This is a genomic window from Mycobacterium sp. NGS48 (assembly GCF_059812585.1).
This window is the reverse complement of sequence record NZ_JCALCY010000012.1, coordinates 54599-105152: the sequence shown is the minus strand read 5'-3', so window position 1 is coordinate 105152 and position 50554 is coordinate 54599. Positions and strand designations below refer to the sequence as shown.

Sequence of the window (50554 nt, the reverse complement as noted above, 5' to 3'; positions counted from 1 at the left end):
AGTCGAGGGCGACCTGGGCAGTCCATTCCGCGACCGTGTCGAATTCCGCTTCCATCGCCTCATTCACGAGGCAGCCTCCGAGCGGATACGAGCACCGACTTCCGCCTTGATCCGGGCTCCGATTCTCGTTCCGGCACCTGAGGCGACGCCGGAGATATTCACTCCTTCAACACCTTCGATCGACAACAGTGCGCGCGCCTCGGTGACCGCGGCCTGTATGCCTGCCTCGACCGGGTCGGGTGCGTTGACGACATCGTCAATCAGGTCTTGATCCATGTGAAGACCCGGCAACCCCTGCAGGATTGCGGCAGAGACAACGTCGGTGAACACCGCGACGGCGGCGAGCACTGGAATCGAAAGGCCCACCGACCGAGCCTCACGCACGAACTCGGCCACCGCGGAGGGACGCGGCACGTGGTTGAGAACCGCAAGGCTCGCGCCGGCTTGCTGCTTGTAGACGAGGCGAATGGGTCGAGCATGCAGTGGCGGAGCGGTCGGCGTTTCGGGGACGGCCGCGATCACACCCAGGCTGGCTGCGAGAGCGACGAGCCGCGGCCCGTCCAGGTCGAACGTTTGAGTGACGTCTGGCCGCACGTCGTAACCACGCCCGTCACCGGTCACACACAACACGGTCGGTGTGCCGGTCAACGACAAACCACGTAGTTCCTGCTCGAGCACGACCCGGTTGCGGTCCCGGCATGACAGCGTGATCCACGGGAAAGCACCGTTGTCAAGCAGCAGGCGGCTTATCACCGCAGGCGGAAAATCGGGCCGGTTCTGGTGCTCGCCGACCAACACCGCGTCGCAGGACGAGGCCAAGATCTTGGCCGTCGCCGCGACGTCGGCCGGATCGAACGGGGTGCAACTGAAGTCGGTGAGTATCAGCGGCGCTTTCACCGGCGGCACGGGCATTACAGGGCCGGGCCAAGGCACAGCATCAGTGAAAGCACAAGCACCGGGCCTCATTTCGCATTGGCCGTCGGTTCGCACACCTCCGCATGGCCCAAACTCCATTCGTTTTGGACACGTTTGGCCTGCCGCGTCGTTCACCGTGGTGTCGGCTCAACTGGTCGGGTGCTCGTCAACGGCTCGGTAGGGCAGATCATGTGATGTGGGTTTCCGATGGAGGTTTCGGCAGTCTATATCCGGTTCTGATCAACATGTTAACTAACCGGCATCTTGGGTATGCCCGACTTCAGACCCCGCCCAGCTGCGGAGCGCTGGCCAAACCCAGCGCACTGACGAAAGGTGACCCGATGTCCGGCAATGAATTTCGTAAAGGAGACAAGGTCGAGTGGCAGAGTCACGGCAGCACCGTGCAAGGGACGGTTGAGGAGAAGTTGACCTCCGACACCGAGGCCGCCGGCCGAACGGTCCGTGCGACACCCGACCAGCCGCAGTACCGCGTGCGGAGCAGCAAGACCGGTGCCGACGCCGTGCACAAGCCGGATGCGCTGAAGCGGAGAAAGTAAATTGCTGCCGGCTTCGGGGAGACCGAAAACATGTTACTTGCTGCCGGAGCGGGCGGCCTTGAAGCGGCGTGCGCCCTCGAGATGATCGACCACCCGATTGGGATACTCGATCTGCGTGGAGTCCAGTTCCCATGGCGCGTGCACGTGCGCGCCGGTGATGTGCGCCAGCTCGGGAACCCAGCGGCGTACGTAGTCGCCAGTGGGGTCGTAACGTTCGGCCTGACGTTGCGGGTTGAGCACCCGGTTGGGTCGGGTGTCGGTGCCGGTACCGGCGACCCACTGCCAATTGAGCTGGTTGTTGGCGATGTCTCCGTCTACCAGCAGGCTCAGGAAGTGCTCGGCTCCCTGCCGCCAGTCCACGTACATGGTCTTGGTGAGAAAGCTGCCGGTGATCAACCGTGCCCGGTTGTGCATCCATCCCTCAGCGGCCAATTGGCGCATCCCGGCGTCGACAATCGGGTAGCCGGTTCGCCCGTCCCGCCAGGCGTCCAGCAATTCCGGTTCGCGGCGCCAGCGGTCCGCGTGGGCGCGGTAGTCCGCTCGCGCCGCGTCGGGGCGGGCAGCCAGGACCTGATGGTGGAAGTCTCGCCAGGCGAGTTGGCGGACAAAGGCTTCTCGGCCCGCTGTCGAGCGCCCGGCCCGGTGCACGATCTCACTCGACGAAAGGCATCCGAAATGCAGATACGGCGACAACCGCGACGTCGCGTCGGCGGCGAGGTCGTCATTACGGGTGTCGTAGCGGTCAACCGGGCCGCTAAGCCAGTTCTGCAGCAGCCGGCGGCCGGTGCGCTCCCCGCCGACGGCCAACTGCGGCGACGGCTCCCCTTCGCACAGCTGCCCGGCGTCGGGCAGCGGCTCGCTCGTTACGTCCGGTACGGTCAGCGACCGCGGTCCGGCCAGCACCTTCCGGGCGGAAGCCCGACTCCATCGTCGGTAGTACGGGGTGAAGACCGCGAAGTGGTCAGATCCTGCGGGAGCGAGCTCACCGGGGTCGCAGACTGTCACGCTGGCGGCATGGACAACCAGGCGGCACCCTTCTTTCTGCAGAGCATGGCTTAGCCGCCGTTCGCGCCGCTGGCTGTAGGCGCTCACGTCGGCGGCGATGTGGACTTCATCGATCGAGAGCTCGCCAACCAACCGCAGCACTTCATGCACCCATTCACCGCGTCGAACGACGAGCCGTCCGCCGATCCGACGTAATTCCTCGTCGAGTTCGGCAAGCGCTGAGCTCAAGAAAGCAGCCTTGTTGGGGGTGAAGTAGCTGCTGGCGAGGATCGCCTCGTCAAGGACGAATACCGGTGCGACGGCGTCGCCGGCCCGCTGTGCCGCCGTCAGAACGGGGTTGTCGCGGATCCGGAGATCTCTGGTGAACAACGCCATCGCCACTGCCATGATTGTCGGTCCTGCCTTCCGGAGGCACATCAATGCCGTCAAGCGCCAAGACGTGTGCATACCCTCGAATACGATTGCTTAAAAGTTAAGTTATTTAATAAGACCAGGTGATGGACGGTGCGATACGCCAACTGGAGCGAACACCTATAGCATGCCGGAATCGGATAGCACCTGATTTAGCGGCTGGGATACCCGATTCACGTTACTCGGCTACACTGAGTCGCAGGGTTGAGTTTCCAGCTCTCGGGCAGCGACAAGACTTGCGGTTTGATTGCAGTCGACCACAAGCCAACGGCCATCAGGTCGATGCCCAATCCGTCCGCACCACTGATCGGTTACCGGAGCTGCCAAATGGCCCACCCCGACATACGTCTCCCCGCCAAAATTTTCGCTGCGCCGACGTTGTCGTTGCTCGCGCGGCGGGAACATCCGATCGCCGTCTACGAAGTCAGTGGCGAGATCGATGCCAGCAACTCCACCGATGTGCAAGCGTTTGTCGGCGAGCTCGTGTCGACCCGCCGCAATTTTGTCTTCGACCTCAGCGGAGTTGCGTTCATCGACCTATCGGGCTTCCGCGCCTTGACCGCCATCGACGAGCAATGCCAGAAGGCTGGTCTGACATGGGCTCTCGTGCCCAGTAAGGCTGTAAGTCACCTACTGCACGTGCTGGATTGCGACACATTGCTGCCCACCCGCAGTTCACCGGCAGTGGCATCCGAAAGACTCGCGTCCGCCGATAGGCGGACGTCGTCCGCGCGATCGATAACCTCATAGGGCGCAATCGTGAACTACGCCGGTTGCCGCGACGTCAGACGATGCTGACCGCGGACCGGATGATCATGGCACCACCGGCCGAGGTCTGGGACGTGCTGGTTGATGTCGAGGCATGGCCGACATGGGGACCTTCCATCACCAATGCCCGGCTTGACAAGCCGGAAGCCGGTTTACAACTCGGGACTACCGGTGCAATTTCGGGACCACTCGGAGTTGCAGTGCCCTTCCTGATCACTGAGTTCGATACCGGCCGGTCGTGGGCCTGGCGGGTCGCCGACGTGCCGGCAACCCGTCACTACGTCGATGCCGTCGACGGTGGAACCCGCGCCATGTTCGCGGTGCCCTGGTGGGCCACGGCCTATCTACCGGTGTGCTTTATCGCGTTACGCCGCATCGAACAGCTTGTGCTTGGTTCACATCGCGGTAGCTGAAGCTCGCTACGCTGTCGACATACCAACACGGTGGCAAGCTGTGGTGTAATGCCACCGCGACACGACTAGTGCAGCAGTGCGAGCTTTCACGACCGTCTCAGCAGATGTCTCATCCGCTGTGGGGCGTATCGCTGAGTAAGGAAGCGGCCAGGTGACCAAGCGGGGCGCTAAGAATCCGGCGCCGAGTCGGGCGGAGCTGGAAAAGCTGATGTCGGCGGACATGCGAGCGATAACCGCGCAATCTGACCGCATAGCCCGGTACTTCGCCCGCCAACAGGGTGTGAACAGCAGCGACTGCCAGGCACTGCTGCACATCATGGTGGCTGAAACCACAGGAAAGCCGTTGACTTCGACTGAGCTGCGGCAGCGTATGGACGTGTCGCCGGCAGCTATCACCTACCTCGTCGACCGGATGATCGAGGCCGGGCATATCCGACGGGAGCCCGATCCCGAGGACCGCCGCAAGTCGCTGCTGCGCTACGAAGAGCAAGGAATGGGGTTGGCCCGGGCGTTTTTCAATCCCCTCGGTGCACATCTGCGTTCTGCGGTCGCTCACTTGAGCGACAAAGACCTAGTTGCCGCGCATCGCGTCTTCTCGGCGATGACGGAGGCGATGTCCACGTTCGAAGAGGACCTCACCAAACCGCGCTCCCATCGGTCAACGAGCGCTAAGCGTCCGACGAAAACCACCGCAGGACTACGAAAAAGCGTCCGCTGAGGTTTCGGTCTATTGGATTTCCGACCCGAGCACCCGCTGCTCGATCAGGTCAGCCCCTCGCGCGACGCCGCCGGTCGCAGCGAAACCGTGAGCAACGCGATGGGCGCCGTCGGTCATCGTCATCGCCGCGCGCACGCTTGCGCGTAGTCGGCGCACAGACAGTTTCTTTGCGGGCAGTCGAGTGCCGCAGCGGGCAACCTGTACCCGGCGGGCAACTTCGGCCTGATCGCGGGCGAACGGCACGACGCACACCGGCACACCGCGGTCGAGCGCCTTGACCGTAGTGCCCATGCCGCCGTGGGTGATTGCACAGCAGGCACGCTCGAGCACCGCACCATGCGAGGCGAAACGGCACACGGTGGCATTCGAGGGCCGGGGAAGACCGGCAGGGACGCCCGCCGGAAACGTCGCTACCACGTGGACCGGCTCATCAGCCAAGGCCTCCAGGGCCATTCGCCCCAACGTGGTGTCTGCCTGCTTGAGTGAGGACGTGGTGACCAGCACGATCGGGCGGTCGATCCGCGCAAACCACGACGGCATCGCTGCCGGTTCAGGTTCCGAGGCGCACGCTCCGATCAGGTGGACAGCATCACCCCAGCCCGGGTGCGGGTATTCGAACGGCTCACCACCCACAGCCAACAGCAGCGGCGCGCGCCGCATCAATCCGTCAACCGAGTCGACGACCGGGATACCCAGCTGCCCCCGAATGGCATTGACCGCAGGCAGGATTCGACGATCGAACAGTCGACTCACAATTGGGCGTACCGACGCGTCGCGAAGAGTGCCGACAGCACCGCGCAGCGGCCGCAGTCCGGGACCGAATGGCGGCACCCCGGGTGACCTCAGGTATGGGGTAAAGGGTGAAAACACCAGCCACGGCGTTTCGCCGGCCTCGGCTGCGGACAAAGCCCCCCAGCAATTCGCGTCGACGACCACCGCATCTGGCTGTACCGTCGCGACAGCTCGCCGTACGTCGTCGACTTCGAATACTGCGCGTCGACAAAGCACCTCGATCGATATCTTCAGTACTCCCAGTGCATCTGACGCCAGCCAGTCTTCACCGCTGATGGCTTCGATCCGGGGGTCGACGGCCTCGGCGTGTAGTCCCATCATTCGTGCCTGGTCGACACCCGCCGCCATGGTGCGCACGTGGACCTCATGCCCACGTTCGGCCAACTCACCCAACAGCGCACTGAGCGGCAGCTGGTGCCCCAACGCCGGGGAGCCGTAGGCGAGAATGACCGCCATATCGTCAACTGACGGCCGTGAGCCGCACGTTGCGCAGCGCCGCCATATTGGCCGCGCCGCACCCGTGCAAGCAGATCCGCAGCTCCTCGATGAAGTGTTGGAGCCAGTCCTCCACGGACGCAGCGGATTCAGTCGCTGGAAGCAAGAGCGGGAGTGCGATCGCAACGACATCGGCACCCAGCGCAATCGCTTTGGCCGCGTCCATGCCGGTACGAATTCCCCCTGAAGCCACCAGCGGGATCTCCGGCAGCGCCGCTCGGACTTCGATGACCGCGCGTGCAGTCGGAACACCCCAGTCGGCGAGTTCCGGGTAGCGCAGCTCACCGTAACGGACGAGCTGTTCCACCCGCGACCAAGACGTCCCCCCCGCCCCCGCCACATCGATGGCATCGACTGGCAGCTGTGCGGCGTGCTGCATCAACTCCGCGACGGCCGAGGCGCCGATACCATGGCCAACTTCCTTGAGCAGTAGCGGATAGCCCACTGCCCCACCGACATCACACAGTCGATCAAGTGATCCGGAGAAATTAGTGTCCCCCCCCGTACTGCATTGCCTCCTGTAATGGATTCGTATGCACAGCAAGCACGTCGGCACCGACGTGGGCCAGGGCCTTCGCGATATCGGGCGTCGCGTCCTTGGTCAGTTGCGACAAACCGATGTTTCCGAACAGTAGTACGTCGGGTGCCACGTCCCGCACCGTAAAGCTCGCCGCCGCATGTTCGCCGCGCACGCTGTCGAGCATGACCCGCTGCGAGCCCAGCATCAGCCCGATGCCGAGCCGTTGGGCGGCCACCGCGAGGTTGCGGTTGATGGTGCCGGACAATTCGGCGCCACCGGTCATCGCGCCGATGATCACCGGGGCGCGCAGCGCGGCACCCATGAATCGAGTGGACAAGTCGATGTCACCGAGACTGGTCTGGGTCAGCGCGTTGTAGGGCAAACGGTAGCGCTCGAGCCCAGTCGTCACACCCCGGTGGGACACGTCGCCGTCCAGACAGACGTCGATATGCCTGCGTTTGCGCCGCGTGACTCCGTCCGGGTCGACAGTCACGACGAAGTGCGGTGGCGCCCACGATTGAGCAGCCAGATGTGTGCGGAAAGCGCCGTCGCGAATGCGCACCACAGTGGGTAGAGCGCCAACGGCGCGCCGCGAAAGCCACGCACAGCGATCGTCCGGCGGGTCAGGTCGGCGCTGCTGGCGGTCAGCGCAGCGGCGAGGACGGCCGACGCCCCGAGGCGATGACGATTGAAGAACAACCAGGACCAACTACCGTTGAGAAGTAAGTTCAGGCCAAGCGCCAGCTGGTAGGCCCGGGCGTCGGTATCGTTGTGAGCGCGGTTCAGGTCGTCGATGGTGGACGCCGACACCACCGCGATGTCGGCATACAACGCGGGCCACACCACGGGAAACACCTGCCGGGGCGGTTGATACGGCGGCTTGCGAAGCCGTGCGTACCACTTTGACTGGACCGACGGCCCGCTGGCCAGACCACCGACCAACGAAACAGCGGCCACCGACACGGTGGTGGCGATCAAGGTAGAGACTCGCATGCAGATCCTTCCAGTTACAAGTTATAAGGCGGGTTTGACGGGAACGGCGATCTCACTGCGCCGTAGCATCGGGATGGTCCACGGCGGATCGTAGAACCACGCGGTGGGTGTTCCGATGGGCTCGCGTCCATTCTCCCCCAGTATTCCCATCAGCTCGTCGGTCTTGCATGCGACCGCGCGGGGGCTGCGACTGCCCGAAAACCTCAGCACCGCAACGGTTTCCGCTGGAACGGTCACGAGCTTGACGGCTGCATTGTCAGGTCGGGGCAATGACTCCATCGTCTTATCGGCGGGCATGAAGAAGCGGATCACCCAGCTGCCGTCATCACCAGCCCGCTGCGCGACCGGTGCCGTCATAGCGATCTTCTCACCGCTGCCGGTCTGCTGTGCTACCGGTGCGGTCATCGCGATTGTGGCGTTGGGGTGGTTTCCACCGAAGATGTAGCCCGCCAGCCGGCGGAAACCGGCGTTGCGCGCTGCCTCTTCTCCGGCGACCACGGTTGTCTCGGCCGCGATTCGCTCGCCGTAGCGGCGGATTTCGACGCCGCCGATTACCTGCTCGACTTTGTGGTCGGGTTCCTCGGTGCCGTGCCGCAGCCCTACCACCGCACCACCGGCTTCAAGCAGTTGGCGGGCCAGCGAGACGATCGATCCCAGCATTACCGCCTCCTTTCGACGTGTGTGGATGTGACGAAGTGGTACCCGTCTCTGGTGGCTGATCACGCATTGAAGCGGTGAGTTCGTGCTTGAACGTCCGCATCGCGTCGATGAGAGCGGCGAAAACCGAGTGCGCAGCCACCAGGTCGGAATCGGATATGTCAACCATCGCGGCGCGGGTATGCGTTGCCAACGGAATGAAAAAAGCACCGGCAGTCTCACGTCCGTGATCGGAGTAACGCAGTATGACCTTGCGCCGGTCGGCTACGTCGGAGTCCCGTCGGACATGGCCCGATGCGATCATCCGCTCGACCAGGTAGGTGATCGCAGACCCGGACAGGCCCAGCCTCTGGCCTAGCTCCCCCGACGTCAGCGGCGTGCCGGCCCGCTCAGCCACCAGAATCTGTAGCAGCGCGCGAAAGTCGGTGGCATGCACATCATGAACATCGGCGAACAACCGGCCAATCTGCTCGGATTCCGCGGTCAGGGCCCGCGCGTCGGCCGAAATCAGTTCTTCCAGACCTGCTCGGTCAGCTCCCAGGCCCGAGTTCATCAGAATCGCAGCATAGCGCGATTGGCCGAGATTGTTAAGTTGATTAATCGTTAAATGGATGAAATGCTCTTGGGCGTGGTGTGGGAGCGTCTGTCCGCTGCCGTGACGGGGCGCCTTTCTTGGCTGTTGGCGCTGTCTCTCATGCTGGTTGCGGGTGCATTGATGACAGTGTCGGGGCCCAATAAAGCCGCGGGCCAGTCGCCGGTGTCTGTTCCGAGCTCGTCAGCTTCGGCCGAAGCGGCGGCGCTGCTGACTCACTTCCCCGAAGGTGACCGGGTGGCGGCTATCCTGGTAATCACCCGGAACGACGGATTCCCGCTGGGAACCGCCGACCTGGTGGCAACCGAACAGGCGCGAAACCGGATGCAACGGGTTCCCCAGGCGTTTTCCGGAACTGAACCGCCCGTCATCGTGTCGGCCGACGGCAAAGCGGCAATCGCCACGATCTCGTTGAGCCGCAGGCTTTCGGGGTTTGAGCTCGATGCCGCGGTGAAATCATTGCGGGCGGCCAGCGCCGACGGTCTGCCGTCAACGCTGTCCGCCCATCTCACCGGTGGGCCGGCCTTCGGCGCCGACATTGCCGACGCATTTTCGGGCGCGAACGTCACGCTTCTGGTGGTCACCGCTCTGGTCGTTGCGCTGTTGTTGATCGCTACCTACCGCTCACCGGTGTTGTGGCTGGCACCGCTGGGCGTGATCGGCTTCGCCGACCGGGTGGCCAACGTGCTGGGCAGTGACGTCGCAGCAGTGGCCAACGTGACGTTCGACGGCTCAACCTCGGGGATCACCAGCGTGCTGGTGTTCGGTGCCGGCACCAATTACGCGCTGTTGCTGATCTCGCGCTACCGCGAGGAACTGCGCAGCGTGCCCGGCCACCGCGAGGCGCTACGCCGCGCGGTGGCCGCGTCTGGCCCGGCGATCCTGGCGAGCAACGCCACCGTGGTGCTGGCCCTGCTGACGCTACTGCTTGCGGTGACTCCGAGCACCCGCAGCCTGGGGGTGTGTGCTGGGTGTGGCCTGCTGGTGGCAGCGGCGTTCGTTCTATTGATCCTGCCGCCGCTGTTGGCTTTGGGCGGCAGGAAGATGTTTTGGCCGTTCATTCCTCGCCTCGGCGACCCACCGACAACGGCCAACGGCGGATGGCACCGAGTAGCCGATGCGGTCGGCCATCGGCCCGGGCCGGTGTGCGCCGGCGCGGTCCTCACGTTGACTGCGCTGGCTAGCGGTCTGCTCGGGATCCACGTCGGATTGTCGCAGACCCAGCAGTTCCGCATCCAAGCCGATTCAGTGATCGGATTCAGCACGCTTGCAGCGCATTTCCCCGGCGGGGTTGCCGACCCGACCGTAGTGATTGGTTCCACCGTGCGAGCCCCGCAGCTGCAGCAGCGCATCACCACAGTCCCCGGTGTTGTCTCGGCGACCCCCGCGGGGCAATCAGCTGACGGGCTGACCAAGTGGTCGGTGGTCATCGATGCGGCCCCGTCGACAGACCGGGCTTTCGCGGCCGTTCGTGCATTGCGCGAGTCAGTCGGTTCGGTGGAACAGAGTGCGCTGGTGGGTGGTTCAGATGCGCAGGCACTCGATATCCGCGAGGCCGCCGGACGCGACCGCGTCGTGTTGATCCCTGTCATCCTGCTTGTCGTGCTGGCGGTGCTGTACCTGCTGTTGCGCGCTGCGCTGGCGCCTCCGGTTCTGGTCGCAGCCACTGTGCTGAGTGCTTTGGCCGCGCTGGGCCTGGGCGGGTTTGTCAGCATCCATCTGTTCGGCTTTCCGGCCCTGGACAACAGCACCCCACTGTTCGCCTTCTTGTTTCTGGTGGCGCTGGGGGTCGACTACACGATATTCCTGGTTACCCGCGCCCGCGAGGAGGCTCGCGAGCACGGCACGCGCGAGGGCATGATCCGAGCCGTGTCGGCCACCGGTGCGGTGATCACCAGCGCCGGAGTCGTTCTGGCAGCGGTGTTTTGTGTACTCGGTGTGCTCCCGTTGATCGTCTTGACCCAGCTGGGCATCATCGTCGGACTCGGCATCCTCTTAGACACCTTTGTCGTTCGCACCCTGGTCATTCCGGCACTTTTCGCGCTGATCGGCGACCGAATCTGGTGGCCGGCTGCTCTTGCCCGGCGACCGGTTCACAACGCGGCCGCCGACGGTAGCCCCATTGCAGACGGCCGTCATCGACGCCACCGTCAACGTAAGTAGGTGCATGCTGGCGGTTTCCGGTAGACGCATCGACGTTCGTGCTGCGCCGGACTTCGTGGGCTCGAGATGTCATCATGGCACCCGCGCTGATGCGTGATATGGAAGAACGCGCTTACCTACACCGCTTTGATGCGGATAGGTCCACGCCACGGTGCATCTGGGTCCAGCACGGCGCCGCGTTGAGTGAGGACTACCTGGCCATTCCGTGCCAACGAGACGGCGATGTCGCGAGTCTGTTGCATCAGGTCACGCCAACCAGCGCCTCCGAGGGCCCGGGCCGCATCGGAGGGACAGGTGGAGCCGGCCGGTGCGCGGTGCTGCGCCAGGGCAAGTATTGCCGCTCGCAGCCGCGCCGACTCTGGTCCACCGCCAAGGGCAACTCGGGCGGCACCCGCTGCGGGGCTCGAGCCCGCCGCAAGTCGCGCCAGTTCGTCCCGCACAGTCGACCTTTCGCCAGGCACGAAGCGATCACTCCCGCCCGAGGTCGATGCGCGTCGTCACCGCGACGATTTGTGGCGTCGCCGGGGCTGACCCGAACCCGAACTGGACGGGTGGCTCAAGCGGGGCCAGCCCGGCAAGGTCCGCGCCGTGCAACCGCCCGGTGACACTCGTGATTCGCCGGGAGCGATGGACGCCGTAATACTCCCGGCGACCGCGGCCCGCGGTACCCGCCGTGCGGACACCGGGCAAGATCCGGGCCACTATCGGATCGATGGTCGATAACCACCATCGGGCGGCGGCTAACCGCACCGGTATCAATCGAAGAAGCCGATTGATTCCCGTAGGACCCCCGATGGACACCACGACATCCAGTTCACTCGCCGATAAGGTCAATGTCTCGCCCGTCAGCCGTGCGTCTACCGGTCCCACCATGACTCGCTCGAAGTGATAAGTCGACGAAACGAAGTCGGCGACGTCATCGCAGGGCGCCAACAGGATGCGTTCGTCGTCGGCGGTCTGCACCATCGCGTCGGTGAAGCGGCCGAACGGCGACTCGGTCCAGCATCCGACGACGATTCGTGCCCCCAACCGGGTTCCAAAACCCGCGATGTGGCCCCGGAAAACGAGGTGGTCGGCGCTCATCATGTCCGAGGGTAGCGTTCGCCTCGACCACCCGACGTCGACCGTTGTTGCGCGACTCGGCGATCCCCTACCGGTGCTCAACCTTCACCGATGTTGGGCAAACGGGTCGTTTTTCCGCACTCCCCGGTATATGCCCCTGCGGACGATCCACGGCTGCAATACCGCATCGATCGACCACGCGGGAAAGCGAAAGCCATGTCCGGTCGGAGCGAACACCTGAAGCCCATCGGGCTGAACGCCGAGCACCGAGCCCCAGCGCCGTTTCGGCGCCCGGTAGTAGCGCAGCGATCGGCCTGCGAACCAGGCGCGAATGTTATGGGCCAGCAAGCCATCTGCTCTGTTGCGGGCCGAGCTGCGAAGCGGATCGCTGGCCGCAACGTCCCCTACCGCGAAGACACCGGGGTGCCCGGGCACCCCCAGATCAGGATTTACCCGAACGAAGCCATGGTCGTCGAGCAACTCATCCGGCAGCCAGCCGGTATTGGGGCGCACCCGCCCGATCGCCCAAACCACCGCATCGGCGCATGCCGATGGTTGTCCGGTGGTCCATCGGACCGGCCCCCGGGTGATCTGATCGTCAGTGAACCCGTCGGGCACCCCGGCGCGGTGCTCCGGATGTAGCACCACACCAAGGTCGTCCAACCGCCGCCGGATGGTTGTCCAAACCCGCGGATGGTGTTCGCGCAGCGGGCGCGTCCCCGGGAAATAGATGTCGACGCGTTTCTCCGGCCATCGCGTCGCGATATTGGCGGCACTGCTGACCGCGGCGGCACCCCCACCGACCACGATCACCGACGCGGCCGCGGCCAGTCGGTGGTGGGCGGCACGCAGATCGGCGCTGACGTCGAGAGGCGTTTGGACGGTCGGGACCCGCCAGAAACCATTGGTGACCCCGGTCGAGATGACCAGCGCGTCGTACGTCTCGACACCCGATGCGCCGTTGCCGCCGTCGACGAATATCGCACGCGCCGCGAGGTCCAACCCCGTCACGGCGCCGTGGATGATCCGCACCCGATCCAGTCGGCGAAATTGGTCGAACGGTATCCAGTAGTCGCGTGCCCAGTCTTCCGGCCGGGCTAGTCGCGCACCCAGTTCTTGGCCGCTGACCAAGCCCGGTTTGGGCGAGACCCCGACCACATCAACATGATTCGAAAGACGGATCGCGGTAAGGACACCGGTGTCGCCGAGACCCGCGATCACAACGCGTTTGCGGTTCACGCCGCGAGCCGTCGTGGCGGGCGCGGTATCAAGCGGGGCACGCGATCAACAACGTCCTGATAGCCGGGTCGGCGTTGCAGGTTGCGCTGCTCCATCATCGGAATGCTGGCACCGAGGAACATGGCCAGCATCGCCAGCACACCGGAAAACAGCCACCAGGCGTCGGCGGGCGCGGCAGCGACGCCTACCACCGCCAGCGAAAACCAGAATCCCAACTCGCCGAAATAGTTCGGATGCCGCGACCAACTCCATAGCCCGCGATCCATCACGTCGCCGGGGCGCCTATGGCGGACAAATCGGTGCATCTGAACATCCGCGACGAGTTCCACAACCACCGCGGCCAAACCCAGCACCAGCGCCACACCCCAGAGCCACGGCAGACCCGGACCGGGCCGGGTCACGGCGACGTAGACCGGGACCATCGCGACGAACACCTGAAGGGTCGGTACCAGATGAATACCGAGCAAGTCAGCGACGAACTCCCATCCCCCCGCGCGCTCCCGCAGCAACGCGTAGCGCCAGTCCTCATGATGCAGCCCGGGAAACCCGTAGGCCCAGTTAGCGGTGAGACGCACCGCCCAAACGACAACAACGACAGCAATCAGCCAGCAGCGCAACCCATTTACGCCGTTGCCGGTCTGGCTCCACCAGTAAAGCATCAGCAGCGGTGGGGCAACGCTCCAGTAGGCGTCGTAGAAGCTGGAATTGCCAAAGCACCGGCTGAAGCCGAACACGACGACAGTCGCCACGACGTCGGCGACAAGAGTGTCCAACCACAATCGCCCGGTGGCGGGTCCCCGCGACAGCCAGACAGCGGCAACCACGATCGCCACGGAATACGCCAGACCGATGAGCCACAACGACCGACGCTTGCTGATTGCCTCAACCACCGAGGAACCGTCCGACGGGCGGCTTTGGAGAACTCTCCTGCCATTCAGTGAGGTCGACGACATGATCGCGCTGACCACATGTGGGAATCAATCTGCTCCGTCGCGTTGACTACGCCGGCGGTCGGGCCGATTGCTCCGACTGCCCGGTCGTCCAGCATAGGCGGGGCTTTCCCCCGACGTGGGTGCGGCGTTACCCAGATGCCGGCGCCTGGTCGGCTTTCAGCTTGGCGTTGTCGTCGTGTAACTGCGTGTTGTCGGCCTCGAGTTGACTGTTTCTGCTCGACAGGTCAAGTATTCGGACAACTCCGGCGAGGTTGACGCCCTGGTCCACGAGTTCGGCGATCTGCTTGAGTCGCTTGAGGTCGTCGTCGCTGTAACGACGAGTGCCTCCGGCGGTGCGTGACGGTGTCAGCAGCCCCCAGCGTTCATAGAGCCGCAGTGTCTGCGGCCCGATCCCGGACAACTCCGATGCAACCGAGATGCCGTAGACGCCCCGGGTCGACCGAGATGCCGGATCTTTCGTCAATCGTTGCTCCGTTCGACGAGGGAACCTGTTACTGGGACTTGCGCAAGGATACTATAACTGGTATGAGAAATCTGTAGGCGCAAAGATAGGTTATCATCTGTGAGTTCGAGAGGTAATTGTGATGTTCCGACACACAGAACCCCTCAATGGGCAACAATCCGGCGAGGCATTGCTCGAAGCGGATAGACATGACGCCAACGAGATCGACCCGGTTCTCAATCACGGCGAACCGCAGCGGGTAGGCAGGTTCCAGTTCTTTCTCGAGGATCAACGCTGGCAGTGGTCGGATGCGGTAGCGCGGATGCACGGCTACCGGCCAGGTGCGGTAACCCCCACCACTGAGCTTCTACTCGAACACAAGCACCCCGACGACCGCCAGCAAGTGGCGCTGGCCCTGGATCGGGTGCGCAACGGAGAACCGTTCAGCAGCCGCCACCGCATCATCGACACTGCTGGTCACATCCACTGGGTGATCGTGGTGGGCGATCGTACGGTCGACGAGGCCGGCAGCGTAACGGGCAGTTCCGGCTTCTACATCGACGTCACCGATGCCGTGCAGTCCGATATCAGCGCGTTGGTCTCCGACGTCACGACGTCGCGCGCCGTCATCGAGCAGGCCAAGGGCGTGCTCATGGCCGCATACGGCATCACTGCGGAACGAGCGTTCGACATCCTGGTGTGGCGTTCGCAGGAAACCAACATCAAGGTTCGGGATCTGGCCGCTCGATTTCTGGCTGCCTGCAGCGGCAGGATGACGCCGGACACGCTGACTCATGTCGACCATGCTCTGCTCACCCTGCGGTAATGCACGCGCCGTCTGATCTCGCGAGCATGCCACCAAACTCACCGCACGACTTGCGCAGGACTCCGGCCTATGTTATCTATTATCTATGTCGTCAGACATAGGTAATCGTCTCACTGCGGAGGTGAAACATGATGTTGATGCGAACAGATCCATTTCGCGATCTCGATCGACTGACGCAGCAGGTGCTGGGGACTGCGGCCCGTCCGGCGGTAATGCCGATGGACGCGTGGCGCGAGGATGGGCAGTTCATTGTCGAGTTCGACCTGCCTGGTGTGAATGCGGATTCACTCGACCTCGACGTCGAGCGCAACGTGCTTACGGTCCGCGCCGAACGTCCTGCCCTCGACCAAAATCGGGACATGGTCTCGGCGGAGCGGTCACGCGGGGTGTTCAGCAGGCAGCTGTTCCTCGGCGAAACCTTGGACACTGACAAGATCGAGGCCAGCTATCGCGATGGCGTCTTGCGGCTCACAATCCCGGTGGCCGAAAGGGCCAAGCCACGACGGATCGAAATCAGCCACGACGCCGAACGCCAATCGATCAACGCCTAAAGCGCGGCACGGCATACCTGTTGGGGTGGAACATCAACGCGACTGCCTGCGGGCGGCTGCCCATCAGATAACCGACGACGGGAGGTGACCATAGCGCGACGAGTGCGAAACACCCGATGACCTCGTGCCCTCCGCCATCCTGAAGCGAATCGCAAGGCGCCCGAAGCCATCTCGCTTACCCGCGCACCGCCACTTGTCGTGGCATGGTCGGCGAACCGCATCGGAGGTCATCGACCGGGAGGGGCGCGCACAGCACGACCACTATGCGCGTCCCTCCCGCATATATCACTGATGGCGCGACTGCAACGCGGTGAAAAGATGATAACCAATCCCTATGCGGTGCTGGGTGTGTCGCCGACGGCGACGCAAGCAGAAATTACGCATGCCTATCGTCACCAACTGCGCACCTATCATCCAGATGTGCGCCCGGGCACGTCGAGTTCGGCTGCCGACGAACGGCTGCGGCAGATTCTTGCCGCCTATGCGTTGTTGCGCGACCAGACCCGTCGCGCCCACTACGACCACATCGCGAGCGTGACCAAGGCCGACGCCCACCCCATCACGATGACGGTTACCCGCACCGACACCCCCGATGAGCAGGTGCCACTCTGGGCCGGACCGGTGCGTTGGCACCGCTGAGCGGTCATGCGCGGCTCAGCGGGCCGCCTTTTTCCGTTCGATGTCGGCCAGCGCCGCCGCCAGTTCGGCGCGCTGGGCGGCCGAGGTCTCCCAGGCCAGCTGCCGGTTTTTGACCACCTTGGCCGGCGCGCCGACCGCAATCGAGTAGTCCGGAATGTCGCCCCTGACCACGGCGTGCGATCCCAGCACGCAGCCGCGGCCGATCGTGGTGCCCCGCAGCACACTCACTTTCACCCCGACCCAGGTGTCCGGCCCGATCCGCACCGGGCTTTTGACGATGCCCTGGTCCTTGATCGGCAGCGTGATGTCGTCCATCCGGTGGTCGAAATCGCAGATGTAGCACCAGTCGGCCATCAGCACCGAATCGCCGATCTCGATGTCGAGATAGGTGTTGACGACGTTGTCCCGGCCGAGCACCACCTTGTCTCCGAACCGCAGCGAGCCTTCGTGGGCGCGAATCGTGTTCTTGTCGCCGATGTGCACCCAGCGGCCGATCTCCAGCTGCGCCAGCTCCGGGGTCGCGTGAATCTCCACACCCTTGCCGAGGAACACCATGCCGCGGGTGATGATGTGCGGGTTGGCCAGCTTGAACTTCAGCAGCCGCCAGTAGCGGACCAAATACCACGGGCCATAGGCGCGATTGGCCAGCACCCACTTCAGCGATGCCAGCGTCAAGAACTTGGCCTGGCGCGGGTCACGCAGCCGCGAACCCCGCCACCGGATATGCAGGGGTGCTCCCCACATGGTCGTCATGGCCGGAAATCCTAGTCCGGCGCCGATGCAGACCGCACAAGTCCCACAGGCAACCCGGGCAATCAGGCATTCGCCGGCCCTCCTCGGTTACTCTCGGCACCGTGTTCTGGCCGATGTCCGTCTCGCCGAGTGCGCGGATTGCGGCCTCAAGACGCGCCATGCTTCGTCATCTCCCCCGCACCCGACACCTCGCGGCGACGGTGATGATGCTCTTGGCGGTCATGCTGGCCGGATGCCAGAACACCGACTCGTGGGTCGACGCCGCACCGGCCCCGGCCTGGCCGGCCCAATACGGCGATGCCGCCAACAGCAGCTACACCCCGACAGCCGGGGCGACCACGCTGAGCCTGCGCTGGACCCGCTCGGTCAAAGGCAGCTTGGCGGCCGCCCCGGCACTCAGCGGGCGCGGCTGGTTGGTGCTGAACGCCCAGACTCCGGGCGGCTGCTCGCTGATGGAATGGGAGAACGACGACAACGGCCGACAGCGCTGGTGCACCCGGCTGTTTCAGGGCGGTGGATTTTTCGGTCCGCTCTTCGACGGCTTTGACAACGTCTACATTGGCCAGCCCGGCGCGATGCTGTCCTTCCCACCCACGCAATGGATCCGTTGGCGAGCACCGGTGATCGGAATGCCCTCCACCCCAAGGTTTCTCGACGATGGCCAGCTGCTGGTGATCACCCATCTGGGCCAGGTACTGGTATTCGACGCCCGCCGCGGCATCACGGCCGGCAGCCCGTTGGACTTGGTCGACGGGGTTGACCCGACCGATTTCACCCGCGGCCTGTCCGATTGCGCGCCGGCGCGTTCCGGTTGCCCGGTCGCCGCGGCGCCGGCGTTTTCGGCGGCCAGCAAAACGGTGGTGGTGAGCCTGTGGGAGCCGGGCGCGGCGGCGCCGGTGCTGGTCGGGCTGAAATACCACCGGGGTCAAGACCCGCTGCTGACCCGGGATTGGACCAGCGACGCCGTCACCGCCGGTGTGCTGGCCAGCCCGGTGCTGTCCGCCGACGGTTCGACCGTCTACGTCAACGGCCGCGACCAACAGCTATGGGCGCTGCACGCCTCCGACGGAAAGCCGAAATGGTCAGCGCCGCTGAAATTCCTGGCGCAGACACCGCCCGCTGTCACACCGGGCGGGCTGATCGTGTCCGGCGGCGGCCCCGACACACACCTGGTCGCGTTCAAGGACGCCGGCGACCACGCCGAGCAGGTGTGGCGCCGCGACGACGTCACGCCACTGTCGTCGTCGAGCCTGGCCGGTCCCGGCGCCGGCTACACCGTGGCCCGCAACGGGGACGGCATGTCGCTGCTGGTTTTCGACCCGAAGGACGGCCACACCCTCAACAGCTATCCGCTGCCGGAGGCCACTGGTTACCCGGTCGGTGTGGTGGTCGGCAACGATCGCCGCGTGGTTGCCACCACCAGCGCCGGGCAGGTGTACAGCTACGCCCCGGGCTGAGCCGCCACTCGCGCCGAGTCTGCGCTCACTGCGTCCAACCTGCGCACAGAGCGCCCTTGGCGGCGAATTCGTGCAGTACACGCAGTTTCGACGGCCGGGCCGCGAGGGGCCGACCCGGTACAGCCGACCTAAACCGTCAGCGGCGGGATGGCATTACGCGGCACTTGGGCCTGGGCGGCACCGGCGAAGGGCGGCAGCAGTTCTCCCGGCGCGAAGTAAAAGATCAACTGGTCGTCGGTGATACCGAAGTTCTGGTAGTGCGACGAGTCGAGGCCGGAACCGGGTTGGATTGCCGCGCCCAGTCCGGTCTGGCGTCCCAGGTCGCGCTGCACGATCGGATAGATGGCATCCAGCGGCTTGCTGCCCGGTGCGAACAGCGTGTCGAACGTGATCGGCTGGTGTCGCTCGAGGTCGTAATTGAACCCCTTGTAGAAGGTCGACGGGCGTGGGCCACCGACATCCTGGAAAATCTTGAGCACCACGCTGCGGGTGCCCTTCGGCGGTTGCCCGGAGCGGTACTGCTCAGAGGTCACGTCCATTTGATAGGGCTGATCGCGCGGTCCGGACGTCTGCACCACACTGACGAACCCGTCCCGATTCTGGGTCAAGTAATCGATCAGCGCCTGCTGGTCGGGGTAGTCGACCGGAAACCTCATGTCGAGGGTGTAGGTGGCATTCGACGTGTGCACGTGACACATCTGTCCGCTCTCCACGCTGCCGCCCAGGCTGGCGCACGACGGATCTGCCGCCGCTACCGGCCCATCCGGCCAGCCCACCAGGGCTGCGACCGCCAGCACCGCGGCCACCATCACATTGCGCATTCACCCTCACAAACGGAAAGACGGCGCAACCGCCGTCCACGTGAGCCTACCTGGGCCCTCATCGCGACGAACGACAAACGAACACCGTCACACTGCTGGTCCTGCCTGAGCCGATACGGGTGATGACCGCCGCCAACGGTTGTTCGCCGCGCAGCCGGAGCCGTTTGCGCAAGGCGTCCGGATCGACATCCACACCGCGGACCAGGATCTCCAGTGCGCCGCAGTCCAGCGCCGCCAATGCCTGCCGAAGGCGTCGCTCATCGAAGGGCAACTGGTGCAGGACCTCGAAACCGCGCACGGCCGGCGGCAGTCGGTCGCCGGACAGGTAGGCAATGTCGGGGTCGAGTTGCCACAACCCGTGCCGCGCACCGTAATGACGCACCAGACCCGCTCGCACCACCGCGCCGTCCGGGTCGACGATCCACCTGCCGACCGGCCGCACGCCGCAGTCGTCCGGCTCGGCGTCGGTGATTTGTTCACTGCGGTCGAGGACGCTGGCTCGTCGCCGCACGCCCGCTTCGGCCAAACCGGCCGACCACAAACACGTCTCCCGAACCGACCCGCCAAACGAGCTCACCTCGATCTCGCCGTCGAAGCCGAGCCGCCGGACCGCGTCGAAATCGATTCCGGGAGCGCATTTTACGACAATGTTTCGGCCGCGGTAGACATCGAACAACTGGTCCAGCGCCGGTTGGTAGTCGCGTGGTTTGAAGCGTCGGCGCCCTCCAGAGCGCCGGGCCGGGTCGACGACGACGGTGGTGCCGCGCGTCACGGGGTGCAGCGCGTCGGCGCGGCACAGATCGGCAGCGCCGGCTAGATTGTGCCGCGCCATCGCCAGCCGTACCGGGTCGATGTCACTGCCCACCACCCGGGCCACCAACAGGCGCAGGGCAGCCAGTTCGGTACCGATCGAGCAGGTCACGTCGTGTACCAGGAGGCCGGCCAGCCGCTGCGCCCGGTGTGCCGCCACGGGCGCCGCGCTGGCTTGCTGCAGTGCTTCGTCGGTAAACAGCCAGTCACCGGTACCCGGCAGTTTGGCCGCCGCGCGCCGGCGCAGCAGCACCGTTTCCACCAGCGCCGATGTGCGGTCTCCGAACCGCGCGCGGACCGCGGCGATGTCGGCCACCCGATCGGTCAGCGGCAGCGCAGCCACCACGCCCAGCCCCGCCGAACCGGCGTCCGACGTCAGATAGCCGACGTCGTCGAGCCCGAAGTTCAGGACGGCTTGGTCCCGGTGATCATCACGTTGTAGAACCAGCCCTTCGGCACGACTTGCCGCCAGAGGTTCTCGTCGAGCCAGCTCAGCGCCTTCCAGCTACCGAACGCGAATTTCGCCCAGTTCCACCCGAGTTTCCCCGGCGGCACTGTCGACTCGAAGGTGCGCACCGGCCAGCCCAGCATCGCGGCGGTGAACTCCTCGCTGGCGGTGACCACCTGCACCGCACCGGCGTTGGCCGCCATCCGCTCCAAATCGCGCGGATCGAAGGTGTGCAGATCGACCACCCACTCCAGGGCCGCCGCCCGGGAGTTCTCGTCGAGCTCGGCCTGCGGGCGACGCCAGCTGCCCAGCCCGGGCAGCTTCATCGCCCGGATGGTGACGTTCCAGGTCAGGTCGGCCAGCGCGCGCGCGTAACCGTTGCCGACGGTGGTGGGCTCACCGGCGAACACGAACCGTCCGCCCGGGCGCAGCACCCGCATCACCTCACGCAGCGACAGCTCGACGTCGGGAATGTGGTGCAGCACCGCATGGCCGACCACCAGGTCGAACGTGTCGTCGTCGTAGGGGATGCCCTCGGCGTCGGCGACCCGCCCGTCGATGTCCAGACCCAACGACTGGCCGTTGCGGGTGGCGACTTTGACCATGCCCGGCGACAGGTCGGTCACCGATCCGCGACGCGCGACCCCGGACTGGATCAGATTGAGCAGGAAAAATCCAGTGCCACAACCTAATTCGAGAGCACGATCATAGGGCAGCCGACGGATCTCGTCGTCGGGGACGATGGCGTCGAACCGGCCGCGGGCATACTCGACGCAGCGCTGGTCGTAGGAGATCGACCACTTCTCGTCGTAGTTTTCGGCTTCCCAGTCGTGGTAGAGCACCTGAGCGAGCTTGCTGTCATGCCGGGCGGCCTCCACTTGCTCGGCCGTGGCGTGCGGCTGGGGAGACGGATCGATACTCGTCATGGTGAGCCAGCCTATCGGCCGGGCTGCTCGGCGAGGCCGCCGAGGCTGGCCCTGAACACCTCGACGTAGCGGCTGCGCTCGGCGGCCAACCGCTCGGCCCGGCTCAGGTCGTAGATGTCGTCGATCCCGGCTTTGGCCGCGGCCAGCGCCGGCTGCGGGCGGTCAATGAAGCGGTTGGCCCATGCTGCGGCGGCGTCGTAGACGTCGTCGGGGGCCACCATATCGTCGACCAGGCCCAAGGCCAGCCCTTCCTCGGCGTCGAAGAATCGCCCGCTGTATACCAGCTCCTTGGCCCGGCTGACTCCGACGGTGCGGGTCAGCCGCGCCATGCCGCTGCCGTCGGGGATCAACCCGGCCAGGATCTCCGTCGCGCCGAGCCGCACGTTGTCGCCGCTGACCCGCCAATCGGCGGCCAGCGCCAGGGTCAGCCCGGCACCGAGCGCGTAGCCGGTGACCGCGGCAACCGTTGGCTTGGGGATCGCGACGATCGCGTCGAGGGCGTCCCGGCGCGCCCGGATCCAGGTGTCGACTTCCGCCGGGCTCAGCGCCCGCAATGCCGTCATGTCGTCACCGGCGGAAAAGATCTCATGGCCGCCGAATAAGACCACCGCGGTCACATCGTCGCGCGGCCCCACCTCACCGGCGGCCTCGGCGAGCTCACGGTAGATCTGGCGGGTCATTGCGTTGGTGGGCGGCCGCGAGAACACCAGGGTGGCGATGCCGGGGCGAGTGGCATCGGAGTGGACGCTGACGAACTCTCTCATGGCCACCGCTTGCCGCGGGCCTGGTTATAGCGGTCGGAGTCGAAGAACTCGATTTCGAAGTTGTCGCCGTTGAGCGCCATGTCCGGCTGCACCGCGACGATCTGGCGTTCCACCGCGAGCACGTCGGCGACGGTGTGGCCGGCCAGCGAGTCCAGCTGTGTCCAGGTCGGCGGCAACAGGAAAGTCCGGCCGGCCGCGAAGTCCTCGATGGCCGCCTCCGGGGTGGCCCACCCGGCCCGGTCGGATTCGGTGTTTTCCCCATCGGCGCGCTGGCCCGCCGGCAGTGCGCCGACGAAGAAGTAGGTGTCGTAGCGGCGGGTCCGTTCGGCCTCCGGGGTGACCCAGTTCGCCCACGGCCGCAGCAGGTCCGCGTGCAGCACCAGGTTTTCTGTGCGCAAAAAGTCCGCGAACGACAGGGTGCCCGCGGCCAGCGCGAGCCGGGATTCCCGGTAGACCGAGGCGTCACCGACGACGCTGGCCGGGTCGTCGGCCGGCCCGGCGAACAACACGCCAGATTCCTCGAAGGTCTCCCGGGCGGCTGCGCACACCAACGCCTCGGCCAGGTCGGGTTCAATACCGAACCGCTGGCCCCACCATCCCGGACCTGGCCCGGCCCAAGCGATTTCGGCGTTGCGGTCGCGCTCGTCGACGCCGCCGCCGGGAAACACCATCACTCCGGCAGCGAAGTGCATCGCCGCGTGCCGCCGCATCAGGAAGACATCGAGTCCTTGCGTGTTGTCGCGGATCAGCATCACGGTGGCCGCGGGCCGCACGGGCAACGGGGTGCTCATAAGTTCCTCCGGTGGGCCGCGCGAGTGCGGGTGCGCCGGGCGAAGTAGCGCCCATCGATGACGTCCACGGCGATCGACTGGCCGAATGCCCTGGATAGATTTTCGGCGGTCAGCACATCTGCCAGTAGACCCGACGCGACGACCTGCCCCTCGGAGAGCAGCATGCAGTGGCTGAAGCCCGGCGGGATCTCCTCGACGTGGTGGGTCACCAGCACCAGTGCCGGCGCGTCCGGGTCGGCGGCCAGATCGGTCAGCCGGGTGACCAGCTCCTCGCGGCCGCCCAGGTCCAGTCCGGCCGCGGGCTCGTCGAGCAACAGCAGCTCCGGATCAGTCATCAGCGCTCGGGCTATCAGCACCCGCTTGCGCTCCCCCTCCGACAGGGTCTCGTAGCTGCGGTCGGCCAGGTGTTCGGCACCGAGGCTTTCCAGCATGTCGATCGCGCGGTGGTAATCGACGTCCTCGTAGCGCTCCCGCCAGCGGCCCAGCACCGCGTAGCCCGCCGAGACCACCAGGTCGCGCACAATTTCGGCACCAGGCACCCGCTGCGCCAGCGCCGACGAGCTCAATCCCACTCGGGCGCGTAATTCCGACATGTCGACTCGGCCCAGCCGCTCGCCCAGCACGTAGGCCGCACCCGACGACGGGTGTTCGGCGGCGGCGGCGATGCGCAGCAGCGATGTCTTGCCGGCGCCGTTGGGGCCGATGATCACCCAGCGTTCGTCGAGTTCCACCGACCAACTCACCGGCCCGACCAGTGTCTGGCCGCTGCGGTGCAACGAAACCTCTCGGAAGTCGACCAGCAGGTCGGGGTGTGCTGCGTCACTTCCGGTTTCGGGCACCTGACCATCGTGCCGTACCGCGACGCTTTGGCGGTCCCCGGGTCGTCTGACTGCGGCGCTTTGCCCGGTCGGCTACTCGGGCGGGATATCGACGCGCCGCAGCACGCCGTCGACCGCGTCGGCGGCCTCGATCTCGCCACGTGTGACCCCGAGAATGAACAACACGGTGTCGAGATAGGGGTAGCTGAGCGACGCGTCGGCCACCTCCCGCAGCGCCGGCTTGGCGTTGAAGGCAATACCCATCCCGGCGGTGGCCAGCATGTCGATGTCGTTGGCGCCGTCACCGACAGCGACGGTCTGCTCCAGCGGAATCCCGGCCTGGTGCGCGAAGTCACGCAGCGCCTTGGCTTTTCCGGCCCGGTCGATGATCGGGCCGGCAACCCGGCCGGTGAGCATGCCGTCGATGATCTCCAGCTCGTTGGAGGCGACGAAGTCCAGCATCAGCTCGTGTGCGAGCGGTTCGATCACCTGGCGGAAGCCGCCGGACACCACGCCGATGTGAAATCCCAACCGCCGCAGCGTGCGCAGCGTGGTGCGAGCCCCCGGGGTGAGCTCCAGCTGAGCGGCGACGTCGTCGAGCACGTCGGCGGGCAGACCCGCCAGCGTGGCGACCCGCTGCTGCAGCGACTCGGCGAAGTCCAGTTCGCCGCGCATCGCCGCGTCGGTGATGGCCGCCACCACGTCTTGAGCTCCGCTTCGGGCGGCCAGCATCTCGATCACCTCGCCCTGGATCAAGGTCGAGTCGACGTCAAACACGATGAGCCGTTTGGCCCGCCGCGACAGGCTGTAGGCCTCCACCGCCACATCGACGCCCACGTCGGCGGCCACCCGCGTCAGCGCAGCCTGCAGCTTGCCGCCGATACCGGGCGGCGCAGACACCTGCAGTTGCAGACCGGTGACCGGGTAGTCGGACACGCCGCGGATGACGTCGATGTTGACGCCCAGCGCGGCCACCTCCTGGGCCACCACACCGAAGGCGCCGGCGGTGATCGGCCGGCCCAGCACCACGATGGTGTGGGTCGAAGGCTCCCGGATCACCGGCAGATCGTCGCTGCGCTCGATCGTGACATCCAGGCCCACCCGGCGGATGGCCGCCTCGACGTCATCCCGCAACGCCTGGCCCTCGGCCACCTCCACCGGGGCCGACACCAGCACGCCCAGCGTCAGCCGGCCACGGATGACCACCTGCTCGACATTGAGCAGCTCAACCTTGTGCTCGGAGAGGACCTCGAACAGCGCTGACGTCACACCTGGCTGGTCGACACCGGTGACGGTGATCAGCACCGGCACCTTGGCGGGCGTACTCACCCGCGGCTGTAGCCGCTATCGCTCATCAGGTGCGAACGCTCACGTCGTCGGCTTCGGTGACGTCGCCGCCCGAGGGGTGGGGTCCCCGGCCGATGTGCGCTTCGGCGCGCAGCCGTTCCACCATGTGCGGGTAGTGCAGCTCGAAGGCCGGACGCTCAGAGCGGATGCGCGGGAGTTCGGTGAAGTTGTGCCGCGGCGGCGGGCAACTGGTGGCCCACTCCAGCGAGTTGCCGTATCCCCACGGGTCGTCGACGGTGACGACTTCGCCGTAGCGCCAACTCTTGAAGACGTTCCACACGAACGGAAGCATCGACGCGCCGAGGATGAACGCCCCGATCGTCGAAACGATGTTGAACATCTGAAAGCCGTCGGTGGGCAGGTAGTCGGCGTAGCGGCGCGGCATACCGGCGTCGCCCACCCAGTGCTGGATCAAGAACGTGGTGTGAAAACCGATGAACGTCAACCAGAAATGCAGCTTGCCGAGCCGCTCGTCGAGCAACCGGCCGGTCATCTTCGGGAACCAGAAGTACACGCCGGCGAAGGTCGAGAACACGATGGTGCCGAACAGCACGTAGTGGAAGTGCGCGACCACGAAGTAGGTGTCGGTGACGTGGAAGTCCAGCGGCGGGCTGGCCAGCAGCACCCCGGTCAGACCGCCGGCCAAGAAGGTGACCGCGAACCCGATCGAGAACAGCATCGGCGTCTCGAACGTCATCTGGCCCTTCCACATGGTGCCGATCCAGTTGAAGAACTTGATTCCGGTCGGCACCGCGATCAGGTACGTCATGAACGAAAAGAACGGCAACAGAACGGCTCCGGTGGCGAACATGTGGTGCGCCCACACCGCGACCGACAACGCAGCGATCGACATCGTCGCGTACACCAGCGTGGTGTAGCCGAAGACTGGTTTGCGGGAGAACACCGGGAAGATCTCGGTGACGATGCCGAAGAACGGCAGTGCCACGACGTAGACCTCCGGGTGCCCGAAGAACCAGAACAAGTGCTGCCACAACAGGACTCCACCGTTGGAGGCGTCGTAGATGTGTGCACCCAGATGCCGGTCGGCGGCCAACCCGAACAGCGCCGCGGTCAGCAGCGGGAAGATCATCAGCACCAGAATCGACGTGATCAGGATGTTCCAGGTGAAGATCGGCATCCGGAACATCGTCATCCCGGGGGCGCGCATGCAGACCACCGTCGTGATCATGTTGACGCCACCCAGGATGGTGCCCAGACCGGCGACGATCAGGCCCACGATCCACAGGTCGGGCCCAGCGCCGGGCGAGTGGATGGCGTCGGTCAACGGGGTGTAGGCGGTCCAGCCGAAGTCCGCGGCGCCGCCCGGCGTGATGAAGCCCGCCATCCCGATCAACGCGCCGAACAGGAACAGCCAGTAGGAGAACGCGTTCAACCGCGGGAACGCCACGTCGGGGGCGCCGATCTGCAGCGGCAACACCAGGTTGGCGAACCCGAACACGATGGGGGTGGCATAGAACAGCAGCATGATCGTGCCGTGCATGGTGAACAGCTGGTTGAACTGCTCATTCGACAGAAACTGCAGCCCCGGCGCGGCGAGCTCGGTGCGCATCAGCAGCGCCATCAGTCCGCCGATGAAGAAGAAGGCAAAGCAGGTGACGACATACATGATGCCGATCAGCTTGTGATCGGTGGTGGTCACCAGTTTGTAGATCAGGTTGCCTTTAGGCCCCGTCCGGGCCGGGTAGGGGCGACTGGCCTCGAGTTCTCCCAGCGGGGGCGCTTCGGTTGTCAAGAGCTCCTCCAAACGTCGAACAAGGCACCGGGATTCTCTGTGAATCCTAACCTCTGATCGGGCACGTGACGGCCCGGGTCCTACAAACTGTCGTAATTGGCGGGGCAGCCTCGTCGCGCTGGTCGCGAGCTGCGCGGATGTTACCGTCGGACGCGTGCTGTTCAGCGGTGTACGACCAGGCGTTCTGCTTGCCGCAGCCGCCGGCGCGACAGCAATTTCGGTCACGCTGTGCACCGGCTGCAGCTCCGGGGGACAACCGCCGCCGGAGGCGTCGCGATCGGTGATCACCAGCACCACCCAGATCGCCGGCGCCGGTGTGCTGGGCAACCAGCGCAGACCCGACGAATCGTGTGCAAACCAACCGGCAGAGGCCGACCCGGGCCCATCGATGCGGCAGGCACACAACGCTGCAGGCGTGAATCCTGACGTGGTCGACGTGCACGCCGATCCGCAGCGCATCGTCGCGCTGTCCGGAGATGCGCTCGACGCGCTGTGCGCGCTGGGCCTGCAGTCCCGCGTCATTTCCGCCGCCTTGCCCGACGGGTCGTCGAGCCAGCCGTCCTATCTGGGCACGGTCGTGCACCAACTGCCCGGGGTGGGTACCCGCGGCGCTCCGGATGTGGCCGGCATCGCCGCGGCCAAGCCGGATCTGATCCTCGGCTCGCAAGCCGCAACGCCGCAGCTTTATCCGCAGCTGGCGGCCATTGCTCCGACGGTATTCACCGCGGCACCCGGGGCTGCCTGGCAAGACAACCTGCGCAGTATCGGCGCAGCCACGGGGCGTGCCAATGCAGCGGCCGGGTTGATCCACGATTTCACCTCCAAGGCCGGCGAAACCGGCGCCGCGCACGACGCCGCCCACTTCCAGGCATCGGTCGTGCAGTTCACCGAGAACGGCGTGCGGGTGTATGGCGCCGACAACTTCCCGGCCAGTGTGCTCAAGGCCGTCGGCGTCGACCGGCCGCCGGCACAACGCTTCACTGACAAGCCCTATATCGAGATCGGCACCACCGACGCCAACCTGGCCGGCACGCCTGATCTCAGCGCGGCCGACGCCGACGTTGTCTACGTGTCCTTCGCGTCATCGGCCGCCAAAGACCGCGCGCCAACCGTGCTGGAGAGCGGTGCGTGGCGCAAGTTATCCGCCTACCGCGACAACCGGGTGTTCATCGTCAACAACGAGGTGTGGCAGACCGGGCAGGGCCTGGTCGCGGCCCGCGGTGTTGTTGACGACCTGCGCTGGGTCAATGCGCCAATCAACTGACGGCCGGTGACGCTCGGTGGCGGACGCGGGCTAGCCTTCCGGTTGTGTTCCACGTCTTGACACTGAGCTACTTGCAGCCTCTCGACGTTATCGACGGAACCCGGCCGGCCCACCTTGCCTGGCTGAAAGACGAAGTCGAGGCCGGCCGCATCGTGCTGGCCGGGCGTCAAGAATCGCAGACCGGCGCCGTTCTCATCACGGGCGACATCAGCGCCGAGGAGGCCGAAGCCCTCATTGCTGCGGATCCCTACCAGCGGGCCGGGCTGGTCCGCTACCAACGGGTGGCGTTCAACGGGGCATTCCGCGCCCCCGGCCTGTGAGATTGCCCTCACGGGGAAGAGATACATAGGTTACCTAGGCTATTCTGGCTGGGTCCCCCTCAATCTGATGCTTCGATACGCGTACTCAAGAGGTTTGTGATGAGCACTGTTTCCGCCTATGCCGCCACTTCGGCGACTGAACCGCTGACCAAGACCACGATCACCCGCCGCGAGCCGGGCCAACACGACGTGGCCATCGACATCAAGTTCGCCGGCATCTGCCACTCCGACATTCACACCGTCAAAGCCGAATGGGGTCAACCGAACTACCCCGTGGTGCCCGGCCACGAGATCGCCGGCGTAGTGACGGCGGTGGGCTCGGAGGTCACCAAGCACAAAGTGGGCGACCGCGTCGGGGTCGGCTGTTTCGTGGACTCCTGCCGCGAGTGCAACAGCTGTTTGGCCGGCCTGGAGCAGTACTGCAAGCGCGGGCCGATGGGCACCTACAACGGCGTCGACCGGGACGGCGAGCCGACCCAGGGAGGCTACAGCGGCGCAATCGTCGTCGACGAGAACTACGTGCTGCGCATCCCCGACTCGCTGCCGCTGGACGCCGCGGCGCCGCTGCTGTGCGCCGGCATCACGCTGTATTCCCCACTGCGGCACTGGAATGCCGGTCCGGGCAAGCGGATCGCGGTGATCGGCCTGGGCGGCCTCGGACACATGGGCGTCAAGCTCGCTACCGCGATGGGCGCCGAGGTCACCGTGCTGTCGCAGTCCCTGAAGAAGATGGAAGACGGCCTGCGGCTGGGCGCCAAGCATTATTACGCCACCTCGGATCCCGAGACCTTCACAGCGTTGCGGGACGGCTTCGACCTGATCATCAACACCGTCTCGGCCAACTTGGATCTCAGCGAGTACCTCAAGCTGCTCGATGTCGACGGGACCATGGTCGAGCTCGGGATGCCCGAGCACCCGATGGAAGTACCGGCGTTCCCGCTGGCGGCCTGGCGACGCAGCCTGTCCGGTTCGCTGATCGGTGGTATCGCCGAGACGCAGGAGATGTTGGACTTCTGCGCCGAGCACAACGTGACACCTGAAATCGAGGTCATCGAACCCGACTACGTCAACGTGGCCTATGAGCGGGTGCTGGCCAGCGACGTGCGCTACCGCTTCGTGATCGACACCTCGACGCTCTAAGCGCTTTCAGCGTCGTCACCCGTTTCGGCCTCGACGCCGACCAGCGGCCAGCCGGCCGCGGCCAGTATCCCGGCGACCCGCTGGATGTTTTCCGGACCGGCGTCATAGTGCGTCATGTCCGAGATGAACTCAGCAATCTCGTCGTGGTGGATCTGGCCGCCGTCCAACGCCTTTGATCCGCCGGCAGTGATGTTATGTACCACCTCGGCGACCTGTTCTTCGGTCAGTGGTGTGCTGCGCAGCAGCGCCAGCAACGGCACCCGGTCGGGGCCGGGCACGCCGTCGGGATAACCGACCTGCAGCCAACGCAGCACCGAGCTGAGAAACGACGTGGTGGCCATGGAATCTAGTCTGCCGCCGCCAAGGTCACCCGGGCATCCTGACACGCAGACCGGCTCGCGAAATTCATATGTCGTTCACAGGCTTTCGCGTCGTGAGGTTCACCCGATCGCCCCGCTCCTCCTCATCGTGCTGCGCTCAGTCTAGGCAGCCCATTTCGGTCAAGGCCGCTCAACCTACCGGCGACGTCCAGTACGCCACCATGGAACGGGTCAACTGGCAAAACGACTGCCGACTGCAAAGAGCCCTCGACTACTCCCACCCTCAGCTGGAAAGCGCAACGGCGGCACACAAGCATTGCGTTATTCATCGCATGACAAGCGCTCCCGGATCCGGCGCGTTAGCCCATCGAGATGGTCGCGGAGCTCGGGTCGCTTGCTGATTTCCTCAGTGATCTCGAAGTATGCAAAAGAGACGGCGTGAAGGGGGCAATCGAAGAGCCCAGCAACTTTTGGCATCGTGAGCTCACTGAGCTCGAACGCCAGATACATTGCGACCGAGAGGGCGTTGACGATTTCGCTGCCGCACGCCTTCTGGCTGCTGAGTTCTTCGGTTGGAACACCGTAGTACTCGGTGGTGACCGCTTTGGCGACCTGTGCATCTCTTAAGGTGCTGTCCCCGGATAACCAACGGCACAAGAGAGATTCGACGAAAGATTTGTCGCAGGGAACCCCTTCTTTTCGGGCGAAAAAACAGCGTCTTTTAGGGTGCTCATCAGCGTCAGCGGATCCCGGGTGGGACACCGGGCGATGAATTCGATGACGTCGTCGGGCACCGAGTAGCGGCGCTCCGCGGCATCAGGTGCAGCAACCCAATGCGACTGTTCAAATCGGTGGGATCGTCAGAGATCAACATGGAGACAATGGTTCTGCGTTGGAGTTTAGGCCGCGAGTGGGCAGTCTCCGGAAGCGAAGGCTGCTGCAGGAAATCACCTTTGTGTTGGGCCGACGGGAGCCGCGGTTGGTGCACGGAGAGTATCCATCGAGACACCTGAACATTTTCGGAGCGCCGCCCTCATGAGTTCAGGTAGTGGTTACGCCGCGTTTCGCGGCCCGCCACAGAGCGACGTCGATGCGTCGAAGCAGGCTGACGTGCGGGGGCCCGACTTGACAGACTTCTGCGATCGCTTCTCGCCGCGAGGCGTCGGACAGTTCGTCGTGCATCGACACCCAGAACAGCTCTTTGGGGGGTTGCAGGTAGTTGTTGACCTCGTTGTCCAGGATGGGCAGAAGTTTGGGTCGCTTGGCCGCCAGCAGTTTGCCTGCTACTACCCAATCGACACCGCGAAGTGTTCGCAGGGCTCTGTGTAGGTCTTCGGCGGGGCTGCCGACGTTGACGTCCAGGCGTCGTACTTCCCACAGGTTTTGCTCACGGGGAATTTGTCGCAGTAGGGCGTTGAAACGTTCAGTGTCGGTGATCAGCAGCGCGGCGGCGGCCTCGGGTGGCACCACCACCTTGAGCGCTTCGACCGCTAAGACGTCGGAGGCCTCGAACCGGTTGGGATCACCCATCGCGGCAAATTGGTCGAACCAGCGTCCGGTAAACGGTTCTTTGCCGCCGTCGAAGTAACCGGTGAGATCATGGCCGATCTGATCTGCGTTGTCTGTGAACCAAGCGGCGAGATCGAAGCGGAATCGTGTCATGGTGGGCAATCTTGCCCTTTCGATCCGACAGCCGGGAACGAATTGCGCGGGCTAGGAATCCGTACGCTCCCAGCAGAATGCAGTGTCATGGTGTGCGCTGTCGCTACGTGTTCGGTGCCGCGCCTTCACGAGACCGACCGCGCGGCGACCCTATTGGTCGCCAGCGACGACGGTCGAGGACTTGAGGCGCACCGCCCCACATCGGGATGGTTCGCCCAAGGCCGTCGCCAAGTCGGGCATTCCGGGGCGCCATCCGCCATGACCTGCGACACACTGCGGCAAGTCCGGCGATGTCGGCCGGGGCTAACGTCAAAGCGGTTCGGAAGATGCTCGGCCACGCCTCGGCGGCCATGACGCTGGACATCTACGCCGACCTATTTGACGACGATCTGGAAGCGGTCGCGACCGCCCTCCACGACGCGCACGCCCGGGTGGCACTAATGCCGCGCACCGGCCGCATTTTGTAAAACGCCCTCTGAGATCCCTAGAAGTTCTAGGAGCACCTGTCTCCCGTCAGCTCGGCACATCCGCCGGACTGGCCCAATTCGAAGATGCAAGGAGAGCGCAATGTCGCAATATCACGAGGTCAATGAGCTGTTCGATCTCGGCTTCGTCCACGGCGGGCCAAACTTGGCCCGTTGTCTCAGGTGTTGGCATGTCGTGGAGCTTGGAGAGCCGGAAAAATCACTGGCCTGGTTGCACGGCGGTTTACACCGAATTCTGTGTGATGGGCTGGCCCAGAACCTGGCCTAACTCACGGTAGCGGTCCCCCGGGCCGAACCGTGCTCGGCAACCAAGTTCGGGTGCCCGCGGTCCGGGGTTTCGCTCAGTTTTGGTGCGGATATGAGTAGGACTTGGAAAATCGGTGACTGTGCCGTAAATGTGGACAGATTGTGGGCACAGTGTGGGCACGACAGGCTACTCGCCGTCGTCGTGGTCGAGCCGCGAATGCAATGGGCTCTGGCCGGGCTTGAGTTCTAGGGGGTAGTACGGCCGCCACTCCCCGAGCCGGCGGGGCTTGCCTAACCATCGCTGAGCCCAACCCCAGTGCCGTCGCACACCCCATCGCTCAATCGCTCGGCGGGGACGGTAGGTCCGATAGTGATGCCATTGCTGGTATTCGGAGCTTGGCGGGTCGAGCTTGCAGCGGAAACCACTTGTGCGAAGGCCCTCGCCGAAGGGTTGCGCCCACGACAGCACCACCCACAAGTCACGTGCGTCGTCGGGGCTGAGCTCGAGTCGCCAGTCGATCGGTTCGTGCTCGCTCGTCATGCGGCGGATGAGCGCGGGCGGTTCGACATAGCCTCGGTCCGCACGTTCGAGCTCTCGGCCGTCACGTTCTAGGTGAATGGCCACGCGGTGACGGTCGTTGCCGACGAGTTCGACCAGCACGCGGTAGCTGTCGGTGATCGTCTCGACGCCGCCCGTCCGGTCGACCGTCCGCTGGCGTCCGCCAACGCCGAACACGATGCCGCGGCCGCCAGCGGCGTCACGCTGCAATATGAGTTGCCACCAGGCAATCACCAGCGCCGCGGCCGACACCGCGAACGCCAGCACGGCCACCACTAACGCCCACGCATCCATGCCGTCCACTGTCTCGCGCCGAGGCCCTCGGCGACGCACGGGACACGCCGCGCCGCTGAGACAGCTCGACCGGAGAGCAGTAGCACGCGCCCACACACCGCGTTGCGCACACGCAACACAAGTGGACACATGGGCAGATCAGTGCACACGCATCATTTCTGTTCCAGCACTCGGCAATTCGGTTATGGACGCGCTAGCTTGCTCGCATGACCTACGCCACCAATAATCCGCCAAACGCCCCCGAAAGCGACGCGCTACGGCTCCTCGTCAACGTCGCCGAGGCCGCGACCGCTCCACGGCATTTCGAGAGCCGATGTCCGAGTTGGCCGGCGCGCTACTCGTCGAGCGAGCGTTCGCCGGCCTCGTGTGGGGCGATGCCCGGCTCGCCGCCGCGGCCATCGCTCACGACGCAAGCATGCTCGACGACGCGGAGAGCTCACTTCGCGTCAGGGCCGCCGTGGAATTTCACGACGAGAACACCGCCGGCGCCCCATTTACGCTGACGCTCCGCAAGCCATAGGTCACTTCAAACTTGGCGACTGAATCGCCCAGCCGCAGCGGACCCACTAGCTCGGACCACGCCTGTACCGCCGCATCTGGCCCCGGCAACTTGACGCCGATCTTCCGGATGCCGTCTAAGCCCCGCAACTCTTCGGGAGCCCATGACGCCGAGATGAAACGCACCATCGGGTCGTCGGCGTCAGCGGTCGGCGTACCTAGTTGCGATTCGACCGTCGTCGACGCGTCATCCAAGACCGCACTGTCTGGAATCTCGATGCAGATCGGTGACCCGTCGTCGGAAACGAACAACGCCATCGTCCGCAGTACAGGATCGGCGAACATGGCCCAACCGTCGGTGGATAGGTACGAACTACCGGACCTCACATTCAGATGCTCGGCCACCAAGTCCCGGACGTATCGCCACAGCAACTGCAGCGAATCGCTCAGGCCCGCCCGGCTCAAGGCGTCCTGCGGCAGCAGATAGGTGCGTCGCTGCTTGGCATGTACTAGGCCCGACCGCTCATCGGCGTAAATGTTTCGGTAGACCCAATCGATCGGATCTGCCTCGCCGGGCGGGGCGAGCCGGGCAACAGACACTAGGACGTCGGCTGCCGCCAACGCGTCCTTGAACCAGTCACTTTCCCTGCCGCGCTGATGGGGATGAATATCGTCGAGCAGGCACTCGAAGGCGAGAAACAGGTTTCGGTATGCGTCGAAGAGATCTCCCGACGTCTTAGCCATCCGCAGAAACCGAAATGCGTTCTGCGCCATCGGTGCAGGCGGTGCTGGTTGAGCCACAACGTTGCCCGCAGCGTCACTGACGACGGCGGTGGCGGTGGCGTTGAACCCATGCGCAATAACGAGAGACGCCCGCATACCGTGTTGCCCGCCGAATCGGGCCACCACACGATGCAATCGCCGGCCATATCGTTGATCACGCTGTGGGTGAGCCCGGTCGCCGACATATAGTCCAAACCCTGATTCGCAGCCTGTAAGGCATCAGAGAACGCCTCGGCGCGGTCAGTCGCAAGCGAGGGACCGCAAGCAATCACTGCCCGCTCTCCGGCGACCACCGATGTCGTCCAACCGTTCAATGACACCACCGCATCGCTAAGCGCTGGTTTCCTGAGAAGGAACACCGCTCCGGTGCGCCAGGTGTCGGCGACTTCCTGAAGCGGCACGCCGGCGAATTCACCCACCGTCATACTGGTGCATCCTATGCAGCCTCATGCACGAACGGCAGCGAAGTCGATGGCATCGCAATTTGCATTCGGGCACTGCCTTTCGCTCGATCCGTGTCGCATCCGACCCGAAAATTCGACCGGCTCGAAAAAAATTCTGACTACCGCGCCGGCGGTCAGGTGGCGGGGGTGGCAAACATTATTGGGTTGGGGGTGCCGCCCAGGCGATGCCAGGAACGTGGAGGACCCAGGCGGCAACGATTAGGGCCCGAAGTACGGGCAACTCGGGTAGTCGTCGTATGTGGACGACGGGATCGAGTTACTCGACGTCGTCGGCCATTGCCCGAGCGGACACCCGTAGTCGTGGTCCTCGCGTAGGTCTGACGGTGTGCCGCAGATGCAGTGAGCCGGCGCGCGCGGGAACTCGGGCCCGGGCTTGTCGGCCACGGGCTCAATAGAGCCACCCGTCGTCGCCGGAGGCGTGCGCGGACGGTTCGAGGTTGTGGCCGAGCTCGGTCAACGGTATTGCGGTCTCTTCAGGGACGGCACGATGGACGTCGGCCATGCCGGGGTCAGCCTGGATGAGCGCGACCCGTTGGCCCCGCCGCGCTGGCGTGATCTTGCCCTAGCTGATCGCGTCGTCGACCGAGGCCTCGACCGGGGCGAGTTCGACGTCCGAGTGCCCTGGTGCCCTACCTGGCGCGCCAGTGCGTGGGGAAGGGCCGCGATGCTTTGTTGCGGCAGAGCGACGGTGGCGAGTATCTACGCTGGCCGCACCCGACCTCGGGGTGGTTCGCCAAGGCGGTGACGGCGTCGGGTACCCCGCACGCCACACCGCACGACCTTCGGCACACGGCCGCGAGCCTCGCGGCGTCGGGCAGGGGCCAACGTCAAGGGGGTGCAAAAGATGTTGGGGCACACCTCGGCAGGGATGACACTCGACACCTATGCCGACCTTTTCGACGATGATCTAGAGGCCGTCGCGACCGCGTTGGACGCCGCCCGTTTACGCGAAAGTGTGAGCAAAATGTGGGCACGGCACCGGTGAAGCTGGACGCTAGTACCCAAAATCGCGATGCTCGGCACCGCGTCGATACCAGCTCTGAACCGCTGGTTTCAGAAGTCCCAGTCCTCGTCTTCGGTGACGACCGCCTTGCCGATCACATACGACGATCCCGAGCCGGAGAAGAAGTCGTGGTTCTCGTCGGCGTTGGGCGAGAGCGCCGACAGGATCGCCGGGTTGACATCGGTCTCGTCACGCGGGAACAGCGCCTCGTAACCGAGGTTCATCAGCGCCTTGTTGGCGTTGTAGCGCAAGAACTTTTTGACGTCCTCGGTCAGACCGACTTCGTCATAGAGGTCCTGGGTGTACTCCACCTCGTTGTCGTAGAGCTCGAAGAGCAACTCGTAGGTGTAGTCCTTCAATTCGGCTTGGGTGGCGGGGTCTTCGAGCGCCAACCCGCGCTGGTACTTGTAGCCGATGTAATAGCCGTGCACGGCCTCGTCGCGGATGATCAGCCGGATCACGTCGGCGGTGTTGGTCAGCTTGGCCCGACTGCTCCAGTACATCGGCAGGTAGAACCCCGAATAGAACAGGAAACTCTCCAGCAGCGTGGAGGCCACCTTGCGCTTGAGCGGCTCGTCGCCGCGGTAGTACTGCATCACGATCTCGGCCTTGCGCTGCAGGTTGGTGTTCTCCTCCGACCAGCGGAAGGCGTCGTCGATCTCGGCGGTCGAGCACAGCGTGGAGAAGATCTGGCTGTAGCTCTTGGCGTGCACCGACTCCATGAACGCGATATTCGTGTAGACCGCTTCCTCATGGGGAGTCAGCGCGTCAGGAATCAGGCTGACCGCCCCGACCGTGCCCTGGATGGTGTCCAGCAGCGTCAGCCCGGTGAAGACCCGCATGGTCAGCTGCTTCTCGTGTGGGGTGAGCGTCCCCCAGGACGGGATGTCGTTGGACACCGGCACCTTCTCGGGCAACCAGAAGTTGCCGGTCAGCCGGTCCCAGACCTCGGCGTCCTTCTCGTCTTGCACCCGGTTCCAGTTGATCGCCGAGACCCGGTCGATCAGCTTCACTTTTTCGGTCACCAGAACCCCACTTCACCAGGACATATCGTTGGCCGTGTTCGGACCTCAAACACTACCCCTGGGGTGCGACAAGTGGCCGCAACACAAGAAGTTGTGTTGCCGTGTCGTGTCACCGGGCGGTTCGGCCTCCGCGCGCGGGGGTATCGCAAGTGCCGTGGACATCCTCGGCCCAGTTACGCACGCGGCGCAGCGACTCGTTTCCCTCTATCGCCGAACAGGAGCGGATGTGCCGTTCGGTGATCCGCTGCCCTCGCATGGCACCGAAATGGAGGGCTGGTTCTGGCGACTTTCCGATCCCGCCGACGGACGCGTTGTAGTCGCCCTGTGCAGCGCAAACCGACACCCCGATGGCGACTGGTCGACTGCCGCGATTGCCTTGCATCCGGGCGGCGTGGTTCGTTCTGCTGCGATCGACGGCGTCAGTGCTGACCACTCGCAATTTTCGGTCATCGCCCACGCGGGCACCGACTTCGTCGAGGCCAGCGGCAAGCGGCTGGCGATGGCCATCGGCGACAGCGCGGTGGACCTCGCCGTCACCCGAGAATTCCCGTGGCCGAAGGCATTTGCCGGGGGTGGAGTCGTCTCGTCGGTGCCTTTCTTGAATCAATACTGGCATCCGTACCGCCTGGACGCCAAGGCGTCGGGAACGGTGACGTGTAGAGACCAACGTTGGCAGTTTACCGACGCCACGTTGTATTGCGAACGCAATTGGGGAGCGGGTTTCCCACGTCGCTGGTGGTGGGGCCAGGCCCACGACTTCGGTGAAGCCGACGTGTCTGTGGTGTTCTCCGGGGGTTTGTTGGAGTTCGGGCCGCTGCGGCGGGAGGTAACCGGAGTTGTTGTGCGACTACAGGATCGGGTTCTGCGCATCACTCCCCCAGCGTGGGTGTCGTCCAGTTGCGATGGACGACGGTGGCGGGTTGACGCGCGAAGCGCACGCTACCGCGTTGAGCTGGACGGGCGTGGCGATGACGCGGGGCCACACGTGCTTCCGGTACCGCTGCCCGCAGAACGCCGCAACATCGACGCCGACTACGAATATCTGGCCGGCACGCTGCGCTGCACGGTTCGCGAATGGGGCCGCATCATTTTCGATGGCACAACGCAGTTGGCGGGTTTGGAAGTCGGCAGCCGCCCAGGCTGACGCACGCTAAGCCACTGTTCAACGAACGGCGCATCATGTACCATTTGGTACATGATTACCGAGGACACTGTCGAAATCGATGCCTCGCCGCACCTGGTTTGGGAGGTCTTCAGCGACGTCGAGCGCTGGCCCGAGTGGACGGCGTCGGTGACGTCGCTGGCCGCGGTGGACGGCCCCGGGCTCGCGGTCGGCAAGCGGTTCGCGATCAAGCAGCCGCGCATGTCGAAGCTGGTCTGGCAGGTCACCGAGGTCGAGCCGGGCTCGTCGTGGACGTGGGTGCAGCGTGCGCCCGGCGCGTCGACGACCGCCCGCCACGAGGTGATCCCCCAACCCGGCGGCCACACCCTGGTGCGCCAGCGGCTCGACCAGCGCGGCCCGCTCGGTGCTCTGGTCGCGCGGCTGATGGGATCGATGACCAGGCGCTACCTCAAACTCGAGGCCCAAGGCCTCAAGGCCCGGTCTGAGCAGCTCAGCCGCGCCAATGGCTCGCACCCCTGACGCGGAACGGCGCCGGCAGCTCCTCGACGCGCTGGTCGCGGAGTTCGCCGCGGGCGGCGTCGGCGACCGTTCGCTGCGCGACGTGGCCGCCGCCGTCGGCACCAGCCATCGAATGTTGCTGCACCACTTCGGGTCTCGGGAGAACCTGCTGGTGGCGATCGTCGAGGACGTCGAGCGCCGCCAGATGGCGCTCTTGCGCGACCTGCCCACCAACCCGGCCGAGGGCTTTGCCGCCATGTGGACCGACCTGCGGCGGCCCGAACTACGGCAATTCGAGCGCCTGTTCTTTGAGTGTTATGCCCGCGCCGCCCAAGGCGAAAAGCCTTTCGTCCGAATGATTCCCGGCGCTATCGACGGCTGGCTGACCGAGGTCAAGGAAGTTGCCGACGGTACGGTCGACGCCGTCATGGCAAGGCTCGGGCTGGCCGTAACTCGTGGACTGCTGCTGGACCTGGTGGCCACCGAAGACGAAGCCGGCGTCGACGCCGCCGCGACGGCTTTCGCGCGCCTACTGGGTGGTGAGGGTCTTGCGGGCGGCGCGTGAGCCCTCGCCGACCCCGAAGAACTGGTACTCGGCGGCCCGCAGCGAACGAGTGCCCAGCCAGTACTGCCAGGTGTAGCCACCCCACAGCACGGTGTTCTTGCCGTGCTCGTCGAGATACCAGCTGCTGCAGCCGCCGCTGTTCCACACGGAGGGACCCAGCATGCGCTGCAACTCCGCGTTGAATCGGTCCTGCGCGGCACGCGTCGGCGCCAACGCTTGCGCTCCCCGCTTGTCGCAGGTCTTAATCGCATCAGCGACGTAGCGGATCTGCGATTCGATCATGAACACCACCGAGTTGTGGCCCAGGCCGGTGTTCGGTCCCAGCAGGAAGAACAGGTTGGGCACGTCGGCCACGGTGATCCCGCGATGTGCGCCGAGGCCCTCGCGGTTCCACCGATCGATCAGATCCTCGCCGTGCTGCCCCTTGATCTGGACGTAGGTGTACGAGTCGGTGACGTGGAAGCCGGTGGCATAGACGATCACGTCGACTTGGTGCTCGATCCCGTCCGCGGTGACGATCCCGTCGCACGTGATGCGCGTGATGCCCTCGGTGATCACTTCGGTATTAGGGGCGGCCACCGCCGCGTAATACGTCGAGGAGTTCAGGATTCGCTTGCAACCGATGCGGTATTTAGGGGTCAGCTTGCGGCGCAGCTCTTTGTCTCTTACCGAGCGCCAAATGTTCCACTTGCAATACGCCTCAATGAATTTCAGCGCATTGGGACGCTTGGTCATGCCGAACGCCAATGCCTCCTGCGCCCAATAGATCGCCACGCGCACCAGCGGACGCAGCCCAGGAACGTTTTCCATTGCCGCCCGCAGCGCCGACGGGATTTCGGGATTCGAGCGGGGCACTACCCACGGTGGGGTGCGCTGGTAAAGCTGAAGTTCGGAGACTTGCCCGACAATTTCAGGCACGATCTGGATGGCGCTGGCACCGGTCCCGATGATCGCCACCCGCTTGCCGGTGAGGTCGACGCTGTGGTCCCACTCCGCGGAATGAAAAGCGGGACCGGGGAATTCATCGCGGCCCTCGATATCGGGGACCGACGGGATGTGCAGTGCCCCGGCCCCCGAGATGAGGAACTGCGCAACGTATTCACGCCCGTCGGCGGTGAATACATGCCAGCGGTGCTCGTCGTCGTCCCAGTGGCCGCGATCGACCAGCGAATCGAACTCGATGTGGCGGCGCAACCCGTATTTCTCGGTGACACCCTTGAGATAGTCCCAGATCTCAGGCTGGTAGGAGAAGGGGTTCTTCCAGTCCGGCTTGGGTTCAAATGAAAACGAATACAGGTGCGACGGGATGTCACATGCGCAGCCCGGGTAGCTGTTGTCCCGCCAGGTGCCGCCGATGTCGTCGGCCTTCTCCAGGATGACGAAGTCCACCCCCTGGCGCTGCAGCGCGATGGCCATGCCCAGGCCGGAAAAACCGGTCCCGATGATGACTGCGCGGGTATGCACGGGGCTCTGCTGCGCCTGAGTTTCCGGCGCCGACTCGGCGATTGTCATATGCGCCGCTCCTCCTCATCGCTTCGCTCTGCATCGTCGTCGACGCGCGTCATAAGCGCCGATCCTACTTGGGAACGCGGGTACCGGATACTTCAGCGCCCGTCGGTGAGCAAGGCGATCGACTGACGCAGCTGCTGCTCGGGCGGAGCCGGCGGCAGCGGCGTCTCGGGCCAGGTGCGAAACGCGTCGACCATCAGCGCCGCGAATCGGCGCCAGGTGTCCGGGGCCGCGCTGCCAGTGGTTCTCAGCACGCCGGCGTTGGCCATCAGCATGACGACGATGTCGGCGGCGGCCACATCGGGTCGCAGACCGCCCTCGGCCTGCGCCCGGCCGATCAACATCCTGACCTTCTCGACGGTCTCGTTGGTGCGCTGCTCGACGACGCTGCTGGCCGGAAACGCCGTGGTCAACAAATCACGCAGACCGGCGTCGCTCGCCTGTAGCTCGCACAACTCGAAGACCAGTGTCCGAAAGCCGTCCCAGGCGCGAGGATTGGCGAGCGCGCGGTCCACCGCCTCGGTGTAGCGGGACATGTTGCGCTCGAACGCGGCGGCCGCCAGATCGGCGCGGGTCGGGAAGCGCCGGTAGAGCGTGGCCACCCCCACCCCGGCGCGGCCGGCGATCTCTTCCAGCGGCACCGACAGGCCGCGCTCGGTGAACAACTCGGCGGCCGCGGCCAATATCCGGTCCCGGTTGACTTTCGCGTCGGCCCGAAGTGGCCTGGCTCCCTTCGCGCGCCTGGGTGCGCCTGAAATCACAGGGCAACCATACCCGCTGAACTGGAGGGCGGCATCCACTTATGCGTATCGTCGAGCTGACGTAAGTGGTAACCACCCTCCACATATGAATGGAGCACATACATGGCCGTCACCCTTATCGCCCCCGAAATGACCCGGGGAGCCCGGCATCGGGCGCCCGGCCACCGCGGGATACGAGGCAATCCGTGGTGGACGTTGATCGCCGTGTCGATCGGCGTCATCATGGTGGGCCTCGACGCATCCGTGGTGGCCATCGCCAACCCGCGCATCGCCACCGACCTGCGGGCATCGCTGTCGGACCTGCAGTGGATCACCGACGCCTACATGCTCGCGCTGGCCTCGCTGCTGATCTTCGGCGGAAAACTCGGCGACCGCTTCGGGCGTCGGCAGGTGTTCTTCATCGGCGTGCTCGGTTTCGCCGCAACGTCGGTGGGGATCGGCCTAGTCGGCAGCGTCGCCGGCGTCATCGCGTTGCGCACGCTGCAGGGCGTCTTTGGTGCGCTCTTGATGCCGAGCACGCTGGCCATCGTGCGTGCCACGTTCCCGCCCGAGAAGCTCAACACCGCCGTCGGAATCTGGGGCGCCGCATCCGGTGTATCGATTGCCGCCGGACCCATCGTCGGTGGGCTGCTGGTCGAACACGTCAGTTGGCAATCGGTCTTCTACATCAATGCGCCGATCGCCGCGACCGCCTTGGTGATCGGCGGACGGGCCATCGTCGAGAGCCGCAGCGGTGGCGAACACCGTCTGGACGTTCCCGGCATCACCACATTGTCCGGTGGGCTGTTCCTGATCGTCTTCGGCCTGATCAAGGCGCAGAACTGGGGCTGGCTGGCGGGCCGCACTCTGCTGGTACTGCTCGCCGGCTTGGCCGCGGTGGCCGTGTTTGTACTGATCGAGTTGCGGACGGCTGAACCGCTGCTGCCGATGCGACTGTTCGCCAACCGGTCACTGTCGATCGGCACCGCCGTCGTCGTCATCGACTTCTTCGCGCTGTTCGGTGCGGTGTTCTTCCTGTCGCTGTACCTGCAGAACGTACAAGGCTTCTCCCCTGTCGAAACCGGTGTGCGCACACTGCCGCTGAGCGTGGCGCTGATGGTCACCGCACCGCTGTCCGGAAGGCTCACCGAGAAATTCGGTCCGCGCCCGGCGATGGTGGTCGGGTTGGCTGCCGTTGCGGCCGGGTTGTTCTCGTTGACGTTCCTGCGAGCCGATTCCGGCTATTCGGCACTGTGGCCGGCATTTGTGCTGCTGGGCGCGGGCATCGGCCTGGTGCTGACGGCCAGCGCGGACGCCATCATCGGAAACGCCAGCGTCGACGACGCCGGGGTGGCGGGCGGCCTGCAAAGCACCGCTGTGCAACTGGGCGGGGTGCTGGGCACGACGATCCTTGGCTCGGTGCTCTCCAGCCGGGTCGGTTCGGTCCTCGTCGACCAGCTCACCGGCGCCGGTACGCCCGCACCGGTGGCCGCAAAGTTGACAGCTGCCAAAGAGTTGGTGGCCCAAGGCGTTTCGCCGACGGCTCCCGGCATGTCGGCACCGCTGGCACACGCGGTGGCGCAGGGCAGCCACGGCGCGTTCATGGTCGGTCTGCATGCCTCGATGATCGTGGCCGCGGTAGCGGCCGGCATCGGCGCGCTGCTCGCCCTGTTCGTCCGCCGTGGCGAACGCGCCGACTAGCTGGCGGCGGTGTCGCGCGGCGCCGCCTTGTGTATCGGCAAATCGGGGTCCAGGTCGATGCCGAGCAGTTCGGCGGTGCCGCTGATGACGCCCATCATGATCGTCGTCAGATGCGCTACGAATTCGTCGTGCGGCATGCGCCGCGGGCTGTCGGGCTTGGGGCCCAGCCACCAGTCGGTGGCCGATTGCGCCGAACCGAACGCGGCGAACGCGGCGAGTTCGATCGCGGCGGCGTCGAGGTCCATTTCCCGCATCTCGTTGTTGAACATCTCGGCCATCGCCAACGTGATGCCGCGGCCCTCGTTCAGAGCGCGCATCGTGGACTCGGACCGCTCCGGGAAGCGACCCTGGATGAAAAACCGCAGCACGTTGGGATGCTGCTCGACGAGGTTGACGTACTCCTCGACGCTGCGCCGGATGATGTCGCGGGCCGAGCTGGTGGCGAAGTCGACCGATGGAAAGACCGCCGCCCACAACATGTCGCGCAGACGTTCCCCGATCGCCTGGAACAGATCAGACTTGTCGTGGAAGTGTCGGTAGATCTTGGGTTTGGCGGTGCCGGCCTCTTCGGCGATCTCGCGGACGCTGAGATCCGGTCCTAGCCGGTCGATGGCGCGGAAGGCCGCCTCGACGATTTCACCCCGAACCTTTTTGCGGTGCTCGCGCCAGCGCTCGCTGCGCGCGTCGACCTTGCCGCCCGGCTTTGCACCGGGATGGGGCCGGGGGATTCTCACCACGCCAAGCAACTTTACCTTGCTGTCGAGCGGCCACGTACGTCACACGAAATGCCGAATCGCGTGCATCAAGTGGCCACTCGACCGAAGGCGCCTACAGCATGCAGGAGACGCAGCCCTCCACCTCGGTGCCCTCCAATGCCATCTGGCGCAGCCGGATGTAGTACAGCGTCTTGATGCCCTTGCGCCAGGCGTAGATCTGCGCCTTGTTCACATCACGGGTGGTGGCGGTGTCCTTGAAGAACAACGTCAGCGAAAGCCCTTGGTCCACATGCTGAGTGGCTGCCGCGTAGGTGTCGATGATCTTCTCGTAGCCGATCTCGTAGGCGTCCTGGTAGTACTCCAGGTTCTCGTTGGTCATGTACGGCGCCGGGTAATAGACCCGGCCGATCTTGCCTTCCTTGCGGATCTCGACCCTGGACACGATCGGGTGGATCGAACTCGTCGAGTGGTTGATGTAAGAGATCGACCCGGTCGGCGGCACCGCCTGCAGGTTCTGGTTGTAGATACCGTGGGCCTGCACCGACTCCTTCAACCGCTGCCAGTCATCCTGCGTGGGGATGCGAATGCCGGCCTCGGCGAAGAGCTCACGCACCTTGGGCGTTTCCGGCTCCCACACCTGTTCGGTGTAGCGATCGAAGAACTCCCCCGACGCGTATTTGGAGTTCTCGAAGCCCTTGAAATGCGTACCGCGTTCAACCGCAAGTCGATTCGATGCGCGCAGTGCGTGATACAGCACGCAGTAGAAGTAGATGTTGGTGAAGTCGATTCCTTCGTCGGAGCCGTAGAAAATGTGTTCGCGGGCCAGGTAGCCGTGCAGGTTCATCTGGCCAAGACCGATGGCGTGCGAGTCGTTATTGCCCTGTTCGATCGAGGGTACCGAGGTGATGTGCGTCTGATCGGAGACCGCCGTCAAGGCCCGGATCGCCACTTCGATCGATTGCGCGAAGTCCGGGGAGTCCATCGTCTTGGCGATGTTCAGCGACCCCAGGTTGCACGAGATGTCTTTGCCCACCTTGGCATACGACAAGTCCTCGTTGAACAACGACGGTGTGGACACCTGCAAGATTTCCGAGCACAGGTTGGAATGGGTGATCTTGCCGTCAATCGGGTTGGCCCGGTTCACCGTGTCCTCGAACATGATGTAGGGATAACCGGACTCGAACTGCAGCTCGGCAACCGTCTGGAAGAACTCTCGCGCCTTGATCTTCGTCTTGCGGATGCGTGAGTCGTCGACCATCTCGTAGTACTTCTCGGTGACGGAGATGTCGGCAAACGGGACACCGTAGACCCGCTCGACGTCATAGGGCGAGAACAAGTACATATCCTCGTTCTTCTTGGCCAGCTCGAAGGTGATGTCAGGAATCACCACACCCAGTGACAGCGTCTTGATCCGGATCTTCTCGTCGGCGTTCTCCCGCTTGGTGTCCAGGAAGCGGTAGATGTCGGGGTGATGCGCGTGCAGATACACCGCGCCCGCGCCCTGACGGGCACCGAGCTGGTTGGCGTAGGAGAACGAGTCCTCCAACAGCTTCATGATCGGAATGACGCCCGAGCTCTGGTTCTCGATGTTCTTGATCGGCGCGCCGTGTTCGCGAATGTTGCTCAGCAGCAACGCCACTCCCCCGCCGCGCTTGGACAGCTGCAGCGCGGAGTTGATGGAGCGGCCGATCGACTCCATGTTGTCCTCGATGCGCAACAAGAAACACGAAACTGGCTCACCGCGTTGCTTTTTGCCCGAGTTGAGAAACGTCGGGGTGGCAGGCTGGAAGCGGCCCTCGATGACCTCGTCGACGAGCTGCTCGGCCAGTTTGGTGTCACCGGCGGCCAACGTCAGCGCCACCATGACCACACGGTCTTCGAAGCGCTCCAGATAGCGCTTGCCGTCGAAGGTCTTCAGTGTGTAGGAGGTGTAGTACTTGAATGCGCCCAGAAACGTGGGGAACCGGAACTTCTTGGCGTAGGCCCGATCCAGCAGCGTCTTGACGAAGTTGCGCGAATACTGGTCGAGAACCTCACGCTCGTAGTAGTTCTCGCGGATCAGGTAGTCGAGCTTCTCGTCCTGATTGTGGAAGAACACCGTGTTCTGGTTGACGTGCTGCAGGAAGAACTGATGCGCAGCTTCCCGATCCTTGTCGAACTGGATCTTGCCGTCGGCGTCGTACAGATTGAGCATCGCATTGAGGGCGTGATAATCCGTCTCGCCCGGCAACGTGTTGTGCCCGGCCGGCGTTACACGTTCTGCAATTGCGGCGGTTGGTGGCACGTGTCGTCCTTCCAAAAGTCAGCCAAACCGGCGCGGACGGCCTCTACGTCGTCCGGGGTTCCCATCAGTTCGAAGCGGTACAGGTACGGAACGCCGCACTTGCGGGAGACCACGTTGCCCGCATAGGCGAATTCAGCACCGAAGTTGTTGTTGCCCGCGGCGATGACGCCGCGGATCAACGAGCGGTTGTGTTCGTTGTTCAAGAAGGCGATGACCTGCTTGGGCACATATCCGCCGTCATTGATATCCGGAGTGGCCCGGCCACCGCCATAGGTGGGCAGCACCAGAACGTAAGGCCGGTCCACCTCGATGCGGCCGTGCAGCGGTATCCGCGTGGCCGGAATGCCCAGCTTCTGCACGAAGCGATGGGTGTTCTCCGACACGCTGGAGAAATACACCAGGCTGCACGACTGCACCGCGATCTCCCAGCCTGCTATGCGCTCAGCGCTGCGCTTGCGAGCGCCTTGATCCGGTCCGGCCGAAAGCCCGACCAGTGCTCGTTGCCGGCCACCACGACCGGGGCCTGCAGATAACCCAGTGCCATCACGTAGTCGCGCGCTTCACTGTCGATCGAGATGTCGACCTTCTCGTAAGCGATGCCCTGTTTGTCCAGCGCCTTATAGGTGGCGTTGCACTGCACACACGCCGGCTTGGTGTACACGGTGATGCTCATCGGCGATACCACTCCTCTGTGGAAGATGACGAACTTGACACGGACTGGCAACTACTGTGGTACTGCATCTGCACTGCTGGTTCAGCAGCCCGCCACGACCCGAAATTCCCGTCTTCGCCAGCTGCGTCGGCGACCCTTCGTCGAACATATCGAGTCTTGCGGCGCGGCCCGGCCGACCTGGTGAATCTGGGGTCTGTCGGTGTCCGGAACACTACACCTAGTGGCCGTCAATAAGAAGAGATACAAGATATTCTGAACAACATTCATGAAATTCCCTGGTCGTAAGCCCACTGCGACGCTCGCCGTCGGCGTGTCGTAGATCACAATCCGGCTGTTTCGGGCCGGGCGCGAACTATGCGCCCAGATCTACCACCGACCACCGACAACTACCGGCCCGAGATTCTCTCCGGCCCGCCACAGCAAACTCTCGGCGGAGCGCTAGCTCACCTCGGCGGCCAGCTTGCCCACCACATCGCGCACGTTGGAAACCAACTCGGCATGTTCGCGTGGGTGCACGCCGTTCAGCGACGCCAGCGACACCGAGAGCTTGATCGCCTCGACGACACGCGGACCGGCGATGCCGAACGACTTGCGGGTCTCGTCGTGTGCCCAGACGCCGCCGTAGCGGCCCAGCGACCCGCCGATGACGGCCAGTGGCTTGCCCTTCAACGCGCTGTTACCGAACGGCCGGGACAGCCAGTCGATCGCGTTCTTGAGCACGCCCGGCACGCTGCCGTTGTATTCCGGTGTCACCACCAACGCGGCGTCGGCCTCGGCAGCCGCGGTCCGCAAGGCTGTGACCGCAGCCGGGACGTCGTCGGCATTGTCCGCCGAATCGATGTCCTCGTTGTAGAACGGCAGTGCGCCGAGCCCGTCGAAGACGGTCACGGTGACGCCGTTGGGGGCGACCTCGGCGGCCAAATTCGCGATCTGACGGTTGACCGAGGCCGCCCGCAGACTCCCCACCAGCGCCAATACCTTGATGTCCGGCATCTTCGAATTTCCCTTCGGCTTGTCCGTGTTACATCCTCGCATGGCCCAACCGGACCGTAGTCCGCTTTATTCCGGTCGCGTTACAGTGCAATGGTGAGCGTCGTCGACCGGCGAGGTGGGCTGCCCGTGTCCACTCCCAACGAGCGTGGCGACGCCGCCCGTAACCGTGCACTGCTGCTGGACGCCGCCCGCCGGCTCATCGCCGAGCGCGGTCCCGACGCGGTCACGATGGACGACATCGCCACCGCCGCGGGGGTCGGCAAGGGCACGGTGTTCCGCCGCTTCGGCAGCCGAGCCGGATTGATGATGGTGTTGCTCGACGAGGACGAGCGATCCAGTCAGCAAGCGTTCTTGTTCGGCCCGCCACCACTGGGCCTCGATGCGCCGCCGCTGGATCGACTGGTGGCGTTCGGGCGTGAACGGCTGTGCTTTGCCCATCGCCACCACGCACTGCTGTCGGCGGCCAACCGCGATCCGCAGACCCGCTACAACGCCGCCGCGATGGTGCAACGCACCCATGTCCGGATGCTGCTGGCCTCAGGCGGCACCACCGGCGACCTGGACGTGCAAACCGATGCTCTGCTGGCCCTGCTCGACGTCGATTACGTCGAGCATCAGCTCGCTGCCCGCGGCCAGACCCTCGAAACGCTGGGTGCTAGCTGGGAAAGCTTGGCGCGCAAGCTCTGCGGGAAATGACTGCCCGCTGGATTCTGCACGTCGACCTCGACCAATTCCTGGCGTCGGTCGAACTGCGCCGCCACCCGGAGTTGGCGGGGCTGCCGGTCATCGTCGGCGGCAGCGGTGATCCGGCCGAACCGCGCAAGGTGGTCACCTGCGCCTCGTATGAAGCGCGGCAGTCCGGGGTGCACGCGGGTATGCCACTGCGCACCGCCGCCCGCCGCTGCCCGGACGCCACCTTCCTGCCATCGGATTCCGCCGCCTATGACGCCGCCTCTGACCAGGTGATGAGCGCGCTACGGGACCTGGGACACCCGGTGGAGGTGTGGGGCTGGGACGAAGCATTCGTGGGCGCCGATGTCGACGAACCCCTGGAGCTCGCCGAACAGATCCGTACCGTCATCTCGACCGAAACCGGGCTGTCCTGTTCGGTCGGCATCAGCGACAACAAGCAGCGCGCCAAGGTCGCCACCGGCTTCGCCAAGCCGGCCGGCATCTATCAGCTCACCGACGCCAACTGGATGTCGGTGATGGGTGGCCGGCCCGTCGACGCGCTCTGGGGTGTCGGGCCCAAGACCACGAAAAAGCTTGCTGCCCTGGACATCACCACCGTCTGGCAGCTGGCCCACACCGATACCGAATTGCTCACAAAGACCTTCGGATCACGAACAGGGCTGTGGTTGCTGCTGGTGGCCAACGGCGGTGGCGACGACTCGGTCAGCGCCGAGCCATGGGTGCCGCGGTCACGCAGCCACGTCGTCACGTTCCCGCGTGATCTCACCGACCGACACGAAATGGAGGCAGCGGTAACCGAATTGGCGCAGCGCGCACTCGGCGAAGTCGTCGCTCAACAGCGGATCGTTACCCGGGTGGCCGTCACCATGCGCACCGCAACTTTCTTCACTCGCACCAAGATCCGCAAGCTCGACCAACCCGGCACCGACCCCGACGTCGTCGTTGCTGCCGCGCTGCGAGTGCTGGACCTCTTCGAGCTCGATCGCCCGGTTCGCCTGCTCGGAGTGCGGTTGGAACTACAGATGCCGACCGCTTAGCCGACCATGCGTTGAGATTGCACACAGGGTTGTCGGTGAAGCCGAATCAACAGCCCTGAGCACAATCTCACCGGGAAATCGCGCTAGCGCCGCGCCACGTTTGGTCGCAATGCCTTGGTGAAGATCGCGTTGACCTGGCGCATCGCCACGCTGTATGGCCACCACGCCGCCCGCTTGAACGTATACAACGCCCAGATATCCGCCGAGGTGTAGATCAGGAAGCGGTTCTTGGCGACTCCGGCCAGGATCTTCTCGGCCGCCTTCTCCGGTGAGACGGCATGCCCGCTGAAGCGATCGATCCAGCGGCTCACATTAGGGTCTTCGCGGTCGACGCCGGCGATCTCGACGGTGTTGACCAACGGCGTTCGCACCGCCCCGGGCACCACCACCGACACCCCGATCCGGTGCCGCGCCAAGTCGAAGCGCAGCACTTCCGAGACCCCGCGCAAGCCGTACTTGCTGGCGCTGTAGGCGGCGTGCCACGGCAGCGCGACCAGTCCGGCCGCCGACGACACATTGACCAGGTGTCCGCCCCGGCCGGCGGTCATCATCGGCGGAAC

At 64.8% G+C, this 50554-nt stretch carries 52 protein-coding genes and 3 pseudogenes (1 of these 55 only partly in view); 21 read left to right on the top strand and 34 right to left on the bottom strand.

Going from position 1 to position 50554, the window contains the following annotated elements; all coding sequences use genetic code 11:
* Positions 1-63: 63 nt before the first annotated feature.
* Complete coding sequence (locus AC5Y42_RS18820; RefSeq protein ID WP_499900101.1) at positions 64-1014, bottom strand: methylenetetrahydrofolate reductase; 951 nt, start codon at positions 1012-1014, stop codon at positions 64-66.
* 242 nt (positions 1015-1256) lie between these two features.
* Between AC5Y42_RS18820 and AC5Y42_RS18815 the strand changes: the two genes are divergently transcribed.
* Positions 1257-1472: a hypervirulence associated TUDOR domain-containing protein gene (locus tag AC5Y42_RS18815; protein WP_499900100.1), complete on the top strand. Its 216-nt coding sequence runs from the start codon at positions 1257-1259 to the stop codon at positions 1470-1472.
* A gap of 33 nt (positions 1473-1505) precedes the next feature.
* Here the strand turns inward: AC5Y42_RS18815 and AC5Y42_RS18810 are convergent, their stop codons facing one another.
* Positions 1506-2864, bottom strand: a complete 1359-nt coding sequence (locus tag AC5Y42_RS18810) for a cryptochrome/photolyase family protein (RefSeq protein WP_499900099.1) — start codon at positions 2862-2864, stop codon at positions 1506-1508.
* A gap of 351 nt (positions 2865-3215) precedes the next feature.
* Between AC5Y42_RS18810 and AC5Y42_RS18805 the strand changes: the two genes are divergently transcribed.
* The 3 genes from AC5Y42_RS18805 (at position 3216) to AC5Y42_RS18795 (ending at position 4787) form a co-directional block, all read left to right on the top strand.
* Positions 3216-3638 carry an STAS domain-containing protein gene (locus tag AC5Y42_RS18805; RefSeq protein WP_499900098.1) on the top strand — a complete coding sequence of 141 codons (423 nt, stop codon included), beginning with the start codon at positions 3216-3218 and terminating at the stop codon, positions 3636-3638.
* A gap of 41 nt (positions 3639-3679) precedes the next feature.
* Positions 3680-4069 (top strand): SRPBCC family protein, encoded by a 390-nt coding sequence (locus AC5Y42_RS18800; protein WP_499900097.1) that lies wholly within the window; start codon positions 3680-3682, stop codon positions 4067-4069.
* Positions 4070-4220: 151 nt separating this feature from the next.
* Complete coding sequence (locus tag AC5Y42_RS18795) at positions 4221-4787, top strand: MarR family winged helix-turn-helix transcriptional regulator (protein WP_499900096.1); 567 nt, start codon at positions 4221-4223, stop codon at positions 4785-4787.
* Positions 4788-4796: 9 nt separating this feature from the next.
* Here AC5Y42_RS18795 and AC5Y42_RS18790 read toward each other — a convergent pair whose 3' ends face one another.
* From AC5Y42_RS18790 to AC5Y42_RS18770, 5 genes and pseudogenes are all read right to left on the bottom strand, one after another.
* Positions 4797-6035, bottom strand: a complete 1239-nt coding sequence (locus tag AC5Y42_RS18790) for a nucleotide disphospho-sugar-binding domain-containing protein (protein WP_499900095.1) — start codon at positions 6033-6035, stop codon at positions 4797-4799.
* Positions 6036-6039: 4 nt separating this feature from the next.
* A pseudogene (gene fni, locus AC5Y42_RS18785) lies at positions 6040-7087 on the bottom strand (type 2 isopentenyl-diphosphate Delta-isomerase).
* The gene (locus AC5Y42_RS18780) at positions 7084-7587 is read right to left on the bottom strand and encodes a TspO/MBR family protein (protein ID WP_499900094.1); all 504 of its coding nucleotides are present in this window, start codon (positions 7585-7587) and stop codon (positions 7084-7086) included. Before AC5Y42_RS18780 ends, fni begins: the two are co-directional and overlap by 4 nt.
* 21 nt (positions 7588-7608) lie before the next feature.
* Positions 7609-8247 carry an SOUL family heme-binding protein gene (locus AC5Y42_RS18775; RefSeq protein ID WP_499900093.1) on the bottom strand — a complete coding sequence of 213 codons (639 nt, stop codon included), beginning with the start codon at positions 8245-8247 and terminating at the stop codon, positions 7609-7611.
* On the bottom strand, positions 8207-8797 hold the full coding sequence (locus AC5Y42_RS18770; RefSeq protein WP_499900092.1) for a MarR family winged helix-turn-helix transcriptional regulator: 591 nt from the start codon (positions 8795-8797) through the stop codon (positions 8207-8209). Before AC5Y42_RS18770 ends, AC5Y42_RS18775 begins: the two co-directional genes overlap by 41 nt.
* Before the next feature lie 54 nt (positions 8798-8851).
* Between AC5Y42_RS18770 and AC5Y42_RS18765 the strand changes: the two genes are divergently transcribed.
* On the top strand, positions 8852-10999 hold the full coding sequence (locus tag AC5Y42_RS18765) for an MMPL family transporter (protein ID WP_499900091.1): 2148 nt from the start codon (positions 8852-8854) through the stop codon (positions 10997-10999).
* 116 nt (positions 11000-11115) lie between these two features.
* Here the strand turns inward: AC5Y42_RS18765 and AC5Y42_RS18760 are convergent, their stop codons facing one another.
* The 5 genes from AC5Y42_RS18760 to AC5Y42_RS18740 form a co-directional block, all read right to left on the bottom strand.
* On the bottom strand, positions 11116-11439 hold the full coding sequence (locus AC5Y42_RS18760; RefSeq protein ID WP_499900090.1) for a DUF3253 domain-containing protein: 324 nt from the start codon (positions 11437-11439) through the stop codon (positions 11116-11118).
* Positions 11440-11467: 28 nt separating this feature from the next.
* A complete protein-coding gene (locus tag AC5Y42_RS18755) occupies positions 11468-12082 on the bottom strand; it encodes a hypothetical protein (RefSeq protein WP_499900089.1) in 615 nt (204 codons plus the stop codon).
* 84 nt (positions 12083-12166) lie between these two features.
* Entirely contained in the window at positions 12167-13300 is a 1134-nt protein-coding gene (locus AC5Y42_RS18750) for an FAD-dependent oxidoreductase (protein ID WP_499900088.1), read from the bottom strand.
* Positions 13297-14190: a DUF1295 domain-containing protein gene (locus tag AC5Y42_RS18745; RefSeq protein WP_499900087.1), complete on the bottom strand. Its 894-nt coding sequence runs from the start codon at positions 14188-14190 to the stop codon at positions 13297-13299. Before AC5Y42_RS18745 ends, AC5Y42_RS18750 begins: the two co-directional genes overlap by 4 nt.
* A 190-nt stretch (positions 14191-14380) precedes the next feature.
* The gene (locus AC5Y42_RS18740; RefSeq protein ID WP_499900086.1) at positions 14381-14716 is read right to left on the bottom strand and encodes a heat shock protein transcriptional repressor HspR; all 336 of its coding nucleotides are present in this window, start codon (positions 14714-14716) and stop codon (positions 14381-14383) included.
* 121 nt (positions 14717-14837) lie between these two features.
* Here AC5Y42_RS18740 and AC5Y42_RS18735 point away from each other — a divergent pair, with 121 nt between their 5' ends.
* From AC5Y42_RS18735 to AC5Y42_RS18725, 3 genes are all read left to right on the top strand, one after another.
* Entirely contained in the window at positions 14838-15521 is a 684-nt protein-coding gene (locus AC5Y42_RS18735; protein ID WP_499900085.1) for a PAS and ANTAR domain-containing protein, read from the top strand.
* A 128-nt stretch (positions 15522-15649) separates the two neighbouring features.
* Positions 15650-16072 (top strand): Hsp20/alpha crystallin family protein, encoded by a 423-nt coding sequence (locus tag AC5Y42_RS18730; RefSeq protein ID WP_499900084.1) that lies wholly within the window; start codon positions 15650-15652, stop codon positions 16070-16072.
* 318 nt (positions 16073-16390) lie between these two features.
* Complete coding sequence (locus AC5Y42_RS18725; RefSeq protein ID WP_499900083.1) at positions 16391-16711, top strand: J domain-containing protein; 321 nt, start codon at positions 16391-16393, stop codon at positions 16709-16711.
* A 15-nt stretch (positions 16712-16726) separates the two neighbouring features.
* Here the strand turns inward: AC5Y42_RS18725 and AC5Y42_RS18720 are convergent, their stop codons facing one another.
* The gene (locus AC5Y42_RS18720; RefSeq protein WP_499900082.1) at positions 16727-17464 is read right to left on the bottom strand and encodes an acyltransferase; all 738 of its coding nucleotides are present in this window, start codon (positions 17462-17464) and stop codon (positions 16727-16729) included.
* A 203-nt stretch (positions 17465-17667) separates the two neighbouring features.
* On the opposite strand from AC5Y42_RS18720, the gene AC5Y42_RS18715 reads away from it, so the two are divergent.
* Positions 17668-18921 carry an outer membrane protein assembly factor BamB family protein gene (locus tag AC5Y42_RS18715; RefSeq protein ID WP_499900104.1) on the top strand — a complete coding sequence of 418 codons (1254 nt, stop codon included), beginning with the start codon at positions 17668-17670 and terminating at the stop codon, positions 18919-18921.
* A 128-nt stretch (positions 18922-19049) separates the two neighbouring features.
* Here the strand turns inward: AC5Y42_RS18715 and AC5Y42_RS18710 are convergent, their stop codons facing one another.
* The 8 genes from AC5Y42_RS18710 to ctaD all read right to left on the bottom strand — a co-directional run bounded on the left by AC5Y42_RS18710 (position 19050) and on the right by ctaD (position 27399).
* Positions 19050-19742, bottom strand: coding sequence for an esterase (locus AC5Y42_RS18710; RefSeq protein WP_499900081.1), 693 nt, complete (start codon positions 19740-19742; stop codon positions 19050-19052).
* A 58-nt stretch (positions 19743-19800) separates the two neighbouring features.
* Positions 19801-21000, bottom strand: a complete 1200-nt coding sequence (locus tag AC5Y42_RS18705; RefSeq protein ID WP_499900103.1) for a class I SAM-dependent methyltransferase — start codon at positions 20998-21000, stop codon at positions 19801-19803.
* Positions 20958-21926 (bottom strand): class I SAM-dependent methyltransferase, encoded by a 969-nt coding sequence (locus tag AC5Y42_RS18700; protein ID WP_499900080.1) that lies wholly within the window; start codon positions 21924-21926, stop codon positions 20958-20960. The genes AC5Y42_RS18705 and AC5Y42_RS18700 overlap by 43 nt, the downstream gene beginning before the upstream one ends.
* An 11-nt stretch (positions 21927-21937) precedes the next feature.
* The gene (locus AC5Y42_RS18695) at positions 21938-22690 is read right to left on the bottom strand and encodes an enoyl-CoA hydratase (protein WP_499900079.1); all 753 of its coding nucleotides are present in this window, start codon (positions 22688-22690) and stop codon (positions 21938-21940) included.
* Entirely contained in the window at positions 22687-23481 is a 795-nt protein-coding gene (locus AC5Y42_RS18690) for an NUDIX hydrolase (protein WP_499900078.1), read from the bottom strand. The genes AC5Y42_RS18695 and AC5Y42_RS18690 overlap by 4 nt, the downstream gene beginning before the upstream one ends.
* Positions 23478-24320, bottom strand: a complete 843-nt coding sequence (locus tag AC5Y42_RS18685; protein ID WP_499900077.1) for an ABC transporter ATP-binding protein — start codon at positions 24318-24320, stop codon at positions 23478-23480. Before AC5Y42_RS18685 ends, AC5Y42_RS18690 begins: the two co-directional genes overlap by 4 nt.
* Positions 24321-24392: 72 nt before the next feature.
* Positions 24393-25628: a phosphoserine phosphatase SerB gene (gene serB, locus AC5Y42_RS18680; protein ID WP_499900076.1), complete on the bottom strand. Its 1236-nt coding sequence runs from the start codon at positions 25626-25628 to the stop codon at positions 24393-24395.
* Between the two features lie 25 nt (positions 25629-25653).
* Complete coding sequence (gene ctaD / locus AC5Y42_RS18675; RefSeq protein WP_499900075.1) at positions 25654-27399, bottom strand: aa3-type cytochrome oxidase subunit I; 1746 nt, start codon at positions 27397-27399, stop codon at positions 25654-25656.
* Positions 27400-27553: 154 nt separating this feature from the next.
* On the opposite strand from ctaD, the gene AC5Y42_RS18670 reads away from it, so the two are divergent.
* The 3 genes from AC5Y42_RS18670 (at position 27554) to AC5Y42_RS18660 (ending at position 30123) form a co-directional block, all read left to right on the top strand.
* On the top strand, positions 27554-28663 hold the full coding sequence (locus AC5Y42_RS18670) for an iron-siderophore ABC transporter substrate-binding protein (RefSeq protein ID WP_499900074.1): 1110 nt from the start codon (positions 27554-27556) through the stop codon (positions 28661-28663).
* 44 nt (positions 28664-28707) lie between these two features.
* The gene (locus AC5Y42_RS18665; RefSeq protein WP_499900073.1) at positions 28708-28983 is read left to right on the top strand and encodes a YciI family protein; all 276 of its coding nucleotides are present in this window, start codon (positions 28708-28710) and stop codon (positions 28981-28983) included.
* Between the two features lie 99 nt (positions 28984-29082).
* Positions 29083-30123, top strand: coding sequence for an NAD(P)-dependent alcohol dehydrogenase (locus tag AC5Y42_RS18660; RefSeq protein WP_499900072.1), 1041 nt, complete (start codon positions 29083-29085; stop codon positions 30121-30123).
* On the opposite strand, the gene AC5Y42_RS18655 is transcribed toward AC5Y42_RS18660, so the two are convergent.
* A complete protein-coding gene (locus AC5Y42_RS18655) occupies positions 30120-30464 on the bottom strand; it encodes a DUF3349 domain-containing protein (RefSeq protein WP_499900071.1) in 345 nt (114 codons plus the stop codon). The genes AC5Y42_RS18660 and AC5Y42_RS18655 overlap by 4 nt on opposite strands.
* Before the next feature lie 351 nt (positions 30465-30815).
* On the opposite strand from AC5Y42_RS18655, the gene AC5Y42_RS18650 reads away from it, so the two are divergent.
* Positions 30816-31070 carry a hypothetical protein gene (locus tag AC5Y42_RS18650; protein ID WP_499900070.1) on the top strand — a complete coding sequence of 85 codons (255 nt, stop codon included), beginning with the start codon at positions 30816-30818 and terminating at the stop codon, positions 31068-31070.
* Between the two features lie 414 nt (positions 31071-31484).
* Here the strand turns inward: AC5Y42_RS18650 and AC5Y42_RS18645 are convergent, their stop codons facing one another.
* On the bottom strand, positions 31485-32105 hold the full coding sequence (locus AC5Y42_RS18645; RefSeq protein WP_499900069.1) for a DUF6308 family protein: 621 nt from the start codon (positions 32103-32105) through the stop codon (positions 31485-31487).
* 150 nt (positions 32106-32255) lie between these two features.
* Between AC5Y42_RS18645 and AC5Y42_RS18640 the strand changes: the two are divergent.
* Positions 32256-32572, top strand: a pseudogene (locus AC5Y42_RS18640) (tyrosine-type recombinase/integrase); the annotation flags it as partial.
* A 451-nt stretch (positions 32573-33023) separates the two neighbouring features.
* On the opposite strand, the gene AC5Y42_RS18635 reads toward AC5Y42_RS18640, so the two are convergent.
* Both AC5Y42_RS18635 and AC5Y42_RS18630 read right to left on the bottom strand, forming a co-directional pair.
* Entirely contained in the window at positions 33024-33689 is a 666-nt protein-coding gene (locus AC5Y42_RS18635) for a hypothetical protein (RefSeq protein WP_499900068.1), read from the bottom strand.
* Positions 33690-34154: 465 nt separating this feature from the next.
* Positions 34155-35093, bottom strand: a complete 939-nt coding sequence (locus tag AC5Y42_RS18630; protein ID WP_499900067.1) for a hypothetical protein — start codon at positions 35091-35093, stop codon at positions 34155-34157.
* 953 nt (positions 35094-36046) lie between these two features.
* Here AC5Y42_RS18630 and AC5Y42_RS18625 point away from each other — a divergent pair.
* Positions 36047-36419, top strand: a pseudogene (locus AC5Y42_RS18625) (tyrosine-type recombinase/integrase); the annotation flags it as partial.
* A 68-nt stretch (positions 36420-36487) separates the two neighbouring features.
* Here AC5Y42_RS18625 and nrdF read toward each other — a convergent pair.
* A complete protein-coding gene (gene nrdF / locus AC5Y42_RS18620; protein WP_499900066.1) occupies positions 36488-37462 on the bottom strand; it encodes a class 1b ribonucleoside-diphosphate reductase subunit beta in 975 nt (324 codons plus the stop codon).
* A 226-nt stretch (positions 37463-37688) separates the two neighbouring features.
* Here nrdF and AC5Y42_RS18615 point away from each other — a divergent pair, with 226 nt between their 5' ends.
* The 3 genes from AC5Y42_RS18615 to AC5Y42_RS18605 are packed head-to-tail and all read left to right on the top strand — an operon-like array spanning position 37689 to position 39648.
* Positions 37689-38606, top strand: coding sequence for a tocopherol cyclase family protein (locus tag AC5Y42_RS18615; RefSeq protein WP_499900065.1), 918 nt, complete (start codon positions 37689-37691; stop codon positions 38604-38606).
* A 51-nt stretch (positions 38607-38657) separates the two neighbouring features.
* Positions 38658-39104 carry an SRPBCC family protein gene (locus AC5Y42_RS18610; RefSeq protein WP_499900064.1) on the top strand — a complete coding sequence of 149 codons (447 nt, stop codon included), beginning with the start codon at positions 38658-38660 and terminating at the stop codon, positions 39102-39104.
* Positions 39088-39648 (top strand): TetR family transcriptional regulator, encoded by a 561-nt coding sequence (locus tag AC5Y42_RS18605; RefSeq protein WP_499900063.1) that lies wholly within the window; start codon positions 39088-39090, stop codon positions 39646-39648. The genes AC5Y42_RS18610 and AC5Y42_RS18605 overlap by 17 nt, the downstream gene beginning before the upstream one ends.
* Here the strand turns inward: AC5Y42_RS18605 and AC5Y42_RS18600 are convergent.
* Positions 39613-41160, bottom strand: coding sequence for a flavin-containing monooxygenase (locus AC5Y42_RS18600; protein ID WP_499900062.1), 1548 nt, complete (start codon positions 41158-41160; stop codon positions 39613-39615). The two genes, AC5Y42_RS18605 and AC5Y42_RS18600, sit on opposite strands and share 36 nt — an antisense overlap.
* Positions 41161-41252: 92 nt before the next feature.
* Positions 41253-41918: a TetR/AcrR family transcriptional regulator gene (locus AC5Y42_RS18595; protein WP_499900061.1), complete on the bottom strand. Its 666-nt coding sequence runs from the start codon at positions 41916-41918 to the stop codon at positions 41253-41255.
* A gap of 102 nt (positions 41919-42020) precedes the next feature.
* Between AC5Y42_RS18595 and AC5Y42_RS18590 the strand changes: the two genes are divergently transcribed.
* Complete coding sequence (locus AC5Y42_RS18590; protein WP_499900060.1) at positions 42021-43598, top strand: MFS transporter; 1578 nt, start codon at positions 42021-42023, stop codon at positions 43596-43598.
* Here the strand turns inward: AC5Y42_RS18590 and AC5Y42_RS18585 are convergent.
* From AC5Y42_RS18585 to AC5Y42_RS18565, 5 genes are all read right to left on the bottom strand, one after another.
* On the bottom strand, positions 43595-44335 hold the full coding sequence (locus AC5Y42_RS18585; RefSeq protein WP_499900059.1) for a TetR/AcrR family transcriptional regulator: 741 nt from the start codon (positions 44333-44335) through the stop codon (positions 43595-43597). The genes AC5Y42_RS18590 and AC5Y42_RS18585 overlap by 4 nt on opposite strands.
* A gap of 91 nt (positions 44336-44426) precedes the next feature.
* Entirely contained in the window at positions 44427-46598 is a 2172-nt protein-coding gene (gene nrdE, locus AC5Y42_RS18580) for a class 1b ribonucleoside-diphosphate reductase subunit alpha (protein ID WP_499900058.1), read from the bottom strand.
* Entirely contained in the window at positions 46565-47014 is a 450-nt protein-coding gene (gene nrdI / locus AC5Y42_RS18575) for a class Ib ribonucleoside-diphosphate reductase assembly flavoprotein NrdI (RefSeq protein ID WP_499885103.1), read from the bottom strand. The genes nrdE and nrdI overlap by 34 nt, the downstream gene beginning before the upstream one ends.
* 17 nt (positions 47015-47031) lie before the next feature.
* On the bottom strand, positions 47032-47271 hold the full coding sequence (nrdH, locus tag AC5Y42_RS18570; protein ID WP_499885102.1) for a glutaredoxin-like protein NrdH: 240 nt from the start codon (positions 47269-47271) through the stop codon (positions 47032-47034).
* 438 nt (positions 47272-47709) lie between these two features.
* Positions 47710-48264: an NAD(P)H-dependent oxidoreductase gene (locus AC5Y42_RS18565; RefSeq protein ID WP_499900057.1), complete on the bottom strand. Its 555-nt coding sequence runs from the start codon at positions 48262-48264 to the stop codon at positions 47710-47712.
* 90 nt (positions 48265-48354) lie between these two features.
* Here AC5Y42_RS18565 and AC5Y42_RS18560 point away from each other — a divergent pair, with 90 nt between their 5' ends.
* Positions 48355-48960 carry a TetR/AcrR family transcriptional regulator gene (locus AC5Y42_RS18560; RefSeq protein WP_499900056.1) on the top strand — a complete coding sequence of 202 codons (606 nt, stop codon included), beginning with the start codon at positions 48355-48357 and terminating at the stop codon, positions 48958-48960.
* A complete protein-coding gene (locus AC5Y42_RS18555; protein ID WP_499900055.1) occupies positions 48957-49994 on the top strand; it encodes a DNA polymerase IV in 1038 nt (345 codons plus the stop codon). The genes AC5Y42_RS18560 and AC5Y42_RS18555 overlap by 4 nt, the downstream gene beginning before the upstream one ends.
* A gap of 83 nt (positions 49995-50077) precedes the next feature.
* Here AC5Y42_RS18555 and AC5Y42_RS18550 read toward each other — a convergent pair whose 3' ends face one another.
* Positions 50078-50554, bottom strand: the 3' portion of a protein-coding gene (locus tag AC5Y42_RS18550; RefSeq protein ID WP_499900054.1) for an SDR family oxidoreductase. The gene runs 384 nt beyond the window's last position; 477 of the gene's 861 nt are visible here — the last part of the coding sequence; its start codon lies beyond the right edge, outside the window; it ends in the stop codon at positions 50078-50080.

What these genes read in the sequence shown, in the direction of transcription:
- AC5Y42_RS18715 (WP_499900104.1), top strand. Translation starts at nt 17,668, where the DNA reads ATGATGCTCTTGGCGGTCATGCTGGCCGGATGCCAGAACACCGACTCG.
- AC5Y42_RS18810 (WP_499900099.1), bottom strand. Translation starts at nt 2,864, where the DNA reads ATGGCAGTGGCGATGGCGTTGTTCACCAGAGATCTCCGGATCCGCGAC.
- nrdH (WP_499885102.1), bottom strand. Translation starts at nt 47,271, where the DNA reads ATGAGCATCACCGTGTACACCAAGCCGGCGTGTGTGCAGTGCAACGCC.
- AC5Y42_RS18555 (WP_499900055.1), top strand. Translation starts at nt 48,957, where the DNA reads ATGACTGCCCGCTGGATTCTGCACGTCGACCTCGACCAATTCCTGGCG.
- AC5Y42_RS18780 (WP_499900094.1), bottom strand. Translation starts at nt 7,587, where the DNA reads ATGCGAGTCTCTACCTTGATCGCCACCACCGTGTCGGTGGCCGCTGTT.
- AC5Y42_RS18590 (WP_499900060.1), top strand. Translation starts at nt 42,021, where the DNA reads ATGGCCGTCACCCTTATCGCCCCCGAAATGACCCGGGGAGCCCGGCAT.
- AC5Y42_RS18610 (WP_499900064.1), top strand. Translation starts at nt 38,658, where the DNA reads ATGATTACCGAGGACACTGTCGAAATCGATGCCTCGCCGCACCTGGTT.
- AC5Y42_RS18720 (WP_499900082.1), bottom strand. Translation starts at nt 17,464, where the DNA reads ATGACGACCATGTGGGGAGCACCCCTGCATATCCGGTGGCGGGGTTCG.
- AC5Y42_RS18695 (WP_499900079.1), bottom strand. Translation starts at nt 22,690, where the DNA reads ATGAGAGAGTTCGTCAGCGTCCACTCCGATGCCACTCGCCCCGGCATC.
- AC5Y42_RS18775 (WP_499900093.1), bottom strand. Translation starts at nt 8,247, where the DNA reads ATGCTGGGATCGATCGTCTCGCTGGCCCGCCAACTGCTTGAAGCCGGT.
- AC5Y42_RS18820 (WP_499900101.1), bottom strand. Translation starts at nt 1,014, where the DNA reads ATGGAGTTTGGGCCATGCGGAGGTGTGCGAACCGACGGCCAATGCGAA.
- AC5Y42_RS18735 (WP_499900085.1), top strand. Translation starts at nt 14,838, where the DNA reads ATGTTCCGACACACAGAACCCCTCAATGGGCAACAATCCGGCGAGGCA.
- AC5Y42_RS18605 (WP_499900063.1), top strand. Translation starts at nt 39,088, where the DNA reads ATGGCTCGCACCCCTGACGCGGAACGGCGCCGGCAGCTCCTCGACGCG.
- AC5Y42_RS18600 (WP_499900062.1), bottom strand. Translation starts at nt 41,160, where the DNA reads ATGACAATCGCCGAGTCGGCGCCGGAAACTCAGGCGCAGCAGAGCCCC.
- AC5Y42_RS18700 (WP_499900080.1), bottom strand. Translation starts at nt 21,926, where the DNA reads ATGACGAGTATCGATCCGTCTCCCCAGCCGCACGCCACGGCCGAGCAA.
- AC5Y42_RS18805 (WP_499900098.1), top strand. Translation starts at nt 3,216, where the DNA reads ATGGCCCACCCCGACATACGTCTCCCCGCCAAAATTTTCGCTGCGCCG.
- AC5Y42_RS18660 (WP_499900072.1), top strand. Translation starts at nt 29,083, where the DNA reads ATGAGCACTGTTTCCGCCTATGCCGCCACTTCGGCGACTGAACCGCTG.
- AC5Y42_RS18635 (WP_499900068.1), bottom strand. Translation starts at nt 33,689, where the DNA reads ATGGATGCGTGGGCGTTAGTGGTGGCCGTGCTGGCGTTCGCGGTGTCG.
- AC5Y42_RS18655 (WP_499900071.1), bottom strand. Translation starts at nt 30,464, where the DNA reads ATGGCCACCACGTCGTTTCTCAGCTCGGTGCTGCGTTGGCTGCAGGTC.
- AC5Y42_RS18730 (WP_499900084.1), top strand. Translation starts at nt 15,650, where the DNA reads ATGATGTTGATGCGAACAGATCCATTTCGCGATCTCGATCGACTGACG.
- AC5Y42_RS18650 (WP_499900070.1), top strand. Translation starts at nt 30,816, where the DNA reads ATGGTCGCGGAGCTCGGGTCGCTTGCTGATTTCCTCAGTGATCTCGAA.
- AC5Y42_RS18560 (WP_499900056.1), top strand. Translation starts at nt 48,355, where the DNA reads ATGGTGAGCGTCGTCGACCGGCGAGGTGGGCTGCCCGTGTCCACTCCC.
- AC5Y42_RS18725 (WP_499900083.1), top strand. Translation starts at nt 16,391, where the DNA reads ATGATAACCAATCCCTATGCGGTGCTGGGTGTGTCGCCGACGGCGACG.
- AC5Y42_RS18710 (WP_499900081.1), bottom strand. Translation starts at nt 19,742, where the DNA reads ATGCGCAATGTGATGGTGGCCGCGGTGCTGGCGGTCGCAGCCCTGGTG.
- AC5Y42_RS18765 (WP_499900091.1), top strand. Translation starts at nt 8,852, where the DNA reads ATGGATGAAATGCTCTTGGGCGTGGTGTGGGAGCGTCTGTCCGCTGCC.
- AC5Y42_RS18815 (WP_499900100.1), top strand. Translation starts at nt 1,257, where the DNA reads ATGTCCGGCAATGAATTTCGTAAAGGAGACAAGGTCGAGTGGCAGAGT.
- AC5Y42_RS18790 (WP_499900095.1), bottom strand. Translation starts at nt 6,035, where the DNA reads ATGGCGGTCATTCTCGCCTACGGCTCCCCGGCGTTGGGGCACCAGCTG.
- AC5Y42_RS18565 (WP_499900057.1), bottom strand. Translation starts at nt 48,264, where the DNA reads ATGCCGGACATCAAGGTATTGGCGCTGGTGGGGAGTCTGCGGGCGGCC.
- AC5Y42_RS18690 (WP_499900078.1), bottom strand. Translation starts at nt 23,481, where the DNA reads ATGAGCACCCCGTTGCCCGTGCGGCCCGCGGCCACCGTGATGCTGATC.
- AC5Y42_RS18800 (WP_499900097.1), top strand. Translation starts at nt 3,680, where the DNA reads ATGCTGACCGCGGACCGGATGATCATGGCACCACCGGCCGAGGTCTGG.
- AC5Y42_RS18755 (WP_499900089.1), bottom strand. Translation starts at nt 12,082, where the DNA reads ATGAGCGCCGACCACCTCGTTTTCCGGGGCCACATCGCGGGTTTTGGA.
- AC5Y42_RS18645 (WP_499900069.1), bottom strand. Translation starts at nt 32,105, where the DNA reads ATGACACGATTCCGCTTCGATCTCGCCGCTTGGTTCACAGACAACGCA.
- AC5Y42_RS18770 (WP_499900092.1), bottom strand. Translation starts at nt 8,797, where the DNA reads ATGAACTCGGGCCTGGGAGCTGACCGAGCAGGTCTGGAAGAACTGATT.